Origin of the sequence: Bacillus haynesii (genome assembly GCF_001969855.1) — a bacterium.
Classification (GTDB): Bacteria; Bacillota; Bacilli; order Bacillales; family Bacillaceae; genus Bacillus; species Bacillus haynesii.
Genome location: NZ_MRBL01000017.1, coordinates 172,050 through 217,091, shown reverse-complemented (window position 1 = coordinate 217,091; position 45,042 = coordinate 172,050). Strand labels below are relative to the sequence as shown.

At 46.4% G+C, this 45,042-nt stretch carries 41 protein-coding genes (1 of these 41 cut by a window edge); 10 read left to right on the top strand and 31 right to left on the bottom strand.

The annotated features are described in order from the left end of the window. Positions 1–54 precede the first annotated feature (54 nt). From BTA31_RS16085 to nadE, 7 genes are all read right to left on the bottom strand, one after another. On the bottom strand, positions 55–1,299 hold the full coding sequence (locus BTA31_RS16085; protein WP_043925455.1) for a PucR family transcriptional regulator: 1,245 nt from the start codon (positions 1,297–1,299) through the stop codon (positions 55–57). A 162-nt stretch (positions 1,300–1,461) separates the two neighbouring features. Next, positions 1,462–2,910, bottom strand: a complete 1,449-nt coding sequence (putP, locus tag BTA31_RS16080; RefSeq protein WP_076793155.1) for a sodium/proline symporter PutP — start codon at positions 2,908–2,910, stop codon at positions 1,462–1,464. A gap of 130 nt (positions 2,911–3,040) precedes the next feature. Continuing rightward, positions 3,041–4,591 (bottom strand): L-glutamate gamma-semialdehyde dehydrogenase, encoded by a 1,551-nt coding sequence (pruA, locus tag BTA31_RS16075; protein ID WP_076793154.1) that lies wholly within the window; start codon positions 4,589–4,591, stop codon positions 3,041–3,043. Positions 4,592–4,614: 23 nt separating this feature from the next. Then, positions 4,615–5,526 (bottom strand): proline dehydrogenase family protein, encoded by a 912-nt coding sequence (locus BTA31_RS16070; protein WP_193427261.1) that lies wholly within the window; start codon positions 5,524–5,526, stop codon positions 4,615–4,617. Between the two features lie 369 nt (positions 5,527–5,895). Then, the gene (locus tag BTA31_RS16060) at positions 5,896–6,666 is read right to left on the bottom strand and encodes a nucleotidyltransferase domain-containing protein (RefSeq protein WP_076793151.1); all 771 of its coding nucleotides are present in this window, start codon (positions 6,664–6,666) and stop codon (positions 5,896–5,898) included. 282 nt (positions 6,667–6,948) lie between these two features. Continuing rightward, positions 6,949–7,482 (bottom strand): shikimate kinase, encoded by a 534-nt coding sequence (locus tag BTA31_RS16055; protein WP_076793150.1) that lies wholly within the window; start codon positions 7,480–7,482, stop codon positions 6,949–6,951. Between the two features lie 122 nt (positions 7,483–7,604). After that, complete coding sequence (gene nadE / locus BTA31_RS16050; protein WP_043925461.1) at positions 7,605–8,423, bottom strand: ammonia-dependent NAD(+) synthetase; 819 nt, start codon at positions 8,421–8,423, stop codon at positions 7,605–7,607. Between the two features lie 166 nt (positions 8,424–8,589). On the opposite strand from nadE, the gene BTA31_RS16045 reads away from it, so the two are divergent. Then, complete coding sequence (locus tag BTA31_RS16045) at positions 8,590–9,924, top strand: amino acid permease (protein ID WP_076793149.1); 1,335 nt, start codon at positions 8,590–8,592, stop codon at positions 9,922–9,924. On the opposite strand, the gene BTA31_RS16040 is transcribed toward BTA31_RS16045, so the two are convergent. From BTA31_RS16040 to BTA31_RS16030, 3 genes are all read right to left on the bottom strand, one after another. Next, complete coding sequence (locus BTA31_RS16040; RefSeq protein WP_043925481.1) at positions 9,925–10,563, bottom strand: LysE family translocator; 639 nt, start codon at positions 10,561–10,563, stop codon at positions 9,925–9,927. It abuts the gene before it with no gap. A 109-nt stretch (positions 10,564–10,672) separates the two neighbouring features. Then, positions 10,673–12,295, bottom strand: a complete 1,623-nt coding sequence (locus tag BTA31_RS16035) for an L-lactate permease (protein ID WP_076793163.1) — start codon at positions 12,293–12,295, stop codon at positions 10,673–10,675. 49 nt (positions 12,296–12,344) lie between these two features. Next, complete coding sequence (locus tag BTA31_RS16030; protein WP_043925463.1) at positions 12,345–13,304, bottom strand: L-lactate dehydrogenase; 960 nt, start codon at positions 13,302–13,304, stop codon at positions 12,345–12,347. Positions 13,305–13,754: 450 nt separating this feature from the next. Between BTA31_RS16030 and BTA31_RS16025 the strand changes: the two genes are divergently transcribed. Continuing rightward, entirely contained in the window at positions 13,755–14,960 is a 1,206-nt protein-coding gene (locus BTA31_RS16025) for a nitrate/nitrite transporter (RefSeq protein WP_076793148.1), read from the top strand. Between the two features lie 96 nt (positions 14,961–15,056). Here BTA31_RS16025 and BTA31_RS16020 read toward each other — a convergent pair whose 3' ends face one another. The 10 genes from BTA31_RS16020 to BTA31_RS15975 all read right to left on the bottom strand — a co-directional run bounded on the left by BTA31_RS16020 (position 15,057) and on the right by BTA31_RS15975 (position 23,184). Beyond that, the gene (locus BTA31_RS16020; protein ID WP_239693220.1) at positions 15,057–15,257 is read right to left on the bottom strand and encodes a hypothetical protein; all 201 of its coding nucleotides are present in this window, start codon (positions 15,255–15,257) and stop codon (positions 15,057–15,059) included. A gap of 34 nt (positions 15,258–15,291) precedes the next feature. Beyond that, positions 15,292–15,993 carry a cytochrome c biogenesis CcdA family protein gene (locus BTA31_RS16015; protein WP_043925466.1) on the bottom strand — a complete coding sequence of 234 codons (702 nt, stop codon included), beginning with the start codon at positions 15,991–15,993 and terminating at the stop codon, positions 15,292–15,294. Positions 15,994–16,142: 149 nt separating this feature from the next. Continuing rightward, positions 16,143–17,237: a toxic anion resistance protein gene (locus tag BTA31_RS16010; RefSeq protein WP_076793147.1), complete on the bottom strand. Its 1,095-nt coding sequence runs from the start codon at positions 17,235–17,237 to the stop codon at positions 16,143–16,145. 16 nt (positions 17,238–17,253) lie between these two features. Continuing rightward, positions 17,254–18,858 (bottom strand): YceG family protein, encoded by a 1,605-nt coding sequence (locus BTA31_RS16005; RefSeq protein WP_076793146.1) that lies wholly within the window; start codon positions 18,856–18,858, stop codon positions 17,254–17,256. A 5-nt stretch (positions 18,859–18,863) separates the two neighbouring features. After that, the gene (locus BTA31_RS16000; RefSeq protein ID WP_003178729.1) at positions 18,864–19,085 is read right to left on the bottom strand and encodes a helix-turn-helix domain-containing protein; all 222 of its coding nucleotides are present in this window, start codon (positions 19,083–19,085) and stop codon (positions 18,864–18,866) included. A gap of 116 nt (positions 19,086–19,201) precedes the next feature. After that, positions 19,202–20,383, bottom strand: a complete 1,182-nt coding sequence (locus BTA31_RS15995; protein WP_076793145.1) for an HpcH/HpaI aldolase/citrate lyase family protein — start codon at positions 20,381–20,383, stop codon at positions 19,202–19,204. A gap of 92 nt (positions 20,384–20,475) precedes the next feature. Next, positions 20,476–21,249 (bottom strand): TerC family protein, encoded by a 774-nt coding sequence (locus tag BTA31_RS15990; protein WP_043925470.1) that lies wholly within the window; start codon positions 21,247–21,249, stop codon positions 20,476–20,478. 65 nt (positions 21,250–21,314) lie between these two features. Beyond that, complete coding sequence (locus BTA31_RS15985) at positions 21,315–21,893, bottom strand: TerD family protein (RefSeq protein ID WP_043925471.1); 579 nt, start codon at positions 21,891–21,893, stop codon at positions 21,315–21,317. 78 nt (positions 21,894–21,971) lie between these two features. After that, the gene (locus tag BTA31_RS15980) at positions 21,972–22,553 is read right to left on the bottom strand and encodes a TerD family protein (RefSeq protein ID WP_043925472.1); all 582 of its coding nucleotides are present in this window, start codon (positions 22,551–22,553) and stop codon (positions 21,972–21,974) included. Positions 22,554–22,581: 28 nt separating this feature from the next. Next, positions 22,582–23,184 (bottom strand): TerD family protein, encoded by a 603-nt coding sequence (locus BTA31_RS15975; protein ID WP_043925473.1) that lies wholly within the window; start codon positions 23,182–23,184, stop codon positions 22,582–22,584. Between the two features lie 315 nt (positions 23,185–23,499). Here BTA31_RS15975 and BTA31_RS15970 point away from each other — a divergent pair, with 315 nt between their 5' ends. Together BTA31_RS15970 and BTA31_RS15965 are read left to right on the top strand one after the other, a co-directional pair. After that, entirely contained in the window at positions 23,500–24,063 is a 564-nt protein-coding gene (locus tag BTA31_RS15970) for a PadR family transcriptional regulator (protein ID WP_043925474.1), read from the top strand. After that, entirely contained in the window at positions 24,056–24,538 is a 483-nt protein-coding gene (locus tag BTA31_RS15965; protein WP_076793144.1) for a DUF4188 domain-containing protein, read from the top strand. Before BTA31_RS15970 ends, BTA31_RS15965 begins: the two co-directional genes overlap by 8 nt. 238 nt (positions 24,539–24,776) lie before the next feature. Here the strand turns inward: BTA31_RS15965 and BTA31_RS15960 are convergent, their stop codons facing one another. Continuing rightward, a complete protein-coding gene (locus BTA31_RS15960; protein WP_076793143.1) occupies positions 24,777–26,672 on the bottom strand; it encodes a DUF2207 domain-containing protein in 1,896 nt (631 codons plus the stop codon). A gap of 113 nt (positions 26,673–26,785) precedes the next feature. Next, the gene (locus tag BTA31_RS15955) at positions 26,786–27,373 is read right to left on the bottom strand and encodes a TetR/AcrR family transcriptional regulator (protein WP_076793142.1); all 588 of its coding nucleotides are present in this window, start codon (positions 27,371–27,373) and stop codon (positions 26,786–26,788) included. A gap of 150 nt (positions 27,374–27,523) precedes the next feature. On the opposite strand from BTA31_RS15955, the gene BTA31_RS15950 reads away from it, so the two are divergent. Further along, entirely contained in the window at positions 27,524–28,411 is an 888-nt protein-coding gene (locus BTA31_RS15950) for an ABC transporter ATP-binding protein (RefSeq protein WP_076793141.1), read from the top strand. Continuing rightward, a complete protein-coding gene (locus BTA31_RS15945; RefSeq protein ID WP_076793140.1) occupies positions 28,408–29,220 on the top strand; it encodes an ABC transporter permease subunit in 813 nt (270 codons plus the stop codon). Before BTA31_RS15950 ends, BTA31_RS15945 begins: the two co-directional genes overlap by 4 nt. A 50-nt stretch (positions 29,221–29,270) precedes the next feature. On the opposite strand, the gene BTA31_RS15940 is transcribed toward BTA31_RS15945, so the two are convergent. After that, positions 29,271–30,623, bottom strand: a complete 1,353-nt coding sequence (locus tag BTA31_RS15940; RefSeq protein WP_076793139.1) for a C40 family peptidase — start codon at positions 30,621–30,623, stop codon at positions 29,271–29,273. A 308-nt stretch (positions 30,624–30,931) separates the two neighbouring features. Here BTA31_RS15940 and BTA31_RS15935 point away from each other — a divergent pair, with 308 nt between their 5' ends. Next, positions 30,932–31,924: an LLM class flavin-dependent oxidoreductase gene (locus BTA31_RS15935; RefSeq protein ID WP_076793138.1), complete on the top strand. Its 993-nt coding sequence runs from the start codon at positions 30,932–30,934 to the stop codon at positions 31,922–31,924. Positions 31,925–31,970: 46 nt separating this feature from the next. Here the strand turns inward: BTA31_RS15935 and BTA31_RS15930 are convergent, their stop codons facing one another. Then, entirely contained in the window at positions 31,971–32,399 is a 429-nt protein-coding gene (locus BTA31_RS15930; RefSeq protein WP_043926147.1) for a cell wall hydrolase, read from the bottom strand. A 152-nt stretch (positions 32,400–32,551) separates the two neighbouring features. Between BTA31_RS15930 and BTA31_RS15925 the strand changes: the two genes are divergently transcribed. Next, on the top strand, positions 32,552–33,403 hold the full coding sequence (locus BTA31_RS15925) for a sulfurtransferase (RefSeq protein ID WP_076793137.1): 852 nt from the start codon (positions 32,552–32,554) through the stop codon (positions 33,401–33,403). A 53-nt stretch (positions 33,404–33,456) separates the two neighbouring features. On the opposite strand, the gene BTA31_RS15920 is transcribed toward BTA31_RS15925, so the two are convergent. The 3 genes from BTA31_RS15920 to BTA31_RS15910 form a co-directional block, all read right to left on the bottom strand. Beyond that, complete coding sequence (locus BTA31_RS15920; RefSeq protein ID WP_076793136.1) at positions 33,457–34,854, bottom strand: YcdB/YcdC domain-containing protein; 1,398 nt, start codon at positions 34,852–34,854, stop codon at positions 33,457–33,459. A gap of 86 nt (positions 34,855–34,940) precedes the next feature. Continuing rightward, positions 34,941–35,771 carry a DUF1835 domain-containing protein gene (locus BTA31_RS15915; RefSeq protein WP_076793135.1) on the bottom strand — a complete coding sequence of 277 codons (831 nt, stop codon included), beginning with the start codon at positions 35,769–35,771 and terminating at the stop codon, positions 34,941–34,943. A 193-nt stretch (positions 35,772–35,964) separates the two neighbouring features. Further along, positions 35,965–36,738, bottom strand: coding sequence for a glucose 1-dehydrogenase (locus BTA31_RS15910; protein WP_043926143.1), 774 nt, complete (start codon positions 36,736–36,738; stop codon positions 35,965–35,967). Between the two features lie 170 nt (positions 36,739–36,908). Between BTA31_RS15910 and BTA31_RS15905 the strand changes: the two genes are divergently transcribed. Then, positions 36,909–37,859 carry a trypsin-like serine peptidase gene (locus BTA31_RS15905; protein ID WP_076793134.1) on the top strand — a complete coding sequence of 317 codons (951 nt, stop codon included), beginning with the start codon at positions 36,909–36,911 and terminating at the stop codon, positions 37,857–37,859. Positions 37,860–37,917: 58 nt separating this feature from the next. Here the strand turns inward: BTA31_RS15905 and BTA31_RS15900 are convergent, their stop codons facing one another. From BTA31_RS15900 to BTA31_RS15885, 4 genes are all read right to left on the bottom strand, one after another. After that, positions 37,918–39,999 carry a glycosyl hydrolase family 18 protein gene (locus tag BTA31_RS15900; protein ID WP_076793133.1) on the bottom strand — a complete coding sequence of 694 codons (2,082 nt, stop codon included), beginning with the start codon at positions 39,997–39,999 and terminating at the stop codon, positions 37,918–37,920. 90 nt (positions 40,000–40,089) lie between these two features. Further along, positions 40,090–41,886: a glycosyl hydrolase family 18 protein gene (locus tag BTA31_RS15895; RefSeq protein WP_422109662.1), complete on the bottom strand. Its 1,797-nt coding sequence runs from the start codon at positions 41,884–41,886 to the stop codon at positions 40,090–40,092. Between the two features lie 423 nt (positions 41,887–42,309). Continuing rightward, complete coding sequence (gene chbG, locus BTA31_RS15890; protein ID WP_043926140.1) at positions 42,310–43,044, bottom strand: chitin disaccharide deacetylase; 735 nt, start codon at positions 43,042–43,044, stop codon at positions 42,310–42,312. A gap of 4 nt (positions 43,045–43,048) precedes the next feature. Next, the gene (locus BTA31_RS15885) at positions 43,049–43,777 is read right to left on the bottom strand and encodes a GntR family transcriptional regulator (protein WP_076793131.1); all 729 of its coding nucleotides are present in this window, start codon (positions 43,775–43,777) and stop codon (positions 43,049–43,051) included. 162 nt (positions 43,778–43,939) lie between these two features. Here BTA31_RS15885 and BTA31_RS15880 point away from each other — a divergent pair, with 162 nt between their 5' ends. Next, positions 43,940–45,042 carry the 5' portion of a 6-phospho-beta-glucosidase gene (locus tag BTA31_RS15880; RefSeq protein ID WP_076793130.1) on the top strand. It continues 232 nt past the right edge of the window, so the window shows 1,103 of its 1,335 coding nt (coding positions 1–1,103); the start codon lies at positions 43,940–43,942; its stop codon lies beyond the right edge, outside the window.

The following is a 45,042-nucleotide window of genomic DNA, read 5'->3' as shown; positions in this document are numbered from 1 at the left end:
ATTTTGTCAACGGTCTGAAGCCGGCACTTCATGTGCCGGCTTTTCTTTTCCTGTTTACGATTTGTAGCCTGCTTTCTTCATCAGCATTAAATCGATAAACAATTGACATCTTGTATTAAAATCATTGAGATCGATCGATGTCATTTCTAATATTTGTTTAATGCGGTAGTTGAGCGTGTTTTGGTGAATAAACAGCTGTTCTGCGGATGGCTTGACCTTGCAGTTGTTGACGAGATAGATTTCAAGCGTTCTTAAAAATTCGGTGTGGCTTTCTTTATCTTTTTCTTTCAGCAGCTGAAGGTCCGGGTTTACATATTGCAGATGTTCGTTTTTTGCGGCGATTTGGTCAAGATATTTGAAAAGCCCGAGCTTTTGGTATTCATAGGGAATGTGTTCCTGGCTTCCCGTGATTTCCGCTGCTTTCGTCACTTGGAGCGCCTCTCTGTAGCTTCTGCCAAGAGACAGCAGGCTGCTGTACTCATTGCCGACCCCGATCAAAATAAGGGGCAGCATTTGTGAGCGCAGATGGGTCAACAGACGGTTGATCAGTTCTGAGGCCGCGGCCAGCGCGGAACGCTTGCGCGACACACTGCCGACAATGATGGCGATATTCGAATGATCCTCCAATACGTGACTGATGTTGTCTTTCAGGTTTAAATAAGACCGGATCGTTTCCTTCAGATCTTCGAGCAGTTCATCCTCCCCGTCAACGACTTGAAGCACCATGACCGTAAACACGGCCGGCAGGAAAACGCTTGCTTTATCGGCGGCGGCTTTCAGCTCTTTTTCCGTTTGAAACTGATCGTTAATTGCCTTTTTGTAAAGCTCTTCCGCCTGTTCTTCTTTTTCTTGTTTGAGGCGTTTTTTCTTATAAATGACCTTCCCGACATGAAAGGAAGCTTTGTATAAGAAATCAAGTTCTTCATCAGACAGGTTGTCTTCAATCTCCTGCACCCAGATATAGCCCATTATTTCGTCTTTATGCTTGGCGCTGACGACAACCCGCTGGTTTAAGCCGATTTCTTCAATCTGTTTTACCCGAAAAGGAGTCGGAGTCGTTTTCAATTGATCAATAATGCCTTCTTCGACGAATTTTTCAAAGATCGGCAGCGGACATTTTTTGGAGAAAATCGTTTGCTGGTTTGCTGCATCAAAATGGTTAATATAATAGGAGTTGTAAGCTAATAAGAAAAAATCTGCGCTTTCCAGTATGACCGGCTTTTTCAGCTCGCCGCTGATAAAGTCAATGATCTCATTAATGTTTGAAAGAGAAACAACTTGTTCTAATAGCTCTTCCATATCCTTTCTCCTACTCGTTTTTAACTTAATCATACTTCTCCTTTACACTCTTGTATAGACTTATATGCGACTTTTAAAAAAATGGGATCAATCCCCTGTTAGAAGGGGGGGAGAAGGCCTATAAAAAGAGAGACGGAGAATGGTTCCCCATCTCCATCATCGTTACAGTGTTTGTTTGTATTGCTCGAATTCATCAAGCACTTGCTGCTCCGGTTTTGACGTCAATAGACTGACGACAAACACAAACAGCAAGCTGGCGCCAAAGCCCGGAATCATTTCATAAAGAACATCCGAAAGCCCGGCTTCCGCCCAAATGATGACGGTAGCCGCTCCGGCAACCATTCCGGCAAGCGCCCCCCATTTTGTCATCCTCTTCCAAAACAAACTTAAAATGATCACAGGGCCGAACGACGCGCCGAAACCCGCCCAAGCATAGCTGACAAGACCGAGAATCGTATTATTTTTTGTCCAGGCGAGACAGAGTCCGACAATGGAAACCGCCAAAACCGAAAGCCGTCCGAAAAAGACAAGTTCTTTGTCAGATGCAGAGCGTTTAAATAGTGTTTTGTATAAATCTTCAGTTAGTGAACTTGAGGTAACAAGCAGCTGGGAGGAAATTGTACTCATAACCGCTGCTAAAATCGCCGAGATTAAAAATCCTGTGATCAGAGGGTGAAACAGGATGTTCCCCAATTGAATGAAGATGGTTTCCGGATCATCCAAGTGAAGCCCGTTCTTTGAGTAATAAGCAATACCGAGCAATCCGGTCAGCAGTGCGCCCGCACTTGAAAAGATCATCCATCCCATACCGATCCGGCGCGCTTTCTTCGTTTCCTTGACAGAGGATATCGCCATAAAACGCACGATAATGTGAGGCTGTCCAAAGTAGCCGAGGCCCCATGCGAACAAGGAGATGGTGCCGAGGACACTCGTTCCTTTAAAAATATTGAGGAGGTTTGGATCGATCGACTGGATTTCGCTGAAGGCTTCTCCAGGTCCTCCCGTCTGAATGACCGTCACAATCGGAACAAGAATTAACGCGACAAACATAATGATGCCCTGGACAAAGTCCGTCCAACTGACTGCCAAAAACCCGCCGAAAAGCGTGTAAGCCACGACGACACCCGAAATGATCCACAGCCCTGTATGGTAATCCAAATTAAACATGCTGTTAAATAAAACGCCGCCGGAAACCATTCCTGATGATACATAAAACGTAAAAAAGGTAATAATGACGACTCCGGAAAATATTCTCAGGATCTTTGATTTGTCATGAAAGCGGTTTTCTAAAAATGCAGGGATGGTGATTGAATTGCCTGCTACCTCTGTGTATGATCTCAAGCGCGGCGCCACAAAAATCCAGTTCGCCCATGCGCCGAGTACAAGGCCGATGACAATCCATGAACCGCTCAGGCCTGTTGCAAACATGGCGCCCGGCAGCCCCATCAAAAGCCAGCCGCTCATGTCTGATGCGCCGGCGCTAAGCGCCGTGACAGCAGGCCCGAGCGTCCGTCCGCCAAGCATATAGTCTGAGAGGTTTGCTGTCCGTTTGTAAGCGTAATACCCAATATAAAGCATCCCTACCATGTAAATCACGATGGAAATGATCAATTGTACGTTCTGAATAAGAATCTCCCCCCAAGATGCCGTTTATCTAAATTTTTAGACTAATTTCTCTTTTTTTGAAGGCAGCCTTTCATAGGCTGCCTTCGTCCCCCTGTTTAACCCCTTTTCTTACACCTTAAAACGTTTCGCTGATCGTTTTCGCCTGCATGTGAAGCGCAAGATAATCAGGTCCGCCCGCTTTAGAATCGGTTCCCGACATTTTGAAACCGCCAAACGGATGGTAGCCGACGATCGCCCCTGTACAGTTGCGGTTGAAATACAGATTTCCGACATGGAATTCTTGTTTTGCTCTGTTGATATGATCGCGGTTTTTCGTAATGACCGCGCCTGTCAGGCCGTATTCGGTGTTGTTGGCAACTTCCAGCGCCTCATCAAAGTTGCTGACTTTTGAGAAAGCAACAACAGGTCCGAAAATTTCTTCCTGCATTAACCGGGCTTTCGGATCTAGATCGGCAAAGATCGTCGGATCGATGAAGTAGCCTTTTGAATCATCGCCTTTTCCTCCGCTGACTAAGCGGCCTTCTTCTTTTCCGATTTCGATATAGTCCATGATTTTATTAAACGATGCCTGGTCGATGACAGGTCCCATGTAAACGTCCGCACTGTCAGGCTCTCCGACTTTCTTGGACTCCGTAATTTCGATCACGCGCTTCAATACTTCGTCATATACCTTTTCATGCACAACAGCCCGTGAACCTGCTGAACATTTTTGGCCTGCAAAACCGAAAGCAGATGTGAAAATTGATTGTGCAGCCAATTCAATATCGCAGTCTTCATCAACGACAACCGTATCTTTTCCGCCCATCTCAGCAATCACTTGTTTTAAGTGTGTCTGACCAGGCTGAACCTTCGCTGCGCGCTCAAAAATGCGCGTACCGACTTCCCTTGAACCTGTAAACGTAATGATGCTTGTTTTCGGATGATCCACCAAGTAATCCCCGACTTCAGCTCCGCTTCCAGGGACGAAGTTGACTACTCCTTTTGGAAGTCCGCTTTCTTCAAGCACTTCAACGAACTTGGCAGCAATGACAGGCGCTGCGCTTGCAGGCTTCAGAACAACCGTGTTTCCTGTCACGATCGGCGCAACCGTCGTTCCGGCCATGATCGCGAACAGGAAGTTCCACGGCGGTATCACTACCGTTACACCAGTCGGTGTGTACACATATTGATTTCGTTCTCCTTCACGGCTGTTAACCGGCTTTCCTTTCGCAAGCTCAATCATTTGCCGCGCATAGTATTCCATAAAATCAATCGCTTCTGCCGTATCCGCATCCGCTTCATTCCAAGGTTTCCCTGCTTCTTTGACTAGAAGCGCAGAAAACTCATGCTTTTTGCGGCGCACATTGGCAGCCGCGCGGAATAAAACAGCCGCTCTTTCTTCAGGATCTGTATATCTCCAAGTTTCAAACGCTTTCGCAGCCGCCTGAATGGCCTTTTCCGCATGATCCTGAGTAGCCTTCGATACTGTGCCTACAACTTCTTCTTTGTTTGCAGGGTTGATCGATACGATCTTGTCTTCCGTTTCATACCTTTCTCCATCGATAACAAGAGGATAGGACTGACCCAGCCATTCGTTATTTACCGTTTCCAGAGCTTTTTCGAATGCCTTCCGGTTTTCTTCGATCCCGAAATTTGTAAATGGTTCGTGTTTGTAAGGTGTTGTCATGCTAATCTCCCCTTTTTATCGTTTTATTTCTTCGTCATGCCTTTAAACGCAAAAGCGATGTTGGCAGGCCGCTCGGCAAGCCGTCTCATAAAGTAACCGTACCAGTCGTCTCCGTAAGGAAGATACACGCGCATATTGTAGCCTTCCTTCACCAGTTCCAGCTGAGTTTTGTTGCGCATCCCGTACAGCATTTGAAACTCGAAGCGGTCCTTGCCGATTTGATGCTCTTTCGCAATTTCTTTGGTGTAATCAATCATCTTGTCGTCATGAGTTGCGATGGCTGTGTAATGGCCGCTCAGCAGCTGCTTTTTAATGAGCTTTTTGTAATTCTCATCCACATCTTTTTTGTCAGGAAACGCCACTTGCGGCGATTCTTTATAAGCTCCCTTCACAAGACGGAAAAACGGATTATACGGATTGAGCTCCTCCAAATCCTGTTCGGTCCGGTACAAATAGGCTTGCAGGACAGTGCTGACATACTCGTATTTCTGCCTGAACTCCTTAAAGAGGTCCAGCGTATTTTGGCAGCGCACTTCATCTTCCATATCGATTGTGACCATCACTTGGTGCTGTTCGGCACATTCCAGAATGCTGGTCATATTATCCCTGACAAGGTCAAGGTCAATATCGAGCCCCAGTGACGTCATCTTTAATGAAACATGTGAATTAAGCTGTTCCTGAGCAATCAGCTGAATGGCCCGAATGCATTCCTGCGTGCGCTCCCTTGCGACTTCCCTGCTGTCTACAAATTCGCCCAAATGATCAACTGTTACAGTCAATCCTTGTTCGTTCAGCCCCTTAATAATCGGAATTGAAGCTTCAAAATCTTTTCCTCCGATAATTTTTCCGGTCGCGACGGAACTCCCCCAATTTCTCGCCAGGCGATTCAGGATGCTGCTCTTAGATAAGAATAGGAAAAAGTCTCTTGTTATCACTTCCATTACTCACACCCCGCCATCTCATGAAATATTTCTTTATATTCTTAATTTTATAAGAGCCAAGGGTCGATTCACAATATTTCGAAAAAACAAAAAAGCTGACGATTTTTGTGGTTTTCCCACAATGTTTTACATCTGCTGGGATTTTTTCAGAAACTTTCTTCCTAAAACTTGGTTGGTATACGACAATAGAATCAGAAGAAACTTCGGTAAAGAACAGGATGCGTTTTCGGCGAACCCGTTTTTGCGAATGCCCTTTCTGCCGTTCCGCGCCGCTTTATTTGAAAACGCTTTCTGTTATACTCAACTATTTCCCTATGAATGCAAAGAAAAAACCCTTTAAGAATACTTAAAGGGAATATCATGTTATGCCCACACCTCGTCTAGCGTTTCTCTAAACAGCCGGTCAAGCTCCTGCGTCAGATCTTCATGATCCGTTTTATATGCTTTGGCAACCGTCTGAAGCCTCTCCAATTCACGCTCAATAAATGCGTGGAGAATGGGATTTTGAGGTTCAAGATTGAACTCCTCGCCTTTCTTTTTCCTTTCAAGCAGCTGCTGGATTTCCGTTTTCAGCGGTCCGTCTTCCGTAAGTTCGTCAAGCAAAACTTGAAATTCAATCGGAGGAACCGTCCGGCGGCTTTCGATCCACTGGCATGCCAGAATCGGGCGGAGTACATAAAAATATTTTTTGATTTTCACTTCTTCCCGCTTCAGGTAGTCTCGGAAATTTCCCGAGGCCATATTGAGATAATGGTACATGCAGGAGACGGGAGAAAAGGCTCGGCTTTTGAGCTGCCTCATTTTTTCTGCCAGCGAATAGGCCTCATAATAAACGGTTCCCGAAGAGAGCCATTCAAGAAGCGGAGGGTTTGATTTCCGGAACAGCCTTAACGCTTTTGTCAGCTCCCAGCCGCTGATATCGAGAGAATCGTCAATCGGCAGTTCAATCACATCGCGCTTTGCATCAATTGACAGATACCAGTCTTTTTGATGAATATAAATAAATCTGACGTCGTAATCACTATCCTGTGAGGGAAAGCCCCATGCCCTGCTGCCCGATTCAACCGCATAGAGGATTTTAACACCATATGTTGCTTCAATGTTTTTCAGTTCTTCTTGAATTCGCTGTTTCATGATAAGTGCACCGCCAGTCTATCGTTTCTATTATTTATATTATAGTGTCCGCTCTGGCAATAAGCGACTTTTTCGCGGCCGCAGAGCAAGAAAAAATCTCATCCAGGGAAGTGGCGGCGGGGCGAAACGTGATGCCCATCCTAAGCCCCTATACTGTATCAAATGGACAAACGGTTAAACAAGACCGAAAAATCCGGTATTCACGAAAAGAGCCAATGACCAGACAGATCATTGGCTCTTTTCTTATTCCGGTATATTTAAACAGCTTAATTAAACGTTTGTTTAAGATTGACCAAGCTTTAGCATCTCCACAATATAGTCAGCCGTTTCTTCGGCAGACCGGTTATCTGTTTCCACTTTTAAGTGGTGGAATGCATAGATGCTCTTTCTCTCATTGAACAGCTGTTTCATTTCTTCGATTGTACGGTTATGAAGAACCGGCCTGTTTTCAATCAAGAGATCCATCCGCTGCTTCCAATTCTCCCATGTTAAATCAAGAAAGATGACGAAGCAGTGTTCGAGGCACTTCTTTCTGATTTCCTCCTGTTGAAAAGCGCCGCCCCCTAAAGATACGATGTTGCCCATTGTATGTTCGCACATCTGAAAAATATATTCTTTTTCAGTCTGTCTGAAGAACGCTTCCCCTTTTTGCTGAAACATCTCCGGAATGGTCATTTGAAAGTCTTTTTCGATCTCGTGGTCAATATCGATAAAGTCGCGGCCTAATTTCTTTGACACAAGCTGACCGATGGTTGTTTTCCCGACGCCCATAAACCCGATCAGCACAATATTTTTATCTCTCATTGAGGCATTCATTTCCAGCTTCTACTCCTCCTTGCATAAAGGAATCAAATATCTTAAGTATATGACAAATCCATCTGTAATGATATAGGGTGCCTGTTAATAAAAAAAGAGGCTGAAGTCAGCCTCTTTTTTGCTTATTTCCACCACTCGTCAAACATTGAAGCAGGGACTTGGCGTTTGTGCTCGGATGCCTTATAGCGTTTTTCGATGGCCTCAGCCACCTCGCTGGAGACGGCTTTTCCTTCAAGGTAGTCGTCGATGTTATCATACGTCAGGCCGAGCTCTTTTTCATCGGATTGCTGAGGTTTTTCATCAAGCAAATCAGCGGTCGGGGACTTCGTATAAAGCCGCTCCGGTGCTCCCAGCTCTTCCAGCAGGCTTCTGCCCTGGCGTTTTGTCAGGCCTGTAAGCGGCAAAAGGTCCGCGCCCCCGTCTCCGTATTTCGTGAAAAATCCGGTAACAGCTTCTGCAGCATGATCTGTGCCGATCACCAGCAGCTGATTTTGACCCCCGATCGCATATTGGGTGATCATCCGGACTCTTGCTTTTACATTGCCTTTGTGAAAATCGGCAAGCGCCTCTCCCGTGACTGACTGATATTGAGCAGCAAATGAGCCTACAGTTGAAGCAATGTCAAAAGCAAAAGACTTGTCCGGCTTGATAAATTTCAGCGCCAGCTGGGCGTCATCTTCATCCTGCTGAACACCGTAAGGCAAGCGGACCGCAATAAATTCCGCCTGAACGCCTTCTTCTCTCAATTCTTCAACAGCCAGCTGGGCAAGCCTGCCCGCCAATGTGGAGTCCTGTCCTCCGCTGATGCCTAAAACAAAGCCTTTGGCACCCGTTTTTTTCAAATAGCTTTTTAAAAAACCGACCCTTTTTTCAATTTCCTGTTTCGGTTCGATAGAAGGCTTTACATTCAGTTCCTGCATGATTTTTTCTTGTAAAGTCATCCGTCATTCCTCCTTTTGACTGAATGAACCGTAATGATTATGTCTTTAACTATAGCATATGTCTCATTTCAAAGTGAATATTGAGGTGCGCAAAGAACCTCCCCCCTTCGCGAATAAAAACAGTGCCCCCTGGCAAAATAACAAGAAGATTAGAGGGGTTGAAACGATGAAACAGCAAGCGAAAAAAGGAGATTTAAAATGGTGGCAGCTGTCCATGATCGGGGTCGGCTGCACAATTGGAACAGGTTTTTTTCTCGGCTCAAGCATCGCCATTAAGAAAAGCGGCTTTTCCGTATTGGCCGCCTTTCTTCTTGCTGCCCTTGGCACTTTTCTTGTCTTTCAGCAGCTGGCGAAATTAACGGCAGATCATCCTGTTGAAGGGTCTTTTTGTTCTTACGCCAGAGAGGCCTTCGGCAATTGGGCGGGGTTTAGCAATGGCTGGGTCTACTGGTCATCGGAAATGCTGATCATCGGGAGCCAGTTGACGGCGATTTCCCTGTTTACGCGCCATTGGTTTAACCAGATTCCGCTATGGGTGTTCGCTTCCATTTATGCGATTCTCGGACTGATCGTCATCTTCACAGGGCGCAGCAGTTTTGAAAAAACGGAAAACATATTGGCCGTGTTGAAAACGGCGGCCATTTTAATGTTTATCATCATCGCTGTCTTGGCATTGTGCGGGCTGCTGCCCGGAAAAACACCTGAAGTACAGTTCCCTGACCGGGTTCACGAATTGTTTCCTTTCGGCTTCATGGGATTGTGGACAGGGTTGATTTACACATTTTACGCCTATGGAGGAATCGAAGTCATGGGTCTGATGGCGATTCACTTAAAAGACCCGAAAGATTCATCAAAGTCAGGCAGCCTGATGCTCATAACCCTTGCTGTGATCTACGTCGCATCGATTGGGCTGGCCATGCTCCTTGTACCCCGCGGGACATTTACCGAACAGAACAGCCCGTTTATTACGTCATTAAAAGACTTTCATCTCGATTTGATCATGGATATTTTCAACGGCATTTTTATTATCGCCGGTTTTTCGACGCTGACCGCTTCATTGTTTGCTGTCACCACACTGATGGGAACAATGGCGAAAAACGGTGATGCTCCCGCGTGTTTTGCGAAAAAAGAAAAGGCAAAAGTATCGTGGCCGGCACTCGGCCTGACAGTGCTCGTTCTCGCTGCTTCCATCGTCCTGTCGCTGCTTTTGCCGAAGCAGCTTTATGAACACATGACGACGGCCGCCAGCTTAATGCTGCTCTATAACTGGATGTTCATCCTGTTTTCCAGCAAAAAGCTCACAAAACCGAAAATGAAAGGGGATGTCCAGATTGTCACAGCGCTCGTCCTGATTTTATTTGCCGTTTCGGGTACGTTATTTGAAAAAAACAGCAGGCCCGGTTTTTTTGTGAGCCTTCTGTTTCTTGCCGTTATTGCTGCTGTGACGATGCTGATGAAAAAAAGGTGGGCGCATCAAGAAGAGAAAAGCGGGCAGACATGATCAGCGCCCCGCCGTCAGCAGTTCGAGCATCCCCTGATAGCCGAAGTAACAGCCGAAAACAATCAGACTGATGCCCGCAAGCCAAGTCGTTGCCTGGATCATCCGCGGGCTTAAAAATGTTCTGAATGTCCCTGCAAGAAAAGACATGGCCAAGTCCCACAGAAAAAGTCCGATTAAAATGCCTGAACTGCAGATCAGCAGCTGGTATGATTCGTACGTCTCTACCGTTTTCGCCAAAATGCTTCCGTAAATACCGAGCCAGAACATGATGCTTAACGGGTTTGAAAGGGAGATCACCAGCCCCGACAAAAAAGATTTGCGGTATGACCCTTTCTCTCCCGCACCTCTCATCAGCGATACTTCCTTCGCCTTGACCAGACTCTCGATCCCCGTATAGGTCAAAACAAAAAAACCAAACAGCCATAAAAACGTTTTTAAGAATGGCGCTGTCAAAAATTGAGCGACTCCAAAGTAGATTAAAGCCATATATAAGACATCCGCCGTCACAGCACCAAGTCCAAACAGCCAGGCATGAAAGAATCCGCCTTTCATGCCCCTGTCGATCTGCGCCGCATTCACAGGGCCGACAGGTGCGGCCAATGACAAGCCCAAAAACACATAACTCAGGAAGATGTTTATCATATCTCGTCCCCCTTCCGCGGATAACTTGTACAATGTATTCAAAAAGAGGACATGATAGAACAAACAGCTTAAAAAGCCTTTTCCCATTGCGGGAAAAGGCTCTTCTTTATATGCCAAGCTTTGAAAGCGCAAACGTCCAAATGCAAATGATGAAAAGCAGGACCAAGCTGTATTTAACGGTTTGGCTGAAAAGTTTTGATTCCTGCCCTGTCTCTTGAACCGCGGCTGTTGCAATCGCAATCGACTGCGGTGAGATCAGCTTGGCCATCACGCCTCCCGCAGTATTGGCGGCAAGCAGCAAAGCTGAACTTGTCCCGATTTGCGCTCCGGTGACAGCTTGCAGATGGCCGAATAATGCATTGTTGCTGACGACTGAACCTGTGATAAAGACACCGATCCAGCCCAATACGGGACTGACGAACGGAAAAATATCCCCTGCTTTGGCAAGCGCCAGTCCGATGGTTGAACTCAATCCGGCATAATTGGCCAAGTTTGCAAAACCCATCACAAAGCAAATGGTGAGAACGGGAAGCCACAGTTCCTTGACCGTCTCTTTCAAACTGGAGAGTCCTCCGCGGAAACTGATGTTTCGGCTCAGTACAATCGTGATGATCACGGCGATCAGTATCGCCGTACCCGTCGCTGAAATGAGGTCAAGCTTCATCACGGCATCAAGCGGTGCCGGTTCCGGGGATATCGGCGGCGTTTTCAGCACTTCCCGGTGAAGAAAAGGCATGTTGAATAAAATCGTCGTTTGCTTCAGCAATCCGCCTTCCTGAAAAAGCCCTTTGAAGCCGGGCAGGCTCCACACCGCAATGACGGCGGTCAAGATATAAAACGGAGACCAGGCTTTCATAATGTCTGCTGCATGATATTTTTCAGCGGGTTCATGTTCATTCCCGGTTTCCCTGTAAATGTGACGCGGCTGCCACTTTTTCAAAAACAGCGCCAGCGCTCCCATGCTGATTAAAGCGGCCAAAATGTCAGCAAGCTCCGGCCCCAATCCAATCATCGTTAAAGTCTGCACCGCCGTATAGCTTCCGCTTAATACGAGAAGAGCCGGCAGCGTTTCCCTTATTCCTTTAAACCCGTCCAATATGAAAACGAGCAGGAATGGGACAAAGAAAGCGATGACCGGCAGCATCAAAGCGAGCGTTCTGGAAAGCTCAACCGGTGTCAAGCCTCCCATCTGCGCTCCTGTGATCACCGGAATTCCGATGGCTCCAAAGGCTCCGGATGCCGCATTCGCTATTAAACATAGGGATGCCGCTTTCAAAGGTTTAAAACCAAGCTCGACAAGAAGAACGGCGCTGATCGCAATCGGCACACCGAAGCCTGCCGCGCCTTCCAAAAAGGCGTTAAAACTGAACCCGATCAGCAATAACTGAAGCCGCTGGTCAGACGAAATCCCGGCAATGCTTGCTCTGATTACTTTAAACTTTCCGGTTTTAACAGAAATTTTGTAAAGCCATACAGCCATCAGGACAATATATCCGATCGGCCAAAGGCCGTTTGCAATTCCAAGTAAAACGGCGGAGACAGCTTTCGCAGCCGGCATGTGAAAAAAGAACACCGCTGCTATAAAGCTGACCGCCAGCGTCAAAAATGACGCGATGATTCCTTTCATCTTCAACACGGTCAGTGCAAGGAGAAAGAAAAGAATCGGCAGAATGGCGGCAAAAGCACTGATGAACAGATTCCCAAACGGATCGTATATTTGCTGCCACATTTTCATCATCTCGCAATCTTCATGATGTTAGTATCTTCATGATGTTCAGTTACGCCTGCAGTTCAAAATGCGGTTCTAAAATTGCTTTTAACACTCCTGCGCTATGCTTGAATTGTTGTTTTTCCTTTTCATTCAGGTCGAGCTCAACAATTTCCCTCGCTCCACATCGGCCGACAATCGCCGGAACTCCGATATAAACATCATTTTCTCCAAATTCACCATCAAGATGAGCGCTCACAGTCAAAATCGCTTCTTCATTGCGGTAAATCGCTTTCGTAATACGCGCGAGGCTCATAGCAACTCCGTAGTATGTCGCACCTTTTTTCTCAATAATGTGGTAAGCGGCGTTTTTTACATTGTCAAACAGTTCATCAAGATCTTCCGCTTTGTATTTCTCATCTCTTTTCAGCAAGTCGCTGACGGGAACTCCGCCGATATTCGCATGGCTCCAGACAGGCAGCTCCGTATCTCCGTGTTCACCAATAATATAGCCGTGCGCATTGTGGGCAGCGACACCGAAATACTCGCTGAGCAAGTAGCGGAAACGGGCAGTGTCAAGCGTTGTGCCGCTTCCGATGACGCGTTCTTTCGGTAGGCCGCTGAATTTCCAAGTCGCATATGTCAAGATGTCGACCGGGTTTGTAGCGACGAGGAAGATGCCGTCAAAACCGCTGGCCATGACTTCTCCGATGATTCCTTTGAAAATTCTCAAGTTTTTTTCGACGAGATCCAGGCGGGTTTCACCCGGCTTTTGGTTCGCTCCGGCGCATACGCAGACAATATCGGCGTCTTTGCAGTCATCATATGTGCCGTACCATGTTTTCACAGGATGCGGGGCAAATGCTTTACCGTGGTTTAAATCCATAACATCGCCCATTGCTTTGTCTTTATTTAAATCAATGATCACAAGTTCGTCTGTGATACCTTGGTTAATTAACGTAAATGCATAACTGCTTCCAACAAAACCCGCGCCGATCAATACTGTACGGTTGACTTTTTGGTTTCTCATGACTCATCATTCCTTTGCCGTTTGTTTTAAAATCTAAGCTGTTTGTGAAACTCTTCACATTCATATTGTGCAATACTTCACATACTTTTTCAAGTGATATACATTTTTATTTATGTCTATTTTGTGTCTCCACATATTTCTTCCTTTAATTTGTACATTTTCTGGTAAAAACATGCCCTGTGGCTAAAGAAAAATTGATAAACGTGTTGCAAAAGACGGCTTTATCTGCGAGTGCATCAGGCCCATACCAATATAACTTTCCCATTTTCAGCAGTCATAACACCTCAAACCTTCAGCAGAATTCAATCATCGCCGGCTATGGTGCTATCCAAATTAACATTTTAAATATTCACTCTTTTAGTTTGTTAGTAAAGCTTACAAAAATACTGCCAACCCTAATCAATTTTGTCATGATAAATTCTAGAATCTATCGGATGGGGAGTGTTGCAATTGAAATTGGCGGATTTGAGGAAGAGCGGACACGCGCCTTCCTTGTTGTCATCTTTTTTATATTTCGATGTCAGCTTTATGATTTGGGTGTTGCTTGGGGCGCTTGGTGTTTATGTTACGGCTGATTTTGATTTATCGCCTTCTCAGGTCGGATTGATCGTCGCCATACCTACTTTGGCCGGATCGTTTTTCCGGATTGTACTCGGCATTTTAACCGACCGTTTCGGACCGAAAAAGACGGCCATTGGCGGAATGCTGGTGACGATGATTCCGCTGATATGGGGGTGGCAGTTCGGTTCATCGGTCGCCGAGCTGTATATCATCGGAATTTTACTCGGTGTGGCAGGCGCAAGCTTTTCCGCATCCCTTCCTATGGCGAGCCGCTGGTATCCGCCGCACTTGCAAGGTCTTGCCATGGGGATCGCCGGGGCGGGAAACAGCGGAACACTGCTTGCTACGCTATTCGGCCCTCGCCTTGCGGAGCAAGTGGGCTGGAACGGCGTCATGGGACTGGCGCTGATTCCTTTAACCCTCGTGTTATTCAGCTATTTCCTTATGGCAAAAGAACCTCCGAATCAGCCGGCGCCTAAACCGCTCAAAGACTATTTTGCCGTTTTCAAAGAAAGGGACACTTGGTATTTTTGCCTCCTCTACAGCGTGACATTCGGGGGTTTTGTCGGCTTGTCCAACTTTTTAAGCTACTTTTTTGCATCCCAGTATGCCGTTCCGGCGGTAAGAGCCGGCGAATTTGTCACGCTTGTCGTTGCATCCGGAAGCTGCCTCCGCCCTGTCGGCGGGTTGATTGCCGATAAAATCGGCGGCGTGCGTCTGCTGCAATTCCTCTTTATCGGAGTGGCTCTGTGCATGTTCTCGGTCAGCATGCTCCCGTCTCTTGGCGTTGTGACGGCCGCATTATTTATCGGCATGGGCTGCCTCGGAATGGGAAACGGCGCGATATTCCAGCTTGTGCCGCAGCGATTTCAACAAGAGATCGGGATGGTGACAGGGATCGTCGGCGCTGCGGGGGGAATCGGCGGATTCTTCCTCCCGAATATTCTCGGAACGCTGAAGCAAATCACAGGTACGTATTCAAGCGGATTCCTCACCTTTACCGTTATCGCATTTTTGGCACTCGGACTGCTTTTGTTTGCTCAGTCCGGATGGAAAAAACAGTGGAAAGCCGAGGAGAAATCAATCCGGATTTAAGGGGGAGCCGCCCGATTCTTTTCGGGCGGTTTTTTATTCGGCAGATCTTTCGGTTATCTATCCCGGATCATGACGATTGGATGCTCTTGTGAAGAGTCACCCTGATCCTCCTGAATGATGAAATGCAGATTCAAGCGCTTTCTCCGCGAATTCCACCATCCGGCTGTCGAGCGGATAAAGCCCGTTTGGCTCTTCAGATTTGCGAACCTCCCAAAACCGATCGGCTACATTCTCATGTCCCTTAAATGAATGATCAGACAGATACATGATGTCCTCCGCTATTTTGCTGTTTTTCACAATCTTACTCACATAATGCGGCGCGGGAAGTTTTTCAAAAGAGATTCGTCAAATTCGAATACCAGATATTAATCCATATCATGTTGTCCGTATAAAGCAGGATGCCGATGACAATCATCAGCGCGCCTCCCACTTTCATGAGCATATTCGAATATTTCATAAGCGGCCTGATGTTTCCGATAAAAAACGCCATGAGCAAAAAAGGAATGGCAAAGCCTAAAGAATATGCGGTGATCATCATGAATGCGCTCCCAAAATCAGGGTTCTGAAAATTTGCATATGCGATCGTTCCGAATATAGGCCCGATGCAAGGCGTCCAGCCCGCCGCAAAAATCATTCCAACCAGCATCGAATTCAGCAAGCCTATTTTTCCCTTTCTAAACGAAAAGCGCCGCTCCTTCATCATGAAAGCCGGCCTGAAAACGCCGAGTAAGAACAGGCCCATGACGACGACAAATATCCCGCCCAGCATGCGGATCAAGTTATGGTATTGCAAAAACAGCAGGCCAAACGAGCTGGCGGAGAAACCCAATATGTAAAAGATCACAGAAAAACCGGCCAAAAAAGCCGCCGCGTGAATCATCACCAACTGTTTGATATGCTTTGCATTTCGGTTTTTCAATTCGCTGACCGAAATCCCGGTGATGTAGGAAATAAATGATGGATACAAAGGCAGACAGCAAGGAGAAATAAACGACAGGAAACCGCCGCCGAATGCCAGCCATAAAGCGGTCATACTTCCATCCCCTTCATGTTTATATATTTTTTACCATGGGAATCTCTTTCTCTAGCATAACATAAAAAACCGCCTATCATGGCGGCGATTTTTTGTATATTTGAAGCCGCCGCCAGCTAATCCAAGGGGCGGCTTCTTTTTTATCCTTTTTAACCGTTTAAAGCGGCTTTTTTCATATTGTCCTGAAGTTCCAATATGCGTTTTGCCCCTTCTTCGCGCAGGCGTTTGTTCTCATCTTCAATCTGCTTCGTCTCCTGCATGCCTTTGACAATCGTATTCCAAGATTGTTCGATCGTTTCAATATCAATGCTCGGTCTTCCGGACATTCTCGCAATTTCGACGGACTGGCTTGAAATATTTTCCGCGTTCCGCTTCAGCATTTCGTTTGTGCGGCGGTCGAGTTCGCTCATTGAATCGGCGACAAGCTTTTGGCGCTTGGCGGTAACAGCCTGGATGATGCCGTTTTTGAAAATCGGAATCGTAATGATAAATGCCGAGTTGATTTTCCCGATCAGCTTTGTGTTTCCGCGCTGAAGCAGGCGGATTTGCGGCGCTGTTTGAATCGCGACCATCCGCGCCATATCGAGATCATACACCCGTTCTTCCAGCGCTTGAATGCCGTTTCGAAGCGTATCAAGCTCCATCTGCGCCATCTGGTTACCGCTGGCCGCTTTCGCTTCATATTCAGGGATGAGCTGCTGCAATTCTTCTATTTTCACCTGGCCGGCTACGACGTATTTCTCCAGCTCCACATAGTAATTGAGATTGCTTTCATACATTTCATCAAGCGTCACGGTTGATTTTGTCATTTCATCTTTATATTTCGAAATTTCGACGTTGATTTTTTCGATTTCTCCGCCGAGCGTTTGATATTTTTTAAATATTTTCTCGATCATGCTGTTGCCGCGCTTAAATAATTTGGAGAGCAGGCCTTTCTGTTCTTCAAAGTCATTCTTGTCAAAGCGGTCCATGATTTTTCCGAGCTGCGTCAACATCGCACCTGAATCTGTCACACTGTTCGTTCTCATCATGGAAAGAATGCGGTCGGAGAACTTCGATATTTCAAGAGCGGGCTCCTTTCCGAATTCTAAAAGCTCCACTTGGTTTTTCGCGTCAATTTGCCGGGCCAGAGCTTGCACATCAGGCTCCTGGCGGAGTTTGGCACGGATGTCCTCCGCTTTTTCAATCGTGATCTCTTCCTCTTTGCTGATATTGACGATGCTTGTTTCATTTGGATTTGCCATCAGAATGGCCCCCTCCTTAAAAAATTTTATTGATGAACTTTCGGACGATTGACGGCTCTTTAAACTCCTGGTTGAAGGACATGTCATCAAGCCAATGGGTATCAAAATGCTGTCCATCGATATAGTGGTCAATACACTTATGGCCCGGCGGATTATAGATGATGATGTCAATGCCGATTTCATTTAACAAAAGCAATGCGGCCGCGTCCGACCGGGTGAGTGTCCCCGTCTGTTCAGTGTGATACAGGATCAGCTTCGGCACTGTCTGTGAATAATCAAATGTCTGAATCATGTTCAAAATTTCTGCCGGAAGCTGTACCGCCTGAGTAAACAAATACAGCTGCACAGCGGCTGTATTTTCATTGTTCAAGGCCAGCAGTTTCGGGCTTTTGCACATTCTGGAAACCGCTTGGGCAATACCGCGCTGAACTCCCTCAGGCAAATGCTTGTAGCGCCATATATTGCTCTCCATTAAACGGTCTGGATCGATCATCCCCGTTTGATCAAGCGCATGGCTGTAATGGAATTGATAATTCGACGTCTCTTCCTTTGTAAACGGGAAGCGCCGGATCGTATGCGACTCCTTATACTCCGTCAGTGTCTGCAGACGGTCCCAGTACTCTTTTTCATTGCTGGAGACGCCCATGACCATCGCGAATAAGTTCGGAATGTTGACCGTTGATTGAGACGCCTGAAAATTGGGTCTGATAAAGGCGCGTTCCTTCGCAATTAAAAACAGTTCATCATACGTGGTCTTCAACGTCACAGAGACCGGTGTATGCTCCCTGAACTGCCAAGGCTTGTACATGAGCGAATCCTCATTGTGCAGAACAGTATCCAGCTCCTTCGCGGAACGGTATGCCACCGTTGATTTGCGCTGGGGCTTTTCAGTCGGGAACGGCTCTAATGCAGACGTGCCCGGGTATGTGAAGACGAAAGAAAGTTTTTGCTCGAGATCAAGCTGGCGAAATTCGTCTTTTCCCTCCGGATGAAACAGCAGCACATCACATCCGACAAGCATCAAATAGTATAAAAAATACCGCTGGCTTTTTGTGGTGTCCCCGTACCAAACCACTTTCGGCATCGCATTTTCGCAGTCGGCCCCTTTCAGCCACTTCTCCAAATGGTTGCCCATCCATTTGACAAGGTCGAGAAGGACCCGGCGAAAATCCGGATCGTTCAATCCTTTTTCATGAAAGGACTGAAACATCTGCAGCACTTCGATAAGCGCCTTTCTTAAATGCCGGTGCATAGCGGCGTCAGGGTGCTTAGGAATGAGCTGCTCCCCGTCGAGAAATGCGGCAAACCGATTGACGGAAAGCCCTTTTTCTTTCTGATTGACCATATGGATGCGCTGTATGGCCTGAAACCTTTCCGGAGAAATGGTCTTATCAAGCGTCTCGCTTAACACATGCACATCACCGGACACATACAGCTCATGGAGATATATGTAGTAATCCGTTTCATCGTGCGGCGTTCCGAGAATCCGTCCCGCCAGACGGCTTATCGTCAGATGTCCGTTTTTTTCATCCGGGGTTCTCTCCGGCAGCGGTTTCTTGATGATCTGCTTCCATTCATCATCATTGACCAGGGCGTTTTGAATATTAATTTCTTGATTCATAGCGCTCAGCCGTCTCCCCTTTCTTCTGAGTCAGTATCACTCTTCCGTCCAAATACGGCACACATGCCCGCTCTTGTCACGGCATATGTTGTCCCGAACTTTCTGATTGTTCCTGCAGGAAAGTCATGCGCTCTCTTTCGGAGCGTAGACGAATCAATCCCCCACTCTTCACAGGCCTGCTGAGAACTGAGAATCTCGCTACTCGTGAGATCGACTATTTTCATCATGGCTGTTCATCCTAAAATTTCATTTGTTTTTCCCTGAGAATATTCACAATATATTATGTCGTCTGCTGCTCTTAGACCAGAGTGATGTTGCGGCACTTCCCATCTTCCGGCCTTGGCTAACTACCGAGTGATCCAAGATTTGAAAGCGATTTGGACGCTCTAAGTATGTCCGTATAGCTGCGGTTTTCATGATACACCCCGTAGATTTCAGCCTTTAATAATATTTTTTTGGCCCAGCTAAGGTACGGCTTGATTTCGATCATTTTATTTGAGAAAGAACTTTTTACAACGCCGCGGGTGCCGTCGGCACTTTCGACGATGCTCAGGGCATCCAGATAATCCTCCATTGATATGACATGCAGGCTTTGGACCGCTTTTATTTGTGACGGATGAATCACGCTCTTGCCGTGAATGCCGTTGGCCAGGTCAAGAAGCGTTTCATTGATCAATCCGTCCATATACCGATTGATCACAAGCGAAGATTCCCCCGCCTCAGCCCAATTCAACGCGAAAGGCGGGACCGTTGGCGAAGCATCTTCAAAGTACTCCCAGACAGGCCCAGAAATCACGAATTGCAAGCCGAAATAATTGACGATATCTTTGATGAAATCAGAGATGACCAAAATGTCATAAATCGGCGTTTCCGGTTTTCTTCTTAACCCGTACAGACCGCATAAATCAGTCGCGCCGATCCTGATATTCAGAATGACATCCTGATAAAAGCCCAGCGTTGATTTTAATTCCTGCAGCGCCTTTGCCCTCGTTTCCATTGCCAGCAGATCGGGTGTTTCAAAGATCGGCATTCCGTATAGAACAATGCCGGATTCTTGTGACAGTTTCGTTAAAGTATCAAGGTAGTGCTCTGCATTCAACATCGAAAACTTCGGAAATACGAATCCGGTAAACAGGTGAAGCGCACGGCCAAGCTTGTTGCCCAATTCGAGCATTTGCTCCGGTTCCCGCACCCGGATAAACATCAGCGGCAGCACATCGCTGCTGATGTTCTGCAGTTTTTGCGCCTGGTAAATCATATCGGCCTGACTGACAAGATTGTTTTCAGCCTGGAGAACCTCACAATCTCCAATCGAATCTTCAAGGCAAAAAACGACCGAGCACAGTTCAGGATACTTGTTATTGATCATGACATCTGCTATATCTTTTCGGTTCCCAGGAACATAAAGCGCAGCTCCAAGCGCATGCTCCAGAATGTGCTTCGGAGAGTCTTTTGTAACCGAGCCCGGCAGTTTGAAAAAGACATCTTCTTTTTGAGAGGCGGATAAAAAATCAAAGTATTGCATATGGGTCACCTTCTTTGAATAGGAATCATACACCCCTTTGATGTAAAAAAGGGAGGAGCAGATAGACTCCCCCCTTTATGTTTTGCAGTTTGTTATTCTTCCTTTGAAGCCGCCGTTTGCTCTTTCACAGCTTTTTGCTTGTTCAAATAGTGAATGATGAATGTTGCGGCAAAAGCGATAATCAGAATGATAAAGAAGACGCTGTGCGGCATTTCAATATGCCATACACTCGCAGCCATTTTCAGTGCGATGATCCCGATCAAAACAAAGGCCGTTGTTTCAAGTTCAGGCACTTTGTCAATCAGCGTCAGGAAGAATTTCGCAACGGTTCTCATCATTAAGATGCCGAGCATACCGCCGATCAGAAGCACCCAAACCTTTTCAGATACGGCAAATGCCGCCAGGATGCTGTCGACCGAAAATGCGAGGTCCATGAGCTCTACCGAAATGACAGTCGCCCAGAAGACCCCGAAAACGCGTACCATCCAGCTGTCTTTTTTGATGGCGTTTGCTTCATCATCGCCCTCACCGATGAAGAAGTGCTTGATGACGAGCCATGCCAGATATGCGGCTCCGAGCAGTTTGATCCACCAGAATTTAATCAGGATCATACCAAGTCCAATGAATAGAAATCTAAAGAAGTAGGCCCCGATTAAACCATATGTCAACGCTTTTTTGCGTTGTTTTTCCGGAAGGTGCTTCACCATGACGGCGAGAACGAGAGCATTATCCGCAGATAAAAGCCCCTCAAGCACGACCAGCGAACCGATCAGCCCCCAGGAAACGGGGTCCGTTAATACTTCCACCCACATTTCCCAATCGAAAAATGAGGCGTAAATTGACATAATATGATGAAATAAATCCACTTTCGTTACCTCCTATTGATGAAAAAGCAAGACTGAATCACGCAAACGTGATTCAGCCGGCAAAACTAGACTTGCAGGCCGTAGTTGCGGCAAAGCGATGCCAATCCGCCGGAAAATCCGCTGCCGATGGCATTGAATTTCCAATCGGCTCCGTGACGGTACAATTCGCAAACAACAACCGCTGTCTCAATCGAAAAATCCTCTCCCAAGTCAAAGCGAAGCAGCTCTTCATTTGTTGATTCATCAACAAGCCGGACAAACGCATTTGAGACTTGTCCAAAGTTTTGGCTGCGGCTTTCCGCCTCGTGAATCGTCACCGTGATGCCGATCTTTTCAACATGGGCGGGTATTTTTGAGAAATCGACGATGATTTGCTCGTCATCGCCTTCACCCTCTCCGGTCCGGTTGTCGCCCGTATGAATTACGGCGCCGCTCGGATGCTCGAGGTTGTTGTAAAAGACGAAGTCGCGTTCATTAATGCATCGATCGTTCTGATCGACAAGAAAAGCCGACGCATCCAAATCAAAATCGGCGCCGCCGGTATATTTGTTTGTATCCCAGCCTAAACCGATCAGCGCTTTCGTCAAACCGGGGTTCGTTTTCGTTAAATCGATCCTTTGTCCTTTAGATAATTGAATCGCCATCGATAGGACCTCCTTTAAGAAATGTCAGGTGCCGGACAAACGGACGCCGCGTAGCGCCTGCTGTCCGGATCGTCAAAATCAGCCGACCTGCAGGCCGAAATCGGTGGCGATCCTCGCCAGCCCGCCTTGATAGCCTGAGCCGATCGCTGAGAATTTCCATTCTCCTCCGTGGCGGTACAGCTCTCCCGTGATCAGCGCTGTTTCAATCGAGAAATCTTCACCCAAATCATAGCGGATTAACTCTTCGTTCGAGTCTTCATTGATCACGCGAACGTAGGCATTTGATACCTGTCCGAAATTTTGGCGGCGCGCCTCCGCTTCATGAATCGTAATCACAAAAGAAATCTTTTGAATGTCGGCAGGCACTGCATTCAAATTGATTTTTACCTGCTCATCGTCTCCTTCGCCTTCCCCTGTCCGATTGTCGCCTGTATGTATGACAGCTCCGCCTGCGCCCTCTGTCTGATTATAGAAAATAAAGTCCTTTTCAGAAGCGCATTTGCCGTCCGCATTGAGCAGGAACACGCTCGCATCCAGGTCAAAATCAGCGCCGCCGTCATATTGATTGACGTCCCAGCCAAGGCCGACGACGACTTTCGACAATCCGGGATTTGTTTTTGTTAAATCGACCTTTTGTCCTTTTGCTAATGAAATTGCCATGTTGATCTCCCCATTTCTTTTATGAATGTCAGGCGTAGCGTTTGACGATTTCCGTAATGCTCGTATCGTTTGTGCCTTCTCCGACAGCGGTGAATTTCCACTCGGCGCCGTCACGGTAAATCTCACCCGCAATCAGGCTTGTCCGTCCAGAATAATCGTCCCGCAGATTGTACTTGACCATCTCCCCGCGATCATTCATATTGACGATGCGTATGAAGGCATTTTCGATCATTCCGAAATGCTGGCTTCGTTTCACGCAATCGTATATATTCACGACAAAGACAAGCTTATGGATATGTGAAGGGACTTTTTGCAAATCTACGATGATTTGTTCATCATCTCCGCTGCCTTCCCCTGTCAGATTATCTCCGGTATGTTCGATGCTGCCGCACCTGCTCTTCAAGTTTCCGAAATAAATGACGTTCTTGTTCTCTGTGACTCTACCGTTTTCCAGCATCAGCACCGATGCGTCACAGTCAATATTCGGGGTTCCTCCTCCAAACAGCTTTCCAAAAAAACCGCCGCTTCCGGACGCTACCGGGTCCCAGCCGAGGCCGACCAAAATCTTCGAAAGCCCCGCCTTACCTTTTGTTAAATCAATCCGCTGACCTTTCTCTAAAGAAATAGCCAAACTGTTCACTCCTCCGTTGAATCATGACTTTCAAGATCACAGTGCTGGATGAGAATAAGAGTTTGAAAGATCCAATTATCACGCCAGCGTGATTCATATCTTCACAACTACAAGACCAATGAATCATTATTTAACCTGCTTAACTATATATACGGAAAGATTCAGAGAAAAGTTTCGCGGTTTTTCGATATTTTTTTATCATCTTTTCATCCTGGTCAAAATTTAGACGACAATAGTAGCGTTGCACGAAGTCATCGTGTTTGGTATAGTGTATCTAAAAGATATATATCAAATAGATATAGAAAGGCGGTATGTATGACAAAAAGAAATCACACGACTTACGCACTGCTCGGATTGATTACGGCCGGCTATCGAACGGGTTACGAAATGAAACAAATGATCGACCAAAGTTTAAATCATTTTTGGAAAATCAGCTACGGCCAAATTTATCCCGCGCTGCGACAATTAACAGAAGCAGGCTGGGCTGCTGCATCTCCAACGCTCTCGGACAAAAAGCCGGACAGAAAAGAGTACCTGATTACCGATGAAGGTCAAAAAGCGCTGCAGAGTTGGCTTGAAGAACCGATCAATGGCATCGCCTCAGAAAAAAACGAATTTTTGCTGAAGCTGTTTTTCAGCAAGGAAGAAGAGCGGGAGAAAACCGCTTTGAAAGTCAAGGAATACCAACGAAAGCTTGAAGAACGGCTTGAGGCATATAAAGCAATCGAGCAGTCAATTCTTTCATGCAGCTCTCATTCAAAGGACAGAGAGTACTGGCTTTTCACTTTGGATTATGGAAAACGCACCACCTCGGCCGGAATTGAATGGTGTGAAGCCACAATCAACCGGCTGAATGGAAAGGAAGGGACCAATGGGTAAAACGATCATCAACAAGCCTTTTACGGCCGCCCCTGGAGATGAAGTCGTTGTATTTGTGATCGGGATGAGAATAAACAAGTGGCATGCTGTTCATAAATGGTGGCCGGTTTTTACCGCCATGCCCCCTATGATAAAAGAGCTTCATCAAAACAAAGACCTCGGCTTTTTGGCAATGGAATCATTCATCAATTTCAGGACGATTTTTCTCATTCAATATTGGCGTTCTTTCGAAGATTTGACAGCATATGCAAAGGGTGATAAACATATGGCGGCTTGGCGCCGTTTTTATCAGAAAACTGCCGCATCAGGAGCTGTCGGCATCTATCATGAAACGTATACAATTCCAAAAGGGCGCTATGAGGCTTTTTACCATAACATGCCGGTGTTCGGCTTGGCAAAAGCTTACGGACATCAACCTGTCACCCGCAGAACCAAGACTGCTGAACAACGAATGCGGGGATCTGAAATAAGTTAAAAGGGGCTGTCGATTGCGATAGCCCCTTCAGATTGTTGACAAAATCCCAAAACGGTTTTTAGTTTTGGGATTTTGTCATCCTTTCAGCGTGATTGAAAACCCTTGCAGTCTAGGAAGGCCGAGCATCGGAGCGCAGCGAATGTTGGAATTCGTGAGCACCGACGCACAGGCCTGACAACGAATGCGAGGGTTTGTCGACACGCTGAAGGGGCTATCGTTTGCGATAGCCCCTTTCAACTTAAAAAGCTCCTGCCCCGTCGCCTCCGCCCGCTCCGGGACCGCCTGCATCATATGCATCGGCGTGCTGCTGCGAAGCTGGCAGCTGCCAGCTGTAAAACGGATAATGCAAACAGCCGGCGGCGGCCATACCCAGTACAGGGGAAGCGTAATCAAGCCTGTTTGCTGTTTGATTGAACCACACGGTTGATTCATCCTCAACCTCAAGCACAATTGCATAGATCATCGTCTTTTCGTTTTGAGACAGGCTTCTCCCTGAGAACAAATCTTCTTTTCTCAGATGATTTCTCCAGGAAAGAATCGATCTTCGGCAGATGGAGGCATACCTGTTTTCTTTTACGGCCGGGATGAAGGCAATTAATAAAATAGACAGCCCGACGCATATGCCGTAATACAAAATGGTATGAACGCTGTCGGTAAAAACAGACGCCAAAAACAATCCGGCCAAAAACAGAGTCGTATACAGCTTTGACTTCGCAAGAACAATGCCCGCCGACAGTGCAAAGCCAAATATGACGCAAGCCGCCATGAATCCGGCCTGATGGACCACATCTGCATACAGAATAAAGAGCAGAAGCCCGGTATGGACTGAAAGCAGTGAAAGCGACAGCATTCTCAGCCAGCGGTTTTCTTGGAACAGCTCCCTGAATTCAGGCGTTTGTCTGACGCTTTCCGTCCATTTTTGAACCACGTTTTGAAGAATGATCCTCTTTCGTTCATATTTTCCCAGCTGCTCCTTGTGCTTGCATTCCTCCTCAGTCGGTCCGCTGAGGGAATCCAGCCTGAACATATAGGTATCGCTAGCCGTTTGCTCAAAAAGTTTTTCGATTAAGAGCTGATCAGACTTTGGCAAATCTGCCTTGCTTCCGGAGAATTCAAATTGGTATGTATCATCAGGCGCCTTAGGATCGTCGAGAAACCTCTCTTCAGCCTGCACCTTCCGCATAGTGACCAATCCCCGCTGATAAAGAGAAAGCATGCCGGCCAGGAGATCGCGGTCTGTGAAACGGCCTTTTTTGTAAAGAAAAGCGACAAGCACGGGATCAAAGGACTCGAGTTCTTCAAACGAAAGCATGACACGGCGCCTCTTCTTCAAAAACGAAAGCATGACAGCCATGATGACCATGAACCCGACAATCCCCGAAAATATCAAAATCATCCTTTCAGCCCCGGCAATTCGTTCATCCCGCTCAGCGTAGCGTTTCGCCTCGTCTCTCTCCTCCTTCAGCAGTTCATCCTTTGTCTGGTAAGAAGGGTGCCGGACCGCCTCCTTCAAGGCGCTTTGCGGAAAATATATCCTCAGCTCAGAGCCCGTGCCTGCGCGATAGAGTCCTGTCTCATAGGTGACCGATGAATCGTTCACCTTCGTAATCTTTCCGTTTCCTTTTTCACGCAAAAACGCATGAATATCCCGTGCCCTTACCGATTCGGGCAGGCGCACTTCAATCTTTACGCGGCCGAAATCCGTATTTGCCTTTTCGTAAAATGAATGGATCAAAATCGACGTATCTTCAAACTTTTGAGCGGCATCTTCGATCACATAGCGAAACATCACATGTTTCGTTTCATCCTTTGATGCCGAATAAGCAAAATAAGTCCCGTCTTCTTTCTTTGTCTTTAACGGGATGGCTTGATCGCCTTTTCTCTGGTGATCGGGAAGGAGATAGGCTTTAAAATTCTTCAAGCGGCTCGCGGTTTCTTCGCTGAACGATCTTGTCGCCCCTTCAAAAGAACCTTTAAAATCGTATCTGTAAACTTCCTCTACGCTTAAATCACCGTTTTCTTTTACTGTTGCGCGTATATCAGCCCGCTCGATCGAAAAGGGTTTGCCTGCTTCAGAAAAACCTGTGACGAGAAAAAAGGCAATGAACATAAAAAAGAAAAAGGAGTGCTTCATCGTTTAGTAAATCCTTTCGTTTTTTGTATCTGCCTTATATACGGAAAAGCAAGGAAATTGTTTCAGCGTTTCACAGAAATGACAGAGATGTCAATTTTATTACAAGCAAACATCTACGGTCTGCCGCACAAGCCATAGAAGAAAATGTGCAGCATTTCCTCTGTAAACTGTCGGTTTTTTTCAAAGGCTTCACCCAATGTTTTTGAATGTTCAATGATCATATTCATAAAGATGAGAAAGCTTTCCGCGGTGATTTTAGGAGAGATTTCACCTGTCCGATGACCCTCTTCAATCATTTGGAGCATAAGTGGAATGATTTTTTCATCGTATTGCCGCTTCACATAATCCATGATTTCACTGTCTTCGATCATCACCTCTTTGATGACCGTTAAAGCGAACTTCTGTTTATTAGCTTCCCTTTTTTGCAAAATGATCAATTCAATCTTTTCTTTAACAGAAATATCTTTGTTCATATATTCTTCAAACTCGCTGATGGACTGATCAATATAATCTTTGAAAACCTCTTTCAGGAGCGCTTCTTTGCTTCCAAAGTAATTATAAATCGTCACCTGCGATACATTTGCCTCTTTTGCGATATCGGTTATCCGGATGCGCTTTGGCTCCCATGTTTTGAGCATATCCAAAGCCGTCTTTTTGATCTTCTCTTTAATCAGCAAAGCCCTTTTTTCAAATCCGTTCATATAACCATCCTTACTTATCTTTCTTAATGAAATTATAACATAAAAATATTTCACTAATTTTCGTTGACAAAAAAGTTCATAAGAACGTAAAATCAATTATGTAATTTTCAATCATTATTATTTCATAATTTTCATTTCTGGAGGTGTCACATGCTGACAGTTGAACGGCTTACGAAAAAGTTTTCCAACGGTAAAGGTATATTTGATGTTTCATTTCATGTTCAAAAAGGTGAAGTTTTTGGGTTTTTAGGGCCGAACGGAGCCGGCAAATCAACGACCATTCGACATATCATGGGGTTTATGAAGCCTGATCATGGCGACATCAAAGTAAACGGAATGGACGTTTTGAAGCAACAGGGCGACATTCAGCGGCATATCGGCTATCTCCCCGGAGAAATTGCGTTTATCGAAGGCATGACGGGAAAACAATTTCTTGATTTCATGGCAGACATGCACGGCTTAAAAGATACAGCTAAACGCAATGAACTCATTGAACGGCTCCAGTTCGATGTTCATACTCCGATCAGAAAAATGTCGAAAGGAATGAAGCAAAAGGTCGGGATTGTCGCCGCCTTTATGCACAGCCCTGAAGTCATCATTCTTGATGAACCGACATCAGGACTCGATCCGCTGATGCAAAAAGTGTTTATTGAAATCGTCCTCGAAGAAAAAGCGAAAGGAACGACGTTTTTAATGTCTTCCCACAGCTTTCCGGAAATCGAAAGAACCTGTGACAGAGCCGCCATTATAAAAGACGGCATCATCATTGCCGTCAAGGATATTCATGAACTGCAGTCGATGCAGCGCAAAGTATTTGAAGTTACATTTGAAAACACGGGCGACATTCCCGCCTTCATGAATTCAGGTCTGCAAATCGAGTCCCGGACGGACAACCGCGTCAAAGTGGCCGTTTTAGGGAACCATGATCAATTTATTAAAGAAACCGCCAAATATCACATTCGGCACATTGATGCTTCATCACAAAGCTTGGAAGAAATTTTTATGAACTACTATGACAGAAAGGGGACAGCGCAATGAACCTCTCCCTGTACAAACAAATGATGAGAACAAACATGAAAGGAATCATGAGCTACGGAGTAGGCTCCGCATTCTATATCCTTTTGATACTGGGCATTTATCCAAGCATCGCTGGCAATGCGGAGGATATTGAGAAAATGATCAAATCGATGCCGGAAGGCTTTCTCAATGCTTTTGGGTTTGAAAACGGACTGGGGAATCTCGAAGACTTTATGTCCGGAGAATATTACGGATTAATCTTTATCGTGATCTTATCGATCTTCTCTGTCATGCTGTCGACAAAGCTTTTGGCAAAGCTGGTGGATCAAGGGTCAATGGCCTATATTCTGTCTGCACCGACAACGCGCGGCAAAGTGGCTTTCACCCAAGCAGCCGTATTAACGACAGGTCTTTTGATTATTATGGCCGTGACGACAACGGCCGGACTGGCTGGCTACCATTTGATGCTGGGCGGTGATTACGATTTTAATGTGTCAAGATTTCTCGTTCTGAACCTGCTCGGCTTTCTGCTCTTCTTTGCAGTCGGCGGCATTTCGTTCCTCTTTTCGGCCATTTCAAATGATGAAAAAAGGGCCCTCGGACTTTCCGGAGGGATCACGTTTTTATTCTTCAGCTTCGACTTGCTAGGCAAATTAAGCGAAAAAACGGAATGGCTGAGGAGCCTGTCGGTTTTCTCTTTATTCAGACCGGGCGATATTGTGAACGGGAGTGCCGACATCGCTCAAGTGTCTCTTGTTCTCGCCGCAGTGGGTTTTGCCGCCTTCGCGCTCAGCATTCTCATCTTTAAAAAGCGCGACTTGCCGCTGTAATATAAAAACGCCGCTCCGATCAGGAACGGCGTTTGTTTCTGTATGATATTTTATTCAACGACCCGTCTGACAACTCCGCTGAAAGCTTTCTTCCAGTACGTGTTGCTCATAGAATCGACGGATACCCCGCGTGAGCTGTTATCGTTCAGGAATGTTCCATTGCCAAGATAGATACCCACGTGACCGTTCGTTTTGTATGTGTCAAAGAAGACCAAGTCTCCGCGCTTCATTTCAGACGCGCTGACAGCTCGTCCTTTGCCGACAAGCGTGCTTGTTGTCGCACCGAATCCAAGCTCTACGCCTGCTGAAGCATAAGCCCAGCGCACGAATGATGAGCAGTCAAAACGACGGTTGTCGATATCAGCTTGAGAACGTCCGCCTCCCCATTTGTACGGAGATCTGCCGACGATGCTTGAACCTGTGCTGATGGCAGCTTCAATCGCGTTTCCATTGCTGCTTACAACAGAACCGGAAGAGTAGTTTCTTGACGGGCTGCTGCTTTTCTTGCTGCTTGAAGAACCGCTGTTGGACGATCCGTTAGATTTGCTGACTGAACCTGATTTTGAGCTTGATGAAGACCCTGAATCAGCAGCAGTCGCAGATTCTTCTTTCGCTTTTGCTGCTGCAGCTACCGCAGCTCTTTCTTCTTTAAGCTTTTGTTCAAGAGCGGCTTCTTCTTTTGTCAGAGAGCCCGCTTCTTTTTTCAGATCGCTCAGCTCTGATTCTGCTGCCGCCTGCTTCGTTTGCAGCTGCTTAGAAAGGTTCGCCTGTTCTTTCAGCTGTTTATCAAGATCTGATTTAAGCGTTTTTAAATCGGCAAGTGTTTTTTGGATTTCGTCCAGTTTTGTATTTAAGTCAGACATTGCTTTTTCAAGCTTGTTTTTATCTTTCTCCTGTTCGTCAAGCAGGTCTTTGTCCGCATCAACAATTGTTGAAACAGCAGTTGCACGAGTGATAAAATCTCCGAAGCTTTGTGCGCCCAGAAGGACATTCAGATAGTTTTGGGATCCGCCGTTTTCCTGCAGGCTGCGCACGCGATTTTTAATCACTTTTGAACGCTCTTCAATCCGCTTTTCGGTTTCTTTGATTTCTTTTTTCAGAGCTTCCACTTCTTTTTTCGTTTTTTTGTTTTCTTTTTCCTTGTCTTCGATTTTGTTGCTTGTTTCAAGTGCTTTTTTATCAAGCTCTTGGATTTTGGTTTCAAGCTTTTTCTGTTCGTCTTGCAGCTTGGCGATTTCTTTCCGCTTGCTCTCGATGCCTGAATTCACTTCAGAACGCTTTTGCTGAATTTCTTGTTTTTGCTGAGATGTTTCTGCCGATGCCGTGTTGTTCATAAAGGGGGTAAATAGACTAGCTGTTCCGAGAATCGACGCTAAACCAAACGTATACACCTTTTTCTTCACTTTCTACTCCTCTTTCCCTTATGTATTCTTGTTTTTTCATTATGTAAATTCGATTGAACATTATTAAAAAATGAATCTTATGACCTATGATTTATATATCCGTTTCTAATGTACAGACGTTATTATACCATCTATTTTCGACAATAGGCGCCAATTTATATTACATTTATATTTCGTTTTTGTTTCAACGGTGTCATGTTTTGACTCATCATGTTTTGACTCTCGTACTCTCTTCGATTTGACCCTTTCTGCTGTTTTTCATATGCTTGACTTACTGAACAGGAACACGAAAGGAAGGCCGGTGACAAATGATGCAGCTCAGCATTCTTGACCAGGTTCCAATATCAAAAGGCTCAGATGCGTATTCAGCTGTGAAGCAGTCTGCAGAGCTGGCGGAACTTGCGGATCAATGGGGGTACAAAAGGTATTGGTTTGCCGAGCATCACAGCACACGGGGACTTGCCAGCACCGCTCCCGAGATCATGATCGCACACATTGCGGCAAAGACGGCGAACATTCGCGTCGGTTCGGGCGGCGTTCTGCTGCCTCAATACAGTCCCTTTAAAGTGGCTGAAAACTTTCGACAGCTTGAAGCCCTTTATCCCAGGAGGATTGACCTAGGGATCGGCCGCTCTCCGGGAGGCACAACCAAAACGAGGCTGGCGCTGACAGACGGGGTTCATAAAAGTCTGGACGAATTCCCGAGACAGCTTCAAGACTTGTTGGGTTTTCTGACTGATTCCGTCCCTTCCGGACATGATTATTCCGGAATCAAAGCCGCCCCTTTGACGGATTCGCCGCCGGAAGTGTGGCTTTTAGGGCTGGGAGAAAACAGCGCGAAATTGGCCGGTGACATGGGAGCGGGATACGTATTCGGGCATTTCATCAATTCCGCAAGAGGGAGTAGCGCCTTTCAATCATACCGTGAAAGCTTTCGGCCTTCTCCTTTCTTTAAACGCCCTCAATCTTTGGCCGCTGTTTTCGTCGTTTGTGCGGAATCCGATGAAAAAGCTGAGGAGCTCTGCTTAAGCCAAGATTTATGGCTTCTCAGGGTTGAAAAAGGGCTGGACAGTCTTGTCCCAAGCATTGAGGAGGCGAAATCGGCTGTTTACACAGCTGCCGATAAAAGGAAACTTGTCCAAAACCGCAGCCGTATGGTGATCGGGTCTCCTCAAACAGTCAAAAGAAAACTGCTCGAGCTCTCTGAACGATATCAAACAGATGAGTTTATGATTTTGACTAACGTCTACCGGTTTGAAGATAAGAAGCAGTCTTACGAAAGACTTGCGGAATTATTTTGAGCAAAAAACATCCCTTTTCAAAATCGGTTGAAAAGGGATGTTTTTGTTAAAACGTATTATAGACATTCTCACACTCTTCCGCCGTCGGCTCGTAAAAACAATGCGCTTTAAAGCGGCCGACATGCGGCTGATTATACCACTGTGCGGGACACGCCCCCGCCGGTCTGAAATACCACAAACTAAATTTTGCCGGCCAAAGCCGCTCCCCGTTGATCGCCCTGCGTGCCAAGCGCCTTTCGCTTTCCCGCGCCCTTTGATAGAAATAACCGTGCGTCACGGCTTCAAAGGCATGCGGCTGATGGATCATCTGCGGAATGGTGCGAAGTCCCACAAAGTCGGAACAGTTTGCCCTGATGCGGTTGATTCCGACATTTCCGACCATAAGCATTCCTTGGACGCCTTCGCCTTCAGCCTCCGCTCTCAAAAGTCTGGCCAAAAGAGCGATATCTTTAGAAGAAGCCTGAACCACTGCCATTTTAGTCACCCCCATGATGTCGTCACCTTTATCATATTCTGTTTCATTTAGGTGATGACGATTTCGGGATTTATCTTTGACATTCCCCATAAAAGAAAGCTATTCTTCTATTATCAGAATTGAGAAAAAACTGGGAACGGAGGGATCGAGAAATGTCAGCAGTGAAGAGTCCTGAATGGGTATACAAACGATTAATGGAAAAACCGGATCAAACGGTTATTGTCGATGTAAGGTTTCATTTGACAAAACCGGACGAAGGCCGGAAAGCGTATACGAAAGGCCATGTACCGGGAGCCGTTTACATTGATTTAAAAGAGGATCTGTCGCGCAATGTGGAAGAGCACGGCGGCAGACACCCGCTTCAAGACCCCGACCTTCTGGCCGCAAAGCTTGGAAAAATCGGCATTGACCGGCAAACAGATGTCGTTGTCTATGATGACAGCGGCGGCATGTTTGCAGCGCGCTTTTGGTGGCAGCTCCACTATCTAGGACATGACAGCGTCTATATTATGGATGGGGGGCTGTCCAATTGGATCAAAGCGGGCTATGAGCTGACCGCCGAGGTTCCCCGTCCTATCCAGCGCGAATTTAAGCCGGCGCTCAGAGAAAACGAACTGCTTGATGCCGGAGAAGTGCTGAAGCGAATCGGCAGAAAAGACTCCATCCTGATCGATGCGCGCGACCCTTCCAGATACACCGGGGAAACCGAGCCTCTCGATCACCGGGCCGGCCATATTCCCGGCGCAAAAAACTTTTTTTGGAAAGACAATCTGACCGAAAGCGGATTATGGAAAAGCAAAGAACAGCTCAGACAGCACTATGCTGTTTTGGACCCGGGCCGTGAAATCGTCGTCTATTGCGGATCGGGCGTATCAGCCTGCCCGAATGTGCTCGGCTTAAAAGAAGCCGGATTTGAAAATGTGAAGCTGTATGCCGGCAGCTGGAGCGATTGGATCAGCTACCCCGACCACCCGATCTCCACTGGAACCGAGGACGACATTTGATTTTACAAGAGGCGGCGGCCGGGGGCTTTCCCACCTCAGCCGACCGCCGTTCATTATATGTTTTTGCTCGTAAACGCCTTTCCGTCATGGGCATCGATAAAGTGCGGGTATACCGGCCGGTAGACAAGCCTGTAGAAGTCATCCTTTTCCCGACTGTAATCCCTTTCCCATTGCAGCTTTACATCAAATGCCGCTGCAAAAACGGCTTTCGCTTCCTCCTCTGAAATGGATGGCGAAGGACTCAGATCGGCCAGTGTTTCCGGATCGATTTCCGGACCGTGATAACCGACGACCCTGCCGGTTGTCCGGCTGATACTGATATTGGCAGAGCCAAGCCTTAACGGCACCCCTTTGTATTGAAGATCAAATTGAAAAAAAGCGTTTGATCTGTCCCCGTCATTTTCCGCCCGATGCATTCGAAAAAGCTGATCAGCGTCGGGATAAAGCTTGTACAAAAATTGCAGCGCCCGTTTCAAGCAGTCTTCCCCGCTCAAGGCAAGGGGTCCTTCCGATTTGATGAAAGAAGCGATCCCTTTGAGCTTCCCCGACTTTTTGTCTTTCAAGATTTTCAACGTATTTTGGTTCCATGTTTCAAAGTAGCCGGCTATACTCCGGTCTCTCGGCTCAGGGTCGTTTCCCAGGCGCCACACCGTTCCAATTGACTCTCCCATATCGGTTTCGCGGATTTTCCGCATCGAAGGGGTAAAGCCTATCATGTCGTCGATATCAGCTTGACGGTCAGCCTCAGGCAGCAAAGGGAGCGGCAATGTCTCCTCCTCATCCTCGTCATCAGCCGCAGGCTTCATATGGCGTTTTTCCGTGATATCGGCGGGATAGCTGTAAAACGGCAAGTCTGCTTCGTAAATAAGATGCGGGCGATCATCTCCCCCTTCATAAAGTTCACTGCGGATTTTTTCGACCGCCAATTCGAATTGAATATGTTTAAGATAATCGGCTGTCACCGATTGCTGATCAGCTATCTGCTTTGGAATGGAGAAAGAGCTCGTCCCGCCGTTATAGCGAAACTCCATCACCTCTCCGTTCTTGGCGACCCGGACATAAAAGCCCGTTTGCGGAAGCGGAAGATCAAGGACAGTCTGAACATACGTAAAACGGACGAATTGTTCTGTTGCCTTCTTTTCATCGAAAACAAATTCATGAGGCGCATTCGGGTAATGCTGTTCTGTAAACTGAAGGGCGATTTGCAGCAGCCTTTCCTCAGGAAGAGACTCCTCGACCACCGGTTCATACTCTTTTATCAAACTGATTAAGCGGCCTTGATGGTCTAACTCCACCGATATGTCCCGCTCCGGCTCTTCCATGTCCTGCCAGGCGAAAAAAGCCCGGCTCTCTTTTTCGTACTTTTCTCCGTAATCTTCGATCATGAGCTGATAATGTGAGGGAACCCTACTGATGGATTGCGCTTTTTGTTTTAACTGTTCACGAACCAAATCCTGTCTACCTCTCTTTCATTTTCTTCTCCTTATGTATACGAAATATACCATTAATCGTTTCATGAAAATTGAGATAATTGGATTTAACTGGTGAACTTACATGGCGATTTTAACCTGACACTAAAGTATCTCATTCCTTTTGGTACGCCTTCCATCTCAAAAATACCTTTGCGGATCAGCTCTAAAATACGGTACTTGATATATTCATCTCCGATGTTCTCCTCCAGATGGCCAATGACCTCGCCGATCAAGCGGGGACAGTTGATAAAGGTGCTGGCTGCACGGTTTTTTTGAAGCTTTGCCAGCTTGCCGATTATGAACGAATCATAAAAATCCTCCTTCACGTTTTTGATTCTACCGTCTTCCCATAGTCGCAACACGCTTGTCTGCTGAGACAGCGCTGTCCATTCCTCTGCAAGGCTCCGCCTTTCAGCGTCTGTCAAAGGCACCTGATCACGCTCTTCATAAATGAATCTCATTTCTTCATCATTCAATTCGCCCGAGCTCCAGGTATGAGGAAAGTGCTTCGACGTATTCAGATGGAAAACAGCCAAGTTCATTTGCCGGAGGATATGGTGTACAAACCTCAGACCCGTTTGTTCGTGTGCATGATCGCCCGGCCATATAAAGACAGAGGCTTGCTCCGGAATGCCGGATAATGCAGAAACCGCCTCTTCAAAACGGCTGTATCTCTCTCCAAACTCGTGAAATCGGTCATTCAGATGCGTTTTCAGCCATTGATAACGATTGTCCCTGCCTTCTTTGACTTCCAGCTTTTGAAGCGGCCCGATGGAAAATAATTCAGGAAGGACGATCAGACTCTTTTCCTGGGTTCCTCCCAACTGTTTGAGCATCATGTTTATACTGCCGCCGGCAGATTCGCCGAAAGCAATGTGAACGATATTGTTTTGCATAATTAATCTCCTTTTATTGAAAGTTGTGATAGCATCCTGAGGCATGTACGATACAGCGGTATATCTTAAAGCTATTAAACTCGTCTTTTTAACTATTATATACAAAAACAGGATATAAAAGGTAACACGATGAAAAAGCCCCCATTCCGCCATTCGAAAAAAGGCAGAACGGGAGCTGAAAAAACGGGTTTTGCTATTCCAGCTGTGATGGATACAGCGTCATGCCGCCGTCAACAAACAAAGTCGCGCCCGTTACATAGGCGGCTTCTTTCGACACAAGCCATGCCGCTGCGGATGCCACTTGTTCAGTCTCACCAAATTCGTTCATCGGTATCTTTTTCAGCTGTGCCGACTTGCGGCTTCCCTCCAAGTCTTCATTGCTTTCGGTCGCAATCGTTCCCGGCGCGATCGCATTGATGCGAATTCCTTTGTCCGCGTAGTCAAGAGCAAGCGTTTCTGTTAACAGCTTCATTCCGCCTTTTGAAGCGGAGTAATGAACATTTCTTGGCCTCGGGATTTGCTGATGAACGCTTGATATATTGAGTATGCTTCCTTTCATGCGGCGGTCCGCCATATATCTTAAGGCTTCTCGTGCGCCGAGAAACGCACCGGTTAAATTAACGTCGATCACTTTCTGCCATTCATCAAGCTCAAGTTCGTGCGGGAAGGCGCCTGCGCCGTTAAATCCTGAATTATTGACCATGACATCAAGTGAACCGAAGTGTTCCACTGCTGAATGAATCAGCTTTTTCACGTCCTCTTCAGAAGACACGTCAGCTTCTACCGCAAGGGCGTTTCCGCCCGCTGCTTGAATATTGTCGACAGCTTCCCGTGCGCCTTCGAGATCGTTGTGATAATTGACAACCACATTCATCTTTTCTTTTCCAAACCGTTCTGCAACCGCCTTGCCTATCCCTTTTGAAGAGCCGGTCACAATTGCTGTTTTTCCTTTTAAATCACTATACAACCTAAACACCCCTCAATTTCTTTTCTTCATGTACATTACCCGGTATCAATATGATCAAACAAAATGTTAATACGCGCCTTTAGTATGATCTTTTTAATTATATGGAAAATTCAGAATTATTTTGTTAATATCTAACTTGAACTTACAACAAAATAAGGAAGTGATACGATTTGGTTAGTAAAAGAAGTGTTAAACGAGGTTTGATCACAGGTCTCATTGGTATTTCTATTTATTCTTTTGGTATCCACCCGGCCCAAGCCGCACCATCGCCTCATACTCCTGTTTCAAGCGATCCTTCATACAAAGTGGATACATTGGTTACCTATGACCCAAATATTAAGAGCGATCAATACGGCTCGTATTCAAAAGCATTTACAGGAACCGGAAAAGTGAATGAAACAAAGGAAAAAACGGAAAAAAAGTCACCCGCCAAAGCTCCTTACAGCATTAAATCGGTGATTGGTTCTGATAATCGGACAAGGGTCACCAACACAACCGCATATCCGTACAGAGCGATCGTTCATATTTCAAGCAGCATCGGTTCGTGCACCGGGTGGATGATCGGTCCGAAAACCGTCGCAACAGCCGGGCACTGCATCTATGACACATCAAGCGGTTCATTTGCCGGTACAGCCACTGTTTCGCCGGGACGGAACGGGACAAGCTACCCTTACGGCTCAGTTAAATCGACGCGCTACTTTATTCCATCAGGATGGAGAAGCGGAAACACCAATTACGATTACGGCGCAATCGAACTAAGCGAACCGATCGGCAATACCGTTGGATACTTCGGATACTCGTACACTACATCATCACTTGTTGGGACAACTGTTACCATCAGCGGCTACCCAGGCGATAAAACAACAGGCACACAATGGCAGCATTCAGGACCGATTGCCATCTCCGATACGTATAAATTGCAGTATGCAATGGACACGTACGGAGGACAAAGCGGTTCACCGGTATTCGAACAAAGCAGCTCCAGAACGAACTGCAGCGGTCCGTGCTCGCTTGCCGTACACACAAATGGAGTATACGGCGGCTCTTCTTACAACAGAGGCACCCGGATTACAAAAGAGGTATTCGACAATTTGACCAACTGGAAAAACAGCGCCCAATAACACATGAAGACAGCCCGCTTCCTTTTGGAACGGGCTGTCACATCTAACGGCTGTATACTTAATTTCCTTTAAGCCTGTACTTTTTGCCATCTATTGAAATCGTGAAATTTGAAGGACCGCTGATCGGCAAATAATAGACAAGCTGAAACTCCGCTGCCTCACCCGGTTTAATGGTTTTCCAGCTTGATAGAGTCACTCCGATGCGGTGGAAATCTCCTGTCAGTCCGCCGATGTTCGGTCCCGTATGCCCTTTAGAAATCACTTCAACCTGATCGCCGCTCCAGCTTCTAAACCGAGGGGAAGTGGATGTTGGCACATCAAATTCGATAACAGAACCTCCCGTAATCGTGACATCGCTGTTATTGATCAGCTTCATCACCGGGTGGATCGGGTAATTTTGATCTCCTAACGGAAAGTTCGTCAACTCTACTTCTACATCTAGTGATTCATCAGGCAAAGGTGATGTGCTGAGCCGATTATCGTATGGTGTTGTATCCGCGAATTTGTGATACATCGTTCTCGTTAAGGTATTGCCGATACCGTATTCTCCTTTACTGCCGTTTCGTTCGGGATACCAGTCATAATCACCGCTCAAATCCCAAAACATGACACCCCCGATTCCTTTATCAACGACATAATCCGCCTTCGTTTTGATCGATTCCTCATCCTCTGTCGATAGAAACACTTTCTTTTCTGGATTCCAAAGCCATGGCGCTGCCAGCCCTGCGTCATAATGCCTTTTATAAGCGCCTGTCAAATCAGCCTTGCTCAATCCATACCTTTCCAGATAAGAACCGGCAATACCCTTTTCAAGGTTTTTGGCATGCCACATCGGGTTTGCCCCTGCTCCAATTTCATTCCCCTGCTCATCTTTATCGTGCCAAATATTATCGATTCCGGTTGCTCCGTCACCGCATTGCCTGAGTCCCTGAGGACAATCTGCGCTTTTTGCTCTTCCCCACAGCCCATTTGCTCCGCCGGTCACATTTTTCCAGCCTCTCGTATAATAAGGCACACCGATATTGATTCGTCCCGATTCTACTGCCCCTCTAAAATAATGGTAAGCCCAGTCGGTATTTAAATATCCGATCCCTTCGTATTCGGGCGTAGTATAAATGTTGGACTGCTTGAGTTCGGCATCTTCGCCGTTATCGAATAAAGAAGCGTTCGGTCCGACAAACTCATTCCAGGCTCCATGAAGATCGTAGGACATGATATTGACATAATCGACATATCGAAGCGGCTTAAATGTCTCCATTCCCCGCAGCAAATATGCCGAGGATGGCGCTGCAATGGTCAGCATGTAGTACTTTCCATCTTCAGCAGACGCTTGATCAAGCTTTTCTCTTAATATTTTCATCAATGCCTCAAAGCTTTTATTTAACCCCTTGCGCCGCGGATTGGCGATGTTCCAATCTGCCGGATTCCCTGCATCCTGCATCGATGTAGGGTATTCATAGTCAATATCGATTCCATCGATCTCATATTTTCTGAGAAACGCAACGACCGATTCCGCAAAGGTGTGAATACCCTTGTGGTTTACAGATCCGTCTCCATTCGTTGTCATCGAGTAAAAGCCGCCGCTTGGAATTCGCTTCCCATCCTTGTCGACATAACCGCCGGTTTCGGCCCAACCGCCGACAGCAGCCAAAACCTTCACATCGGGGTATTTCTCTTTATATTGATGAATAACGTTAAAATGCCCCTTATACGGCAAGGTTTGATCCATTTTTACATCGGGATACTCCGGCCAGGTCATCCCGATGGACGGGTTGTTCTCATCTGTCTCATCTCCGACTGAAATCCGATGATCTTCACCGATGTGGGCAAACGCATAATTAATGTGGCTCAAGTACTCCCAGGGGATATCGTTTACTAAATAACGATCTTGATTGCCTTTTCCTGTACGCCAGCTCGTAAAGTAACCGATGATTCTCCGGTCTAACTGATTGGCCAGCTTTTCACGGCCGTCCTTGTCGTATACATCGCAATACGGCACATGTTCAACACCTGAGTCCCAAAGCCCTTCCGGACGGCAGTCCGGTTTTTCGCTTGAAGTCTCTGCGGAAATGTGCCGGTTCGGGATAAAAAGCGCGAGGATCAGCATACAGGATAAAAAAGATGAAGCGGCTTTCTTCATGTTTACTCAGACTCCTTTGTCCATAAAGAGAGACGTGAGAAGCTGTTTCCCAAATCTCTCTTTACCGTTTTCTATCCATTTGGCTTTCTCTTATTCGCAGCCTCCGATCAGCCGCCATACGCCCCATTCACCGGATTGATCCGGCCGGTCGCCTTTCGTCCACCATTTCGCTTCATACACTTTTCCGTTAAATGCAACCCGCTCTCCGCCTGTGTATGCGCTCGTCTCTTTCCATTCGTCATATGAACAGGCTTGATCAGAATTTGTCGTGACCTTTACCGTTGGTCCGGTATGGAGCTCTCCATCCGCATCCTTTGCTGAAACAGTAAATGAGTAGGCCGTACCCGGCTTCAAACCGCCTATTTCCGCTGATGTTTCTTTTACAGATATCGACCGGTTTTCAAATGACACGACATATTCCGCAATGTTTGCTCCGCTGCTTGGCGCATCCCACGCCAGGCTGACACTTGTAGCAGTTTTTCCGGTTACACGCACATTCGCAGGTGCCGATGAAGGCGGCTCAGGATTGCCTCCGTCCGGTGCAAAATCTAAATCGGCTGCCAATTTATTGAGAAGCGTCCGATTGGAATCGCCGCTGAAATCCCAGAACATCGCTCCGCTTAATCCGTTTGCTTTAATAAAATCCGTTTTGTGGCCGAATGATTGTTCATCATCATACGTAATGAAATTGCCATTTTCCGCATTATACAAAAACGGTACTTTCGCTTGATCGTTCCAATACCTTTTATAGCCGTTTTGATTCACATAGTTCTTTTCAAGATCTGAAAAATCGAATACTCCATTTTCCCATGTCCCTTCTTTAGCCGGTCCGCACTTCTGATATTCTCCGTGGCCGCCGGATTCACAACCGCTCCAGCCCCTTCCGTAGAACGGTGTTCCAAGCACTAATTTGTCCGCCTTGACATCGGCTTCCTTATAGCGTTTCACAGTGTTTTCAATGTTGTAGGTCTCAGCGTTTGGAACGCCTGCTTCTTTCGCTTTTGGATCATAGAACAGCGGTGCATTATGGGCACTTATGCTTTGCCATCCCCCATTGAAGTCATAGGTCATAATGTTAATCCAATCCACGGTTTGAGCAATTTTATCGAGCTCAGTGTTGCTTACATAATCGGGACTTGCGCCGGATGCGATCGTCAGCAAGTATTCCTTGCCGTCTTTTGCTTCTGCAGCGTCAAGTTTTTTGCGTACCTCTTGCAAGAGCAGCGTGTAATTTCTTTTATCTTCCGGACGTGTGCTGTTCCCCGGCAATCCTCCGCTGACCGGATATTCCCAGTCAAGATCGACCCCGTCAAACCCGTATTTCCTTAAAAACTCAACGGCCGAAGCGGCGAAATTCCCCCTTGCCACAGGATCTGCCGCGACATCTGAAAAGCGGTTAGACCAAGTCCACCCGCCGACCGATATGAACGTTTTCAAATGAGGATGGCTCTTTTTCAGCTTCAACAATTGTTTAAAGTTGCCGCGAATCGGTTCATCCCAGACATCCCCTGGATTTGACTTTTGTGCGTCAATCCAGGGATCGCCCATCACGATTGTTCCATTTGGCGCGTCGATCACTCCGTTTTCATCCTGACATGACCAAGTTTGAGGATTGGGGCCTGTCGGATCGGGGTTCCCATGCCTCCCCTCCCAGCAAATATCAGCAAAAGCATAATTAATGTGGCTGACTTTCGAAACATCCATATCCCAAACTTGAAAATCCCTTCCATAAGCACCCCATGATGGATAGTAGCCGATGATTTTATAGTTTTTTCCGGAATCGGCTTTTGCAACTTCCCCATTCACAAATGACAGGCTCAGCAACATAACAAAAATGAAAGAAAAAACGAAAAACTTTTTGCTTTTGTTGATCAACACGATGTTCATCTCCTTTTCATGCAATTTTTTTCGCAAGCCATGAAACTAGAACTCTCTTTTTCTTCACCGCCTTTTTTGCTGGTTTTATATTTTTCCTTGTCATCTAATAGCGCTGCAGATACGCTGAAGCCAACAAGGGAAAACGCTTACATAAGTGAGCTTGACATCATGATTTCATGAAAATGTCGGCGTGTTCGTTTGAAAGAGCTGGTTGTACAGAGGGTGAAACACGTATAGATGTCTATACATTTACGTATAAAAGAAGACTTTTTAATAGGGAAGGGCTCATAAAATTTGTAATGACAAATCTATATTAATCAGAATTTTCTGAACTGTAAACATAAAGAAAAATTGATTAAACAACCGCCGCTTTCTACCCATTTCAAATCTTATTTGCAGGCGAAAAGCCAAGGAATAGAAGCGGCGCCTCTTTCATAGACAGGCGTAAGACGTGAGGCGAATATCCGGACATTGTTGCAAAGCCGCTTTGAGAGAAGGTTCCGTCAGTAGTGAAAGTTCATATGCCCGAGGATAATGGAAGGACGATTTTTCAAGCAGACATTTATCGACGTAAGCCGGATGGCACATCACTTCAATCACTGCTGCGTCTTGATAATCAGTCAAGAAGCTCGATAGATCCTTCAATCGGTCGACTTTCAGCTCAAAAGCATCGTTCGCTCTTACACCCTTCCATAGTGAAGGCTGGTCTTGATTGACCTTTCTGCAAGGCAGGTCATACTCTTTCGCAAGCTCCACAAACACCTCAGGGAGATTTCCGTATGTATGAATATGATGATGGCTGTCGATATGTGTCGGATTTAAACCGCAGGACAAAGCTTTCTCTATTTGCGCTTTCCACTCTCGATATACTTCCTCAAGGTCAATGTCAAAGAAACCCTGGTAGTTCAAAAGCTTGCGAAAATTCCCTTCTTCATCTGTTATCGTATGCAGTCCGCCAAGAATCGGACGCCCGGCCGTCAATGTCAAGTGGACACCGACTCCGAGTTCACGATTTTGCCGTGCGAGTTCAACGGCATGCTCCGCTTCTTGCATATTAACCATAAGCGTAGTCGATGTGAGCACCCCGCGCTGGAAAGCTTCAATGATTCCAAGGTTGACTCCCCTTGAAAATCCAAAATCATCCGCATTTATGATTAGAGATTTCACCCTTTCATTTCCCCCTTTGTCCATAATCACGTTCAATGAAGAACTCAACACGGTCACCCCGAAAATAGGCCATAGAGTACTCGACGACTTCTTCAGACGCCAAAAATGTTTGCGTCGATATCTGGAAGCAAGGTGTGCCTTGTGTAATATTTAAATGTTGTGCGATCTCCTCATCAGAAATCACAATTTTGATTTGTTCTTCTGTTCTTTTAATGTTGTTTCCTTGCCCGCTGATGCACTGGTAAAGTGAGATATTCGCCATTTCTTCCGTTACTTCGGGGACAAGATCCGTTCTGATATAGGCTGTTTCAAACTGAATTTCTTCATCGTCTGCATAGCGGATTCTTTTTACTTGATAGACCAATTGTTCAGCATCGATTCCGAGGCGGGTTTGGACTTTTTCGGACGGCTTTATTTTTTGCAAATCAACAACTTTGATTTTCGGTTTAAAGCCTTGAGCCTTTAATTGTTCTGCATAGCGGAGGCTGCTGGAGCTTAAGATCTGCTTTACTTTTCCTTTGGCGACAAATGTCCCTTTTCCCTGCTTTCGGTAAATAGCCCCTTCCATAAGCAAATGATTCAATGCGGTCCGCAGCGTCGTCCGGCTGACATCATACATTTTGCAAAACTCGGACTCCGTCGGCAACAGGCTGCCCGGCGGATAATAACCGCTTTCAATCTTATCTACAATATCTTGTTTAATTTGACTGTGGAGCTGTGGTTGTTTCGCCATACATTTTCTCCTTTGGGGTGAGTTCGTAATTATAGAATAACATAAAAAGTTCCCCAAAAAAACAATTTGTTATAACAAATATGTATGGACAAATTTGTTATAACATGTTAAGTTTCAAATGTGTTAAGCGCTTTCATAAAAAGAGAGTTAAGGAGGGGGATTATGGCGCTGAAAGTAGTTGTTATAGGCGGAGGATCCAGCTACACACCAGAAATCATTGAAGGCATCATCAAACGGCATCATCAATTTCCGGTGAATGAGATTGTACTTGTTGATATCGAGGAGGGCAAAGAAAAACTTCGCATCGTCTCAGAGCTTGCGAAGCGAATGATCAGACATGCGGGGGTTCCCATCGAACTGAGCCATACAATAGATCGGGCAAAAGCATTAAAGGGCGCCGACTTCGTCACGGTTCAAATCAGAGTCGGCGGACTGAAGGCGAGAGCTTTAGACGAAAAAATCCCGCTCAGCCACGGCTTGATCGGCCAGGAAACAAACGGGGCGGGCGGCATGTTTAAAGCTTTGCGCACCATTCCCTTTATGCTGGATATCGCTCGCGATATCAAAGAGATTTGTCCCGAAGCATGGCTGATTAACTTTACCAATCCGGCCGGCATCGTGACGGAAGCTTTGCTGAAGCACGGACCTCATCAAAAGGTCGTCGGGGTATGCAATATTCCTTACAACATGAAAAATAGCATCGCAGAAATATTCGGCGTGGATGTGAGCCGCGTCATGATTGAATTCGCGGGCCTCAACCATTTTGTTTTCGGAAAAAGAGTATGGATCGACGGAATCGACCGGACGGAAGAGACGATTGAGCATCTGTTGAATGATCATTTCGGCTACTCGCCTTCCAATATTGCGGCGTTGCCGTGGAATCCCCAATTTCTGCGGTCTTTACGCATGCTTCCGAACCCGTATCATCAGTACTATTATCAACATGAAGATGCGCTCGCAAAAGATATCGAAGCGTACAATAACAAAGGGACGCGCGCAGAAACCGTCATGGAAGTGGAACGGCAGCTGTTTGAGAAATACAAAGACGCCGAGATCCATGAGAAACCTAAAGAACTGGAAGGCCGCGGCGGGGCTTACTATAGTGAATCAGCCTGCTCATTAATGAACTCGCTTTATCATCATTCAATGGATGTTCAGACCGTGAACACACTGAATAAAGGAAGCATACCAGACCTTCCCGATGATGCGGTGATCGAAGTCAACAGTGTCATTACAAAAAGCGGACCGATTCCTCTGACCGTCGG

Excerpts from the sequence above, each read along its gene's own strand:
- BTA31_RS16085 (WP_043925455.1), bottom strand. The coding sequence starts at position 1,299 with ATGGAAGAGCTATTAGAACAAGTTGTTTCTCTTTCAAACATTAATGAG.
- pruA (WP_076793154.1), bottom strand. The coding sequence starts at position 4,591 with ATGACAACACCTTACAAACACGAACCATTTACAAATTTCGGGATCGAA.
- BTA31_RS16060 (WP_076793151.1), bottom strand. The coding sequence starts at position 6,666 with ATGAAACAGCGAATTCAAGAAGAACTGAAAAACATTGAAGCAACATAT.
- BTA31_RS16055 (WP_076793150.1), bottom strand. The coding sequence starts at position 7,482 with ATGAATGCCTCAATGAGAGATAAAAATATTGTGCTGATCGGGTTTATG.
- nadE (WP_043925461.1), bottom strand. The coding sequence starts at position 8,423 with ATGACTTTACAAGAAAAAATCATGCAGGAACTGAATGTAAAGCCTTCT.
- BTA31_RS16045 (WP_076793149.1), top strand. The coding sequence starts at position 8,590 with ATGAAACAGCAAGCGAAAAAAGGAGATTTAAAATGGTGGCAGCTGTCC.
- BTA31_RS16035 (WP_076793163.1), bottom strand. The coding sequence starts at position 12,295 with ATGTGGCAGCAAATATACGATCCGTTTGGGAATCTGTTCATCAGTGCT.
- BTA31_RS16030 (WP_043925463.1), bottom strand. The coding sequence starts at position 13,304 with ATGAGAAACCAAAAAGTCAACCGTACAGTATTGATCGGCGCGGGTTTT.
- BTA31_RS16015 (WP_043925466.1), bottom strand. The coding sequence starts at position 15,993 with ATGACCGCTTTATGGCTGGCATTCGGCGGCGGTTTCCTGTCGTTTATT.
- BTA31_RS16010 (WP_076793147.1), bottom strand. The coding sequence starts at position 17,237 with ATGGCAAATCCAAATGAAACAAGCATCGTCAATATCAGCAAAGAGGAA.
- BTA31_RS16005 (WP_076793146.1), bottom strand. The coding sequence starts at position 18,858 with ATGAATCAAGAAATTAATATTCAAAACGCCCTGGTCAATGATGATGAA.
- BTA31_RS16000 (WP_003178729.1), bottom strand. The coding sequence starts at position 19,085 with ATGATGAAAATAGTCGATCTCACGAGTAGCGAGATTCTCAGTTCTCAG.
- BTA31_RS15995 (WP_076793145.1), bottom strand. The coding sequence starts at position 20,383 with ATGCAATACTTTGATTTTTTATCCGCCTCTCAAAAAGAAGATGTCTTT.
- BTA31_RS15985 (WP_043925471.1), bottom strand. The coding sequence starts at position 21,893 with ATGGCGATTCAATTATCTAAAGGACAAAGGATCGATTTAACGAAAACG.
- BTA31_RS15980 (WP_043925472.1), bottom strand. The coding sequence starts at position 22,553 with ATGGCAATTTCATTAGCAAAAGGACAAAAGGTCGATTTAACAAAAACA.
- BTA31_RS15970 (WP_043925474.1), top strand. The coding sequence starts at position 23,500 with ATGACAAAAAGAAATCACACGACTTACGCACTGCTCGGATTGATTACG.
- BTA31_RS15965 (WP_076793144.1), top strand. The coding sequence starts at position 24,056 with ATGGGTAAAACGATCATCAACAAGCCTTTTACGGCCGCCCCTGGAGAT.
- BTA31_RS15960 (WP_076793143.1), bottom strand. The coding sequence starts at position 26,672 with ATGAAGCACTCCTTTTTCTTTTTTATGTTCATTGCCTTTTTTCTCGTC.
- BTA31_RS15955 (WP_076793142.1), bottom strand. The coding sequence starts at position 27,373 with ATGAACGGATTTGAAAAAAGGGCTTTGCTGATTAAAGAGAAGATCAAA.
- BTA31_RS15950 (WP_076793141.1), top strand. The coding sequence starts at position 27,524 with ATGCTGACAGTTGAACGGCTTACGAAAAAGTTTTCCAACGGTAAAGGT.
- BTA31_RS15945 (WP_076793140.1), top strand. The coding sequence starts at position 28,408 with ATGAACCTCTCCCTGTACAAACAAATGATGAGAACAAACATGAAAGGA.
- BTA31_RS15935 (WP_076793138.1), top strand. The coding sequence starts at position 30,932 with ATGATGCAGCTCAGCATTCTTGACCAGGTTCCAATATCAAAAGGCTCA.
- BTA31_RS15930 (WP_043926147.1), bottom strand. The coding sequence starts at position 32,399 with ATGGCAGTGGTTCAGGCTTCTTCTAAAGATATCGCTCTTTTGGCCAGA.
- BTA31_RS15925 (WP_076793137.1), top strand. The coding sequence starts at position 32,552 with ATGTCAGCAGTGAAGAGTCCTGAATGGGTATACAAACGATTAATGGAA.
- BTA31_RS15915 (WP_076793135.1), bottom strand. The coding sequence starts at position 35,771 with ATGCAAAACAATATCGTTCACATTGCTTTCGGCGAATCTGCCGGCGGC.
- BTA31_RS15900 (WP_076793133.1), bottom strand. The coding sequence starts at position 39,999 with ATGAAGAAAGCCGCTTCATCTTTTTTATCCTGTATGCTGATCCTCGCG.
- BTA31_RS15895 (WP_422109662.1), bottom strand. The coding sequence starts at position 41,886 with ATGAACATCGTGTTGATCAACAAAAGCAAAAAGTTTTTCGTTTTTTCT.
- BTA31_RS15885 (WP_076793131.1), bottom strand. The coding sequence starts at position 43,777 with ATGGCGAAACAACCACAGCTCCACAGTCAAATTAAACAAGATATTGTA.